General features: G+C 73.8%; 54 protein-coding genes (1 of these 54 only partly in view). 18 read left to right on the top strand and 36 right to left on the bottom strand.

Going from position 1 to position 57393, the window contains the following annotated elements; translation table 11 throughout:
* Nucleotides 1-18, top strand: partial view of a serine hydrolase domain-containing protein gene (locus ACI790_RS00270; RefSeq protein WP_456567769.1) — the 3' end only. 1413 nt of this gene lie to the left of the window's left edge; only the last 18 of its 1431 coding nucleotides appear in the window; its start codon lies beyond the left edge, outside the window; it ends in the stop codon at nt 16-18.
* 82 nt (nt 19-100) lie between these two features.
* On the opposite strand, the gene ACI790_RS00265 is transcribed toward ACI790_RS00270, so the two are convergent.
* The 6 genes from ACI790_RS00265 to ACI790_RS00240 form a co-directional block, all read right to left on the bottom strand.
* Nucleotides 101-964 carry a DUF817 domain-containing protein gene (locus ACI790_RS00265; RefSeq protein ID WP_456567768.1) on the bottom strand — a complete coding sequence of 288 codons (864 nt, stop codon included), beginning with the start codon at nt 962-964 and terminating at the stop codon, nt 101-103.
* 94 nt (nt 965-1058) lie between these two features.
* Nucleotides 1059-1637, bottom strand: coding sequence for an MBL fold metallo-hydrolase (locus ACI790_RS00260; protein WP_456567767.1), 579 nt, complete (start codon nt 1635-1637; stop codon nt 1059-1061).
* 217 nt (nt 1638-1854) lie between these two features.
* Nucleotides 1855-4734, bottom strand: a complete 2880-nt coding sequence (locus ACI790_RS00255; protein WP_456567766.1) for a vitamin B12-dependent ribonucleotide reductase — start codon at nt 4732-4734, stop codon at nt 1855-1857.
* Nucleotides 4735-4878: 144 nt separating this feature from the next.
* Complete coding sequence (gene nrdR, locus ACI790_RS00250) at nt 4879-5400, bottom strand: transcriptional regulator NrdR (protein ID WP_456567765.1); 522 nt, start codon at nt 5398-5400, stop codon at nt 4879-4881.
* 394 nt (nt 5401-5794) lie between these two features.
* Nucleotides 5795-6553 (bottom strand): hypothetical protein, encoded by a 759-nt coding sequence (locus ACI790_RS00245; protein ID WP_456567764.1) that lies wholly within the window; start codon nt 6551-6553, stop codon nt 5795-5797.
* Nucleotides 6554-6696: 143 nt separating this feature from the next.
* Nucleotides 6697-6936: a LysM peptidoglycan-binding domain-containing protein gene (locus ACI790_RS00240; protein ID WP_456567763.1), complete on the bottom strand. Its 240-nt coding sequence runs from the start codon at nt 6934-6936 to the stop codon at nt 6697-6699.
* A gap of 491 nt (nt 6937-7427) precedes the next feature.
* Between ACI790_RS00240 and lexA the strand changes: the two genes are divergently transcribed.
* Nucleotides 7428-8192, top strand: coding sequence for a transcriptional repressor LexA (gene lexA / locus ACI790_RS00235; protein WP_456567762.1), 765 nt, complete (start codon nt 7428-7430; stop codon nt 8190-8192).
* A gap of 68 nt (nt 8193-8260) precedes the next feature.
* Here lexA and ACI790_RS00230 read toward each other — a convergent pair whose 3' ends face one another.
* The 5 genes from ACI790_RS00230 to ACI790_RS00210 form a co-directional block, all read right to left on the bottom strand.
* The gene (locus tag ACI790_RS00230; RefSeq protein WP_456567761.1) at nt 8261-9049 is read right to left on the bottom strand and encodes an enoyl-CoA hydratase/isomerase family protein; all 789 of its coding nucleotides are present in this window, start codon (nt 9047-9049) and stop codon (nt 8261-8263) included.
* On the bottom strand, nt 9046-10842 hold the full coding sequence (locus ACI790_RS00225; protein WP_456567760.1) for an ABC transporter permease: 1797 nt from the start codon (nt 10840-10842) through the stop codon (nt 9046-9048). Before ACI790_RS00225 ends, ACI790_RS00230 begins: the two co-directional genes overlap by 4 nt.
* Nucleotides 10843-10918: 76 nt before the next feature.
* Nucleotides 10919-12010 carry an ABC transporter substrate-binding protein gene (locus ACI790_RS00220; protein ID WP_456567759.1) on the bottom strand — a complete coding sequence of 364 codons (1092 nt, stop codon included), beginning with the start codon at nt 12008-12010 and terminating at the stop codon, nt 10919-10921.
* A 68-nt stretch (nt 12011-12078) separates the two neighbouring features.
* A complete protein-coding gene (locus ACI790_RS00215) occupies nt 12079-13233 on the bottom strand; it encodes an ABC transporter ATP-binding protein (RefSeq protein WP_456567758.1) in 1155 nt (384 codons plus the stop codon).
* Nucleotides 13230-14504, bottom strand: coding sequence for a CaiB/BaiF CoA transferase family protein (locus tag ACI790_RS00210; protein ID WP_456567757.1), 1275 nt, complete (start codon nt 14502-14504; stop codon nt 13230-13232). Before ACI790_RS00210 ends, ACI790_RS00215 begins: the two co-directional genes overlap by 4 nt.
* Before the next feature lie 114 nt (nt 14505-14618).
* Here ACI790_RS00210 and ACI790_RS00205 point away from each other — a divergent pair, with 114 nt between their 5' ends.
* Nucleotides 14619-15374: an IclR family transcriptional regulator gene (locus ACI790_RS00205; protein WP_456567756.1), complete on the top strand. Its 756-nt coding sequence runs from the start codon at nt 14619-14621 to the stop codon at nt 15372-15374.
* 2 nt (nt 15375-15376) lie between these two features.
* On the opposite strand, the gene ACI790_RS00200 is transcribed toward ACI790_RS00205, so the two are convergent.
* Genes ACI790_RS00200 through hflX form a run of 3 tightly spaced genes read right to left on the bottom strand, consistent with a single transcriptional unit; the run spans nt 15377 to nt 18636 of the window.
* Nucleotides 15377-16423 (bottom strand): hypothetical protein, encoded by a 1047-nt coding sequence (locus ACI790_RS00200; RefSeq protein ID WP_456567755.1) that lies wholly within the window; start codon nt 16421-16423, stop codon nt 15377-15379.
* Nucleotides 16416-17117, bottom strand: a complete 702-nt coding sequence (locus ACI790_RS00195) for a phosphatase PAP2 family protein (protein WP_456567754.1) — start codon at nt 17115-17117, stop codon at nt 16416-16418. Before ACI790_RS00195 ends, ACI790_RS00200 begins: the two co-directional genes overlap by 8 nt.
* Before the next feature lie 58 nt (nt 17118-17175).
* The gene (gene hflX, locus ACI790_RS00190; protein WP_456567753.1) at nt 17176-18636 is read right to left on the bottom strand and encodes a GTPase HflX; all 1461 of its coding nucleotides are present in this window, start codon (nt 18634-18636) and stop codon (nt 17176-17178) included.
* 143 nt (nt 18637-18779) lie between these two features.
* Here hflX and ACI790_RS00185 point away from each other — a divergent pair, with 143 nt between their 5' ends.
* Entirely contained in the window at nt 18780-19001 is a 222-nt protein-coding gene (locus ACI790_RS00185) for a hypothetical protein (protein ID WP_456567752.1), read from the top strand.
* Nucleotides 19002-19007: 6 nt separating this feature from the next.
* On the opposite strand, the gene dapF is transcribed toward ACI790_RS00185, so the two are convergent.
* Genes dapF through ACI790_RS00170 form a run of 3 tightly spaced genes read right to left on the bottom strand, consistent with a single transcriptional unit; the run spans nt 19008 to nt 21519 of the window.
* Nucleotides 19008-19880, bottom strand: coding sequence for a diaminopimelate epimerase (gene dapF / locus ACI790_RS00180; RefSeq protein WP_456567751.1), 873 nt, complete (start codon nt 19878-19880; stop codon nt 19008-19010).
* Nucleotides 19877-20797 (bottom strand): tRNA (adenosine(37)-N6)-dimethylallyltransferase MiaA, encoded by a 921-nt coding sequence (miaA, locus tag ACI790_RS00175; protein ID WP_456567750.1) that lies wholly within the window; start codon nt 20795-20797, stop codon nt 19877-19879. Before miaA ends, dapF begins: the two co-directional genes overlap by 4 nt.
* Nucleotides 20794-21519: a hypothetical protein gene (locus ACI790_RS00170; RefSeq protein ID WP_456567749.1), complete on the bottom strand. Its 726-nt coding sequence runs from the start codon at nt 21517-21519 to the stop codon at nt 20794-20796. Before ACI790_RS00170 ends, miaA begins: the two co-directional genes overlap by 4 nt.
* A gap of 40 nt (nt 21520-21559) precedes the next feature.
* Between ACI790_RS00170 and ACI790_RS00165 the strand changes: the two genes are divergently transcribed.
* Nucleotides 21560-23053, top strand: coding sequence for a DUF349 domain-containing protein (locus tag ACI790_RS00165; RefSeq protein ID WP_456567748.1), 1494 nt, complete (start codon nt 21560-21562; stop codon nt 23051-23053).
* Nucleotides 23054-23114: 61 nt separating this feature from the next.
* Here ACI790_RS00165 and miaB read toward each other — a convergent pair whose 3' ends face one another.
* A complete protein-coding gene (miaB, locus tag ACI790_RS00160) occupies nt 23115-24602 on the bottom strand; it encodes a tRNA (N6-isopentenyl adenosine(37)-C2)-methylthiotransferase MiaB (RefSeq protein ID WP_456567747.1) in 1488 nt (495 codons plus the stop codon).
* 149 nt (nt 24603-24751) lie between these two features.
* Between miaB and ACI790_RS00155 the strand changes: the two genes are divergently transcribed.
* The 5 genes from ACI790_RS00155 to ACI790_RS00135 all read left to right on the top strand — a co-directional run bounded on the left by ACI790_RS00155 (nt 24752) and on the right by ACI790_RS00135 (nt 28705).
* Nucleotides 24752-25507 (top strand): amino acid ABC transporter ATP-binding protein, encoded by a 756-nt coding sequence (locus tag ACI790_RS00155; protein ID WP_456567746.1) that lies wholly within the window; start codon nt 24752-24754, stop codon nt 25505-25507.
* A 34-nt stretch (nt 25508-25541) separates the two neighbouring features.
* Nucleotides 25542-26432 (top strand): glutamate ABC transporter substrate-binding protein, encoded by an 891-nt coding sequence (locus ACI790_RS00150; protein WP_456567745.1) that lies wholly within the window; start codon nt 25542-25544, stop codon nt 26430-26432.
* Nucleotides 26433-26527: 95 nt separating this feature from the next.
* Nucleotides 26528-27178 carry an amino acid ABC transporter permease gene (locus ACI790_RS00145; RefSeq protein ID WP_456567744.1) on the top strand — a complete coding sequence of 217 codons (651 nt, stop codon included), beginning with the start codon at nt 26528-26530 and terminating at the stop codon, nt 27176-27178.
* Nucleotides 27175-28071, top strand: coding sequence for an amino acid ABC transporter permease (locus ACI790_RS00140; protein ID WP_456567743.1), 897 nt, complete (start codon nt 27175-27177; stop codon nt 28069-28071). The genes ACI790_RS00145 and ACI790_RS00140 overlap by 4 nt, the downstream gene beginning before the upstream one ends.
* 148 nt (nt 28072-28219) lie before the next feature.
* Complete coding sequence (locus ACI790_RS00135) at nt 28220-28705, top strand: hypothetical protein (protein ID WP_456567742.1); 486 nt, start codon at nt 28220-28222, stop codon at nt 28703-28705.
* A gap of 86 nt (nt 28706-28791) precedes the next feature.
* Here the strand turns inward: ACI790_RS00135 and ACI790_RS00130 are convergent, their stop codons facing one another.
* The 4 genes from ACI790_RS00130 to ACI790_RS00115 form a co-directional block, all read right to left on the bottom strand.
* Nucleotides 28792-29460 (bottom strand): regulatory protein RecX, encoded by a 669-nt coding sequence (locus tag ACI790_RS00130; protein ID WP_456567741.1) that lies wholly within the window; start codon nt 29458-29460, stop codon nt 28792-28794.
* A 7-nt stretch (nt 29461-29467) separates the two neighbouring features.
* Nucleotides 29468-30505: a recombinase RecA gene (gene recA / locus ACI790_RS00125; protein ID WP_456567740.1), complete on the bottom strand. Its 1038-nt coding sequence runs from the start codon at nt 30503-30505 to the stop codon at nt 29468-29470.
* Nucleotides 30506-30679: 174 nt separating this feature from the next.
* The gene (locus ACI790_RS00120) at nt 30680-30874 is read right to left on the bottom strand and encodes a DUF3046 domain-containing protein (RefSeq protein WP_456567739.1); all 195 of its coding nucleotides are present in this window, start codon (nt 30872-30874) and stop codon (nt 30680-30682) included.
* A 145-nt stretch (nt 30875-31019) separates the two neighbouring features.
* On the bottom strand, nt 31020-32363 hold the full coding sequence (locus ACI790_RS00115) for an MFS transporter (RefSeq protein ID WP_456567738.1): 1344 nt from the start codon (nt 32361-32363) through the stop codon (nt 31020-31022).
* An 18-nt stretch (nt 32364-32381) separates the two neighbouring features.
* Between ACI790_RS00115 and ACI790_RS00110 the strand changes: the two genes are divergently transcribed.
* Nucleotides 32382-36998, top strand: coding sequence for an ATP-dependent helicase (locus ACI790_RS00110; RefSeq protein ID WP_456567737.1), 4617 nt, complete (start codon nt 32382-32384; stop codon nt 36996-36998).
* Between the two features lie 16 nt (nt 36999-37014).
* On the opposite strand, the gene ACI790_RS00105 is transcribed toward ACI790_RS00110, so the two are convergent.
* Entirely contained in the window at nt 37015-37590 is a 576-nt protein-coding gene (locus tag ACI790_RS00105; RefSeq protein ID WP_456567736.1) for an antibiotic biosynthesis monooxygenase, read from the bottom strand.
* A 100-nt stretch (nt 37591-37690) separates the two neighbouring features.
* On the opposite strand from ACI790_RS00105, the gene ACI790_RS00100 reads away from it, so the two are divergent.
* Nucleotides 37691-38548 (top strand): DNA-formamidopyrimidine glycosylase family protein, encoded by an 858-nt coding sequence (locus ACI790_RS00100; protein WP_456567735.1) that lies wholly within the window; start codon nt 37691-37693, stop codon nt 38546-38548.
* 48 nt (nt 38549-38596) lie between these two features.
* Here the strand turns inward: ACI790_RS00100 and ACI790_RS00095 are convergent, their stop codons facing one another.
* The gene (locus ACI790_RS00095; protein ID WP_456567734.1) at nt 38597-39433 is read right to left on the bottom strand and encodes a PspA/IM30 family protein; all 837 of its coding nucleotides are present in this window, start codon (nt 39431-39433) and stop codon (nt 38597-38599) included.
* 124 nt (nt 39434-39557) lie between these two features.
* On the opposite strand from ACI790_RS00095, the gene ACI790_RS00090 reads away from it, so the two are divergent.
* A complete protein-coding gene (locus ACI790_RS00090; RefSeq protein ID WP_456567733.1) occupies nt 39558-40571 on the top strand; it encodes a PfkB family carbohydrate kinase in 1014 nt (337 codons plus the stop codon).
* Nucleotides 40568-41056, top strand: coding sequence for a GNAT family N-acetyltransferase (locus ACI790_RS00085; RefSeq protein ID WP_456567732.1), 489 nt, complete (start codon nt 40568-40570; stop codon nt 41054-41056). The genes ACI790_RS00090 and ACI790_RS00085 overlap by 4 nt, the downstream gene beginning before the upstream one ends.
* A 5-nt stretch (nt 41057-41061) precedes the next feature.
* Here ACI790_RS00085 and ACI790_RS00080 read toward each other — a convergent pair whose 3' ends face one another.
* From ACI790_RS00080 to ACI790_RS00055, 6 genes are all read right to left on the bottom strand, one after another.
* On the bottom strand, nt 41062-41553 hold the full coding sequence (locus tag ACI790_RS00080; protein WP_456567731.1) for a TetR/AcrR family transcriptional regulator: 492 nt from the start codon (nt 41551-41553) through the stop codon (nt 41062-41064).
* Nucleotides 41554-41579: 26 nt separating this feature from the next.
* Nucleotides 41580-41984, bottom strand: coding sequence for a helix-turn-helix domain-containing protein (locus tag ACI790_RS00075; RefSeq protein WP_456567730.1), 405 nt, complete (start codon nt 41982-41984; stop codon nt 41580-41582).
* 106 nt (nt 41985-42090) lie between these two features.
* The gene (locus tag ACI790_RS00070) at nt 42091-42630 is read right to left on the bottom strand and encodes a CinA family protein (protein ID WP_456567729.1); all 540 of its coding nucleotides are present in this window, start codon (nt 42628-42630) and stop codon (nt 42091-42093) included.
* 5 nt (nt 42631-42635) lie between these two features.
* The gene (gene pgsA, locus ACI790_RS00065; protein ID WP_456567728.1) at nt 42636-43313 is read right to left on the bottom strand and encodes a CDP-diacylglycerol--glycerol-3-phosphate 3-phosphatidyltransferase; all 678 of its coding nucleotides are present in this window, start codon (nt 43311-43313) and stop codon (nt 42636-42638) included.
* Between the two features lie 5 nt (nt 43314-43318).
* Nucleotides 43319-44773, bottom strand: a complete 1455-nt coding sequence (gene rimO / locus ACI790_RS00060) for a 30S ribosomal protein S12 methylthiotransferase RimO (protein ID WP_456567727.1) — start codon at nt 44771-44773, stop codon at nt 43319-43321.
* 65 nt (nt 44774-44838) lie between these two features.
* Nucleotides 44839-47358 (bottom strand): DNA translocase FtsK 4TM domain-containing protein, encoded by a 2520-nt coding sequence (locus ACI790_RS00055; protein WP_456567726.1) that lies wholly within the window; start codon nt 47356-47358, stop codon nt 44839-44841.
* 91 nt (nt 47359-47449) lie between these two features.
* On the opposite strand from ACI790_RS00055, the gene ACI790_RS00050 reads away from it, so the two are divergent.
* The gene (locus tag ACI790_RS00050; protein ID WP_456567725.1) at nt 47450-49390 is read left to right on the top strand and encodes a dipeptidyl-peptidase 5; all 1941 of its coding nucleotides are present in this window, start codon (nt 47450-47452) and stop codon (nt 49388-49390) included.
* A gap of 113 nt (nt 49391-49503) precedes the next feature.
* Here ACI790_RS00050 and ACI790_RS00045 read toward each other — a convergent pair whose 3' ends face one another.
* The 5 genes from ACI790_RS00045 to thyX form a co-directional block, all read right to left on the bottom strand.
* A complete protein-coding gene (locus ACI790_RS00045) occupies nt 49504-51204 on the bottom strand; it encodes a ribonuclease J (protein WP_456567724.1) in 1701 nt (566 codons plus the stop codon).
* Nucleotides 51201-52097 (bottom strand): 4-hydroxy-tetrahydrodipicolinate synthase, encoded by an 897-nt coding sequence (gene dapA, locus ACI790_RS00040; RefSeq protein WP_456567723.1) that lies wholly within the window; start codon nt 52095-52097, stop codon nt 51201-51203. The genes ACI790_RS00045 and dapA overlap by 4 nt, the downstream gene beginning before the upstream one ends.
* Nucleotides 52098-52106: 9 nt before the next feature.
* Nucleotides 52107-52643 (bottom strand): dihydrofolate reductase, encoded by a 537-nt coding sequence (locus ACI790_RS00035; protein WP_456567722.1) that lies wholly within the window; start codon nt 52641-52643, stop codon nt 52107-52109.
* Nucleotides 52640-53446, bottom strand: a complete 807-nt coding sequence (locus ACI790_RS00030) for a thymidylate synthase (protein ID WP_456567721.1) — start codon at nt 53444-53446, stop codon at nt 52640-52642. The genes ACI790_RS00035 and ACI790_RS00030 overlap by 4 nt, the downstream gene beginning before the upstream one ends.
* A gap of 76 nt (nt 53447-53522) precedes the next feature.
* A complete protein-coding gene (gene thyX / locus ACI790_RS00025) occupies nt 53523-54275 on the bottom strand; it encodes an FAD-dependent thymidylate synthase (protein WP_456567720.1) in 753 nt (250 codons plus the stop codon).
* Between the two features lie 78 nt (nt 54276-54353).
* Between thyX and ACI790_RS00020 the strand changes: the two genes are divergently transcribed.
* A complete protein-coding gene (locus ACI790_RS00020; RefSeq protein WP_456567719.1) occupies nt 54354-54776 on the top strand; it encodes a DUF1232 domain-containing protein in 423 nt (140 codons plus the stop codon).
* On the opposite strand, the gene ACI790_RS00015 is transcribed toward ACI790_RS00020, so the two are convergent.
* Complete coding sequence (locus tag ACI790_RS00015; RefSeq protein WP_456567718.1) at nt 54748-55962, bottom strand: winged helix-turn-helix domain-containing protein; 1215 nt, start codon at nt 55960-55962, stop codon at nt 54748-54750. The genes ACI790_RS00020 and ACI790_RS00015 overlap by 29 nt on opposite strands.
* Before the next feature lie 65 nt (nt 55963-56027).
* Here ACI790_RS00015 and ACI790_RS00010 point away from each other — a divergent pair, with 65 nt between their 5' ends.
* On the top strand, nt 56028-56591 hold the full coding sequence (locus tag ACI790_RS00010; protein WP_456567717.1) for an N-acetyltransferase family protein: 564 nt from the start codon (nt 56028-56030) through the stop codon (nt 56589-56591).
* Nucleotides 56588-57295: a DUF2461 domain-containing protein gene (locus ACI790_RS00005; RefSeq protein ID WP_456567716.1), complete on the top strand. Its 708-nt coding sequence runs from the start codon at nt 56588-56590 to the stop codon at nt 57293-57295. Before ACI790_RS00010 ends, ACI790_RS00005 begins: the two co-directional genes overlap by 4 nt.
* Nucleotides 57296-57393: the final 98 nt, after the last annotated feature.

Below are 57393 nucleotides of genomic sequence, written 5' to 3'. Positions count from 1 at the left end.
CGCCCGGAGACCCGCTGACGTCCCGGCGTCCGCAGCCCGTGCGGAACCGGCGTCCTCGGCCCGTGCGGAACCGGCGTCCTCGGCCCGTGCGGAACCGGCGTCAGCGCGGCGTGGCCCCGGGACCCGGGGACAGGCCGACCGCCGCCTCGCGCGGCGGCGTGGGCGGCTCGGCCGGCGCCTCGTAGGCGCGGAGGACCGTGCGGTCGCCGGGCCGGCCGTACAGCTGCCCCTCCCGCGCCTTGACCGCCGCCACCAGCACGATGCTGACCACGACGAGCAACGACCACGACCCGAGCTTGGCGGCGTGGACGAGCGTCCAGACCGACTCCTGCGACGGGTACTGCCAGGCGCGCAGCAGCGTGGCGACGTTCTCGGCGACCCAGAGGAAGAAGCCGATGAGGACGAAGGAGAGGGCGAGCGGCATCGCGTAGCGGCGCCGGCCGACCGTGAAGTGCACTCCCGTCCGCCAGGTGACGACCAGGAGCAGCAGGGCCAGCGGGAGCCGCACGTCCCGGGTGACGTGCGAGGTGAAGAAGTTCAGGTAGATCAGCGCGGCCACCCCGGCGGTCGACCAGGCCCGGTAGTTGGTGATGCGCAGGTCGAACCGGCGCCAGGCCTGGCAGACGTAGCTGCCGACCGCGGCGTACATGAACCCGCTGTAGAGCGGGACGCCGCCGATCGTGGTGAGACCGGTGTCGGGGTAGGACCACGACCCGTGGGCGACCTTGAACAGCTCCAGCGCCAGGCCCACGAGGTGGAAGCCGAAGATGACCGCGACCTCGCGGCCGGTCTCCCAGCCGACGAGCCACAGCACGAGCGTGACGCCGAGGGACCACAGCAGCAGTGCATCGGCGGGGTTGATCGGGACGGGGACGATCCGGACGAGGCCGAGTCCGAGGAAGAACAGGACGGCGAACAGGCAGCACTGCGCCTCGGTCCAGGCGAACCGCAGCAGCTGCCTCACCCGGCGAAGGCTAGGTCGTGCCGGCCGGTCCCGGGCCTCCCCCTCGCGCGCGTCGGCCGCGCCGGTCCGGTCGCCGTGTCGTCGGTGCCGTCGTTCAGCGCACCGTGGCGGGGCCCGGCCGGAACGGCGCGCCGTGGGCGCAGACCACGAGGGTGGCCAGGTCCAGCACCCGCTCGCGCTGCTGGCGCAACTCGTCCCGGTCCTCGCTGTAGGGGTCGTCGGCCGGGCCGTCCTCGGTCCACCACAGGTGGGTGAGCGCGACGACGTCGTCCGGCGTGCCGACGAGCGTGGTGATGTCCTGCGGGGTGTGCCCGGGCGTGGCCAGCAGCCGGATGCTGGGGGTGAGCTGCGTGCCCTCCGCAGCCCGGCGGGTGAACGTGTCCCCCTCGATGACCGACTGGAAGTCGTGCACCGGCACCACCGGGAAGAGGGCGACGTTGAGCGTGTGGTCCAGGTGGTGGTGGCTGACCACGACGTCGGTGACGTCCTCGGGACGGACGCCGAGTTCCCGGAGCGGGGCGAGGATGAGATCCCGGTCGGCCACCATGCCCGGATCGACGATGACCACCCGGTCCGCGTCGCGGACGAGGCTGACCGTGCCGGCCACGTGCGGCATCCGCACGTACCCCTCGACGAGGACGTCCAGACGGGCGGTGCGCGACAGCTCGGGCATGCGGCGGACGGTAACAACCGGCGCGGGGGAAAGGCGCGCCGCTGGTGGTCCGTCCGTGCGCATCGATCAGAAGGATCCGGCGGTCGACCGCCGGCTCCTGCGCCGGTACGGATCTTGCGCACGTCGGCCCGGTGTGACGACGACAGGGGTGCGAGGACCAGCACGTGGTCCTCGCACCCCTGTCCGTCCGTCCCCCGTGCCTACCGGGGACGCACGGTCAGCTGCAGCCGCTGGTGGAGCCGCAGCCCTCGCAGACGTAGCAGCTGCCGGCCGGGCGCATCTTCGTGCCGCAGGTCATGCACAGCGGCGCGTCGGTGGCGGTCCCGGTGACCAGCTCGAGCAGCTCGGCCGAGGAGTGGGCCTCCTTGACCGACTTCGGGCCCTCGGGGGTGACCTTCTCCTCCACCTTCGCGGTCTCGATCGGCGCGGAGCCGCGCAGCTGCTCCAGGTCGACCTCCTCCTCCTGGACGGTGGACGTCGACGCGGAGGTCCCGTAGCCGGAGACCTGCGCGGCGCGCTCCTCGGCGGTGAAGATGCCCAGGCCGGCGCGCTTCTCCACCGGCAGGTGGTCCAGCGCCAGGCGACGGAAGATGTAGTCCATCACCGACTGGGCGATCCGGATGTCCGGGTCGTCGGTCATGCCGGCCGGCTCGAAGCGCATGTTGGTGAACTTGGAGATGTAGGTCTCCAGCGGGACACCGTGCTGCAGGGCCAGCGAGATGCCGATCGAGAAGGCGTCCATCACACCGGCCAGGGTCGAGCCCTGCTTGCCGAGCTTGAGGAAGACCTCACCGAGGCTGCCGTCCTCGTACATGCCCGCGGTCATGTAGCCCTCGGCGCCGGCGACGCTGAACGAGGTGGTGACGCTCGTCCGCTTCTTCGGCAGGCGCTTGCGCACCGGGTGCGAGAGCGCGGTCGAGGCGGTGGCCTCCACCTTCACCTCGTCCTTGGTGCCGTCGTTCTTGCCCTTGCCACCGGACAGCGGCTGGCCGACCTTGCAGTTGTCGCGGTAGATGGCCAGCGCCTTGAGACCCATCTTCCAGCCCTGGAAGTAGATCGTCTCGACGTCCTCGACGGTCGCCGTCTCGGGCATGTTGACCGTCTTGCTGATCGCGCCGGAGATGAACGGCTGGACGGCGGCCATCATGCGGACGTGGCCCATCGGGGAGATGGCCCGCTCGCCCATGGCGCAGTCGAACACCTCGTAGTGCTCGGGGCGCAGGGTCGGCGCGTCCACGACGTGGCCGTGCTCGGCGATGTACTCGACGATCGCCTCGATCTGCTCCTCCTGGTAGCCCAGGCTGCGCAGCGCCCGCGGCACCGTCTGGTTGACGATCTGCATGGAGCCGCCGCCGACCAGCTTCTTGAACTTGACCAGCGAGAAGTCCGGCTCGATGCCGGTTGTGTCGCAGTCCATCATGAAGCCGATGGTGCCGGTGGGGGCCAGCACCGAGGCCTGGGCGTTGCGCCAGCCGTTGTCGGCGCCGATCTCCAGGCACTCCTGCCACTGCTGGGTGGCGACCTTCAGCACGTCGGCGTCGTCGGCGCCGACCGGGCGGATGGCGTCGTTCGCCGCGGCGTGCTTGCGCATGACCCGGGCGTGCGCGTCGGCGTTGCGGGCGAAGCCGTCGTAGGGCCCCACGATGCCGGCGAGCTCCGCCGAGCGCCGGTAGGCGGTACCGGTCATCAGCGAGGTGATCGCCGCGGCCAGCGTCTGGCCACCGCGCGAGTCGTAGGCGTGGCCGGTCGCCATGAGCAGGGCGCCCAGGTTGGCGTAGCCGATGCCCAGCTGGCGGTAGGCGCGGGTGGTCTCGCCGATCGGCGCGGTCGGGAAGTCGGCGAAGCAGATCGAGATGTCCATCGCGGTGATGACCAGCTCGACGGCCTTCACGAAGTTCTTGGCGTCGAACGTGCCGTCGGCCTTGAGGAACTTCATGAGGTTCAGCGACGCCAGGTTGCACGAGCTGTTGTCCAGGCTCATGTACTCCGAGCACGGGTTGGACGCGTTGATCCGGCCGGTCTCGGGGTTGGTGTGCCAGTCGTTGATCGTGTCGTCGTACTGGATGCCCGGGTCGGCGCACTCCCACGCGGCCTTGGTGACCTTGCGGAACAGCGCCTTGGCGTCGACGGTCTCGATCACCGACCCGTCCATGCGGGCGCGCAGGCCGAACTCGTCGCCCTCCTCGACCGCGCGCATGAACTCGTCGGAGACGCGGACGGAGTTGTTGGCGTTCTGGTACTGGACGCTGGTGATGTCCTTGCCGCCGAGGTCCATGTCGTACCCGGCGTCGCGCAGCGCGCGGATCTTGTCCTCCTCGCGCGCCTTGGTCTCGATGAACTCCTCGATGTCGGGGTGGTCGATGTCGAGGACGACCATCTTGGCCGCGCGGCGGGTGGCGCCACCGGACTTGATGGTCCCGGCCGAGGCGTCGGCCCCGCGCATGAAGCTGACCGGACCGGAAGCAGTGCCGCCGGAGGAGAGCAGCTCCTTGGAGGAGCGGATGCGGGAGAGGTTCAGGCCGGCACCGGAGCCGCCCTTGAAGATCAGGCCCTCCTCGCGGTACCAGTTGAGGATCGAGTCCATCTCGTCGTCGACGGCCAGGATGAAGCAGGCGCTGACCTGCTGCGGGGCGCTCGTGCCGACGTTGAACCACACGGGGCTGTTGAAGCTGAAGTACTGGTGCAGCAGCATCCAGGTGAGCTCGTGCTCGAAGATCTCCGCGTCGCCCTCGCTGGCGAAGTAGCCGTGCTCGCGGCCGGCCTCGGTGTAGGTGAGCACCACGCGGTCGATGAGCTGGCGCAGGCTGCTCTCCCGCTGCGAGCTGCCCACCGCGCCACGGAAGTACTTCGTGGTGACGATGTTCGTGGCGTTGATGCTCCACTCGGCCGGGAACTCGACACCGCGCTGCTCGAAGTTGATCGAGCCGTCCCGCCAGTTGGTCATCACGACGTCGCGGCGCTCCCAGGTCACCTCGTCGTACGGGTGCACACCGGCGGTGGTGAAGACGCGCTTGATCTTGAGGCCCTTGCCCCGGCTGGGCGCCTTCGCGCTGCGGCGGGTGCGGGGACCGGCCACGCGGTCGTCGGTATCGGTCATGGTGTGGAGCTCTCCCTGGTCGTGTGTCGCCTGGTGCTTCGCGGGGCTGCGCGGTGGTGCTGCGCGGTGGTGGATCGGGGGCTGGGGAAGAGCCGCGATCGGTAGCTGCTCGAACTGCTGTCTATCGGATGGCACTGACAGTTCTCAGGTGCCGGCGACGGTGCCGGACGGGACGGATGCGCGGGGCGTGGGTGGGGCGGGCTCGTCGGTCGGCGAGGCGGATTGGCGGGCCCTGAGCTCGGCGATCTCGCGCTCGAAGTCGGCCACCGAGGTGAATGAGCGGTAGACGCTGGCGAACCGGAGGTAGGCGACCTCGTCGAGCTCGCGCAGCGGACCGAGGATGGCCAGGCCGACCTCGTTGCTCGGCACCTCTGCCGCGCCGCTGGCGCGGATGGCGTCCTCCACCTGCTGCGCGAGGAGCTTGAGCTGGTCCTCGTCGACCGGGCGGCCTTGGCAGGCCCGCCGGACGCCGGCGACCACCTTGGTGCGGTTGAAGGGCTCGCTGACGCCGTTGCGCTTGACGACGGCGAGCACCGCCTCCTCGACGGTGGTGAACCGCCGCCCGCACGCGGGGCAGGACCGGCGACGCCGGGTGGTGGCGCCCTCGTCGGCCTCGCGCGAGTCGATCACCCGGCTGTCGGCGTTGTGGCAGAACGGGCAGCGCACGGTGGTTCACCCCCTTCCCTCTGCGACCCGCCACCGGCCGGCTGTGGACCCTCCTGGGGACATCCGGTGGATGCGCCGGGGAGAACCTAGGGACCAGCCTGTGGACGGGCTTACAGCTCTGTAACTACTAGATGTAGGGGAACCCTAGGACGGCCCACCCAAGATGTGCAAGTGATCGTTCCCTCGGCGTGTTCCGCCCCGACACTGCCGTGCGCACGCGGAACACCGGACCCCACCAGTCACACGACACGCCGGGCCGACGCGCGGACGGCACCCCGGGCCGCGGCCCGCCGGCCCGGCCGGCAGGCCGCGGACGGGGCTCCCGACGCACCACGACGCCGGACTCCTCCGGACGTCCGATGCCGACGAGGGGCGTGCCACGGTCAGGCGCCGCTCAGCGCGCGTCGACCCGCGGGCGGCGGGAGTGCGGGATCTGGTCGCTCAGCCGCATCGGCCGGGTGAGCAGATCGGCCTCGATGTCGGCGGGCGGGGTCCAGCCGCGCCCCCCGGGCGCCGCCACGACCGGGTGCACACTGCGGGCCGGCGGCACCGACCACGCCACGGTCCGGGGGTGGTCGTCCCGCGCGGCGGCCGGCACGTCGGCACCGCTCTCCGCGGGAACGACCGGGATCAGGCCGGTGTCGGCTGCCCGGTGGCGACCGGCCAGGCCCTCGGGAGCGGGCGCACGGTGCCGCCCGGGCGGCGGCGCCGGGACCGACGCCGCCGGGTCCGCCTGCACGTCGCTGTCCTCGGGCGCACGACGACGCCCACCGCCGCGGGCCGGGTTCGACCGCTCGCGGTGGTCCCGGACCAGCGGGAGGCTGGCGGTCGTGCCGGCGCCGGCGGGCCGACCGCCGTGCAGCGCGGACACCGCCTGAGCGACAGCCGGGTCCTGCGTCACGCGGGGCGCCGCCACGACGGCGACCTCCGGTGTGGCGGTGTGCGGCTCGGGCAGCCGCAGGGTGGAGAGCTCGGTCCACGCCGTCTCCTCGACCCCACCGACGACGACGCGCACCCACACCTGGCACGCCCCCGCGTCGTCATGCCGCCAGCCCAGCAGCTCACCCGCCCACCAGGCGCCCGCCTGGTAGACCTCGACGGCCTGGGACTGACCGGCGAACACCGCGGCGCGGTTCTCCATGACACTCGACACAGGCAGACCGTAAGCGGGTGATCAGCACGCAACGTGAACGTGCCAGCACAGAGGGTTGACGAAGTCGTCGGGGCGGGTTATGAAACTCTCGCCGTGGCGGACGCCACGTCGGGGGCGCCGCGATGGAGGCGCCGGCGAGCGGATCAGGGCAGGTGGAGCAGCTGCCCCGGCACGATGGCCGAATCGCGCACGTCGTTCAGCTCCTGGATGCCGTCGACGACCTCCCGCACGTCCCGCCCCTCGGCCGCCGCGCTCGCGATGGACCACAGCGTGTCACCCGGCTCGACGACGACGCTCGTGGTGCCCATCAGCTCCAGCCCGTCCCCGCCGCCCCCCAGCACCGCACCCGCCAGCGAGACCACGCCCAGGGCGAGCAGCAGCACGAGGACCACCACGAGCCGCCGGCCGCGCGCGGTGAGCCGCAGCGGAGGCAGCCCAGGCTCGGCCGGCCACTCCCCGGCACCCCGACGGGCTCCTGCACCCCGCCGGTCCACGGCCGACCGGGCCGCCGGTTCCGCCGATCCACCGCGGGGCGGGGCGACGACCGCGTAGGCGCGCGGGGCAGGCGGGAGGACGCGGAGGTGCCGCACCGGCCGCTCCCGAACCCGCTCCTCCGCCGCGCCCGACATCCCCCCGCGCACCGACACCGCCGCATTGCTGCCCATCGTCTCCCGCCCCTCACCTGGCCGGACCCACCCCGGCCCGAACGTGTGTTCGATTCGAACGCTTGTCCGATGTCTACCCCATGGGTCCGACACGAGCGGCGCGACACGGCAACTTTCGAACGCCTGTTTGAACTGGCCGGCGATCGGCGCTACGGTCGCTGCGACGACCAGGGCTGACCAGCTGCGCGGGCAGCCGGCGAGGAGGAGACGTGACGGAGTCGAGCGGGACGTCCGGCGGCCGACGCGGGACCCGGGGCGCCGCCCCGGACACGGCCGACGCCTCGGCGTCGGTCCGCACCTTCCCGGACCGGACGGCCGACGGTGACGGCCTGACCCAGCGGCAGCGCCGGGTGCTGGAGGTCATCCGCGACTCGATCGACCGGCGCGGTTACCCGCCGTCGGTCCGCGAGATCGGCGAGGCGGTCGGCCTGTCGTCGGCGTCCTCGGTCGCCCACCAGCTGTCGGTCCTGCAGAAGAAGGGCTGGCTCCGCCGCGACCCCAACCGGCCGCGCGCGCTCGACGTCCGGCTGCCCGGCGACGCCGGCCGCGGCGCCGCAGCCGTCGAGCCCCCGGTGGTCCGCGAGGGCGAGCAGGCCTCCGCGCCCACCTACGTCCCCCTCGTCGGCCGGATCGCCGCCGGTGGTCCCGTGCTCGCCGAGCAGGCGGTGGAGGACGTCTTCCCGCTCCCCCGCGAACTCGTCGGCGAGGGCACCGTGTTCATGCTCAAGGTCGCCGGTGACTCGATGGTCGAGGCGGCCATCTGCGACGGCGACTGGGTCGTCGTCCGGCAGCAGCCGACCGCCGAGAACGGCGAGATCGTGGCCGCGATGATCGACGGCGAGGCGACCGTGAAGACCTACAAGCGCCGCGACGGGCACGTGTGGCTGCTGCCGCACAACCCCGCGTACGAGCCCATCCCCGGCGACGAGGCCACGATCCTCGGCCGGGTCGTCTCGGTGCTGCGCCGGGTCTGACAACGCGATGATCACGGCGGGCCGGTCCTCCGAAGAGGACGGGCCCGCCGTGGTCGTCCGGGCCTCGGTCAGCGGCGCCGGTAGTCGCCGTCGCGCTTCTCGAAGAACGCCCGCAGCGCTTCCTGGTGGTCCTCGGTCCGGAACATCTCCAGGAACCGCTTGGTCTGCAGCGCCTGCCCCTCGCGGAAGTCCATCTCGAAGGCCCCGTTCACAGCCTCCTTCGTGACCTCGACCGACAGCGGTGCACGGGTCGCGATCCGCTGCGCCTTCGCCAGGGCCGCGGGCATCAGGTCCGCCGGCTCGTGGACCTCGGTGACCAGACCCCAGTTGAGGGCCTGCTCGGCGGTGTACCGGGCACCGGTGAGCAGGATCTCCTTGGCCGGGCCCAGGCCGATGACCCGGGGCAACCGCCAGAAGCTGACGATGAGGCCGACATTTACACCCGCCGCGACGAAGAAGGCATCGGTAGAGGCAATCCGGATGTCGCAGCACAGGGCGAACTCCAGGCCACCGCCGATGGTTGCTCCGTTGATCGCGGCGACGACGGGTGCGCGGAAGTTCTGCACGCCGTTGAGCACCCGGCTGAACTCGGCGAGGTAGTCCTTGAGCCGCTCGTCGCTGATGGACTGCTCCTCGCCCAGGTGCGCTCCCGCGGTGAAAGCCCGGCCCTCACCGGTGATCACCAGGCACCGGACGTTCTCGTCGGCGTCCAGGATGTCGAGCGCCCTCATGAACGAACGCCGGCTCTCCCAGCCGAAGGTGTTCGACGGGGGGCTGTCCAGGGTGAGGACGGCGATGTGCGGGGTCTCGTAGCGCAGGTGGACGCCGCTGCCGACGTCTGTCTTCATCTCGGTCATGCTGCTTCCTCCGGTGGTGTGTTGAGTGCGACGGACGGGGACCGGCGGGACCGCCGGGTGGACTGGCCGGGTCGACGGTCGAGCAGCCGCATGGCGAACACGGTCACCACGATGTTGATGAGCAGGACCACCACGGAGAGCGCCCCCACCCGCTGGTAGAGCGACTCACTGGCCAGGCTGTACAGCACCGTTGACACGGTGGGATTCGCGCCGGTGTAGAGGAACACCGACATCTCCAGCTCCCGGAAGAGCAGGACGAAATTGAGCATGCCCGCGGCGAGCAGCGAGGGGCGGAGCAGCGGCACCGTGATCCGCCGCCACGTACGCGCCCAGGACGCACCGAGGCTCCGGGATGCCTCCTCCACCTCCGCACCGATCTGTCCCATCCCGGCGTGGACGTAGGCGAAGGTCAGCGGCAGCGCGCTCCCCGCGTAGGCGATCAGCAGGATGGTCAGCGTCCCGCCCAGCCCGAAGGGCTGCCCGGCGTAGGCGATGATCAGGCCGATGCCGAGCACCGCGCCGGGGAAGGCCAGCGGCGCCGCCATGGCTCCCACGATCACGGCGTTGCTCCGCGCCTTGGTGCGGTGCACCAGCCACGAGGCGAGGAGCGCGACGGCGAGGGCCAGCACCGTCCCCCCGAGGGCCAGGATGAAGCTGTTGCCCATCGCGGCCGCGATCAGCGGCCGGCCGAAGACCTCCTCGTAGTTTCCCGTGAGGGTGAAGTTGTCCCACCCCAGAGGCCGGCCGAGCGCCTTGCGGAATGAGGTGACCAGCAGGACACCGAAGGGCAGCACGAGGCTCAGGACCACGACCAGCGAGCAGAATCCCAAGGCGAGGAAGCTGGCACCGCCCAGGTGCGTCACGTCCTGCCGCCCCGGCTTGCCACCGATGACGGTGAACTTCTTCCCGCCGACCAGCTTGCGCTGCAGGACCAGCAGCACGGCGATGATCACCAGGATCGGGACGGAGATGACCGCGGCGGCCTCGATCCGCGGCGGGAACTGCATGAGGCTGAGCAGAACCGTCGGGATGGTCTGGAAGCCGGTCGGAGCGCCGAGGATGGCGACCGGCCCGAAGATCACGGCGGCGCTGACGAACACCAGGATCGATCCGGCGATCAGCGACGGCAGGATCACTGGGAAGGTGACGGTCCGCAGCACGCGGGCACGGGACGCGCCCAGGCTGGCTGCGGCCTGCTCCAGGGCCGGGTCGATGCCCTCCAGTGCCGCCGACACCGGCAGGAACACCAAGGGATAGAGGAACAGCGAGAGGACGAAGATGATCCCCCACGGCGTGAAGATGTCGAACGGTGCTTCCTCGAGCCCGAAGACCGACATCAACGCGGTGTTGAGCATTCCGTTGCGCGGCCCCAGCAGCAGGATCCATCCCAGTGCCGCGATGAAGCTCGGGGCGGCGAAGGTGAGGACCGCGCTGCCACGGAAGAACCGGCGGAACGGCATGTCGGTGCGCACGGCCAGCCAGGCCACCGGCAGGCCCAGCAGCAAGCTACCGATCACCGTGCCGACCGCGATCCACAGCGAGTTGAGGACGCCTTCCATCAGCCGTGGCTCGCTGGCCAGAAGACCGTAGTTGTCCAGGGTCAGGCCACCGTCGTCGGCGACGAAGCTCTGCCCGAACACCTGCGCCACCGGGTAGCCGACCAGCGCGAGGATGGCCGCGACCCAGACCAGCCGCATCGCCCGCTCGAAACCGGTGCCCTTCCGGCGGCTCGGGCCGCGATCGGCCGGCGGGCCGGTGGTCGCCCCCTCCCCCGCCGTGTCGGTCGTCGACACGGCGGGAGAGGCTGAACTGGTCAGCGCCACAGGTGGTTCTCCTCGGTGGGGTCGCGGGCGATCAGGGTGCCGGCCCTCATCGGCCGAACAGCGAGGCGAAGCGGGCCACCACCTCGTCCCCGCGGGAGGCGATCTCCTCGAGGTCGGCCGGCAGGAGAGTGACGTCGGACAGGTCGGCCCCCTCGGCGGGCTGAGGACCGTCCTGCAGGACGCTGCGGCCGCCGAGCTCGGTCAGCGCGGTCTGGAAGTCCTCACTGAGGTGGTACTGCACCAGGAGCTTGGCCGCGTTCGGGTGGGGTGCCTCGGCCAGCATCGCCAGCTCGCTCGTGAACGTGGGCACGCCGTCCTCCATGAAAGCGATCGCCAGCGGCTCGCCCTCGGCCGCGGTGCTGATGACCGCTGATTCGATCGCCGGGATGCCCAGGTCGGCCTCTCCGGTCAGCACCAGCTGCGCCAGCGCCAGGCTGCTGTCGGTCACGATGACGTCACGCTGCGCGAGCTGCTCCATCCAGCCCTCACCGAGCTCCCCGGAGAGGGTGGTGTAGTACGACAGTGCGGTACCGGACGCGCCCGGATCGGCGCTGACGATGGTCCCGTAGTCGCCGTTCGCCAGCTCCTCCCACGTCGTGGGCAGGTCGGCGGGGTCGGTGTTGGCGGAGTTGTACATCAACCCGAGGGGCACCAGGCTGTACGGCACCTGCGGGTTCTCCGGATTGTCCAGCCCGTCGATGATCTCGTCCGCGTTGGGCACCTCCGCGTCGGCGATGACGCCGTCCTCGGCCCACTGCATCATCGTCTCGGGATCGGTCAGGCTCACCACGTCGGCGTTCAGCGAACCGCTGGCCAGTTCGGCCTCGACCGAGTTGGCGACCGCGCCGGAGTCCTCGCGCGTGAAGGTCAGCTGGATGCCGAACAGCTCCTGCATCTTCTCCTGGAGGAGTTCGACGCCCGGCCGGGTGTGGCCGCCGCCGTAGAGAACCACACCACCCTCTTCCTGCGCCGCGGTGATCAGCTCCTGGCTGATGCCCTCGATCTCCGCAGCCCCGGAGTTGCCACCCGAAGCGGCCGTGCCCTCCGATCCGTTGCCGCAGGCCGCGACGAGGACAGCGGCCGCCGGAACTGCGAGACAGGTGGTCAGACGACGGCGGGGAGAGCGGGATGCGAACACGGTGCCTTCTTCCGGGATGAGGGGGAACGGGTGATCGGTGGGATCGGGAGATGTGTGGACTGATGCGGTCATGCCGCGGACCGGCCGGCCGGGACCGCGCCGGCAGGCGACGCCGCCGCGGCATGGTGGGACCCGCCGTCCGGGGCGTCGTCGAGCAGTGCCACCGCCGCGCCGTCGATCTCGACGGCGACGTCCTGGCCCACCTCGAACCGCCCGGCACCGGGTCCGGTCGCCTTCACCGGGGCGGCCTGGCCGGGCACCTGCAGCGTGTAGGCCACGTGGTCACCGAAGAAGAGAGCCTCGACGACGCGGGCCGTCCCGGAGCGCCCCTCCCCCACCCGGAGACGGATGTCCACCGGGCGCACCGAGACGGCGACCTCCGCGCCCGCCTGCAGCGCCAGGTGGGACGGGCGATGGGCACTCACCGTCCCGCCGGTGGGTAGCTGCAGCGACACCGTGTCCGCCTCGAGGGCCGCACGCACGACGGCGGTCAGCACGTTCGTGGCGCCCAGGGCGCGGGCGACGAAGCTATTCCGTGGACGGCTGTACACCTCTTCGGGCGGCCCGCTCTGGACGATGCGACCCGAGTGCATGACGACCAGCCGATCGGCGAGGGACAACGCTTCAGCCTGGTCGTGGGTGACGTAGACCATCGTCACGCCGAGGGAGCGCTGGATGCGCTTGATCTCCGATCGCATCTCCTCGCGCAGCCGGGTGTCCAGGTTCGAGAGCGGCTCGTCCAGCAGGAGGAGCGCGGGCTCGTTGACGAGGGCCCGAGCGAGAGCCACCCGCTGCTGCTGGCCACCGGACAACTGATGGGCGTAGCGGTCGCCCATCCCGTCCAGGTGCACCATGGCCAGGGCCTCGTCGACCCGGCGACGGATGTCCTCGCGCTTCGCCTTCGCCGTCGTGGGGCCGTACGCGACGTTCTCCTGCACGCTCAGGTGCGGCCACAGGGCATAGCTCTGGAAGACGACCGACATCTTCCGGCGCTCCGGTGGGACGAAGACCTTGGGGCCGACCAGCGTGCGGTCGCGCAAGCGGATCTCGCCGGAGTCCGGCCGCTCGAAACCTGCGATCATGCGCAGACAGGTCGTCTTGCCGCAGCCGCTCGGCCCCAGGAGGACGACCGACTCCCCTTCCTCGATGGACAGGTCGACCCTGTCGACGACGGGGGCCGCGCCGAAGCTCTTGGTGAGTCGGGACAGCACGAGGTGGGTCACGCCGGGACCTCCGTGGGGTCGATGGGGGTGCGGTGGCTGTCGGACGCCCGCTCATCGGCGGGTGTGGTCAGGAGCACGCCAGCCGTGAACAGCTCGTCGATCTGCGCCGGCGACATCCCGGCCTCGGCGAGGACCTCGCGGCTGTGCTGACCGAGCAGCGGTGCCGGGCGGCGCACGGCGGCCGGCGTGGCCGAGAGCTTCACCGGGGCGCCGATGTGGCGCACCCTCCCCATCCGCGGGTGCTCCGTCTCGACCACCATGTCCCGGGCCTGCACGTGCGGGTCGGCGTAGACCTGCTCGATGTCGTAGAGCGGACCGCTCGGGACACCTGCCCGGTGGAGGTCCTCCAGCCACTCGGCGGTGGTGCGCCGGCGGAGCACGGTCGCGAGCTCGCCGGCCAGTTCGATCCGGTGCTTCATCCGGCCGGGGTTGTCGGCGAACCGGGGGTCGGTGGTCAGCTCGTCGACACCGAGCGCAGCACACAGGCGTGTCCAGTTCCGCTGATTGGCCGCGCCGATGGCGATCCACCCGTCAGCGGTGGGCAACGCCTCGTACGGCGCGGACAGCCGGTGCGCAGACCCCATCGGCCGGGCCACGTCACCCAGGCTGAAGAACATCGCCGTCTCCCAGACGGTGTACGCGATCCCCGCCTCGAGCAGCGACGTGTCGACGAACTGGCCCTCGCCGGTCTTCAGGCGGTGGATGTAGGCGGAGAGCACGCCGTACGCGGCGAAGACACCGGCGTTCAGGTCGCAGATCGGGACGCCCACCTTCGCCGGCGCGCGACCGGGTTCGCCGGTCATGCTCATCAGGCCGCTCATCGCCTGGGCGACGAGGTCGTAGCCGCCCCGGCCGGCGTAGGGGCCGGTGGCCCCGAACCCGGAGATGGAGCAGTAGATCAGCGCTGGGTTCTCGGCGCGCAGGGCCTCCTGACCGAGTCCGAAGCGGTCCAGCAGACCCGGCCGGAAGTTCTCGACGAGGACGTCGGCATCCCTGGCCAGGCGGCGCACCACCTCGGCGCCCCGAGGGTCCTTCAGGTCGACGGCGATGCCGCGCTTGTTGCGGTTCATGGCGTTGAAAGCCGGCGAGTGCTCCACGTCCGAGCCGCGGGACATCCGGCGGGTGTCGTCCCCGCCCTCCGGGCGCTCGATCTTGATGACGTCGGCACCCATGTCGGCCAGCAGCATGGAGCAGTACGCCCCCGCCATGACCTGGGTGAGGTCGAGGACCCGCACGCCCGAGAGGGCGCCCTGGGGGACCTGGTCTGACACGTCGTCTCTCCCGACTGCCTTGCTCGCCTGTGCCGCTGTGTGGCACGCTTTGCCGAGCGGTGGCACGCTGTGGTGCGGGCCACAGTAGGACCGGCAGAGGGTGGCGTCAATCACATGAGGTCGGTTTCCGTCGCACTGGCAGTGCTGGAAGCGGTTTCGGAGCGGCAACCGGTGGGGGTCAGCGAGCTGTCCCGGGAGATGCGGCTACCGAAGTCCACGGTCCAGCGGATGCTCCTGACGCTGAGAGACCTCGGGTGGATCCGCGCCGGTGCCGAGGAGCCCACGCGGTGGTCGCTCACCGCGAAGGCGCAGGCCATCGGCTCGCGGCACCGAGGGGACGAGGAGATCCGGCGGATCGCGCTGCCGGCCATGCACCGGCTCTCCGCGGCGACCGGCGAGACGGTGCACCTCTCCGTCCCGGAGGAGCGACGGATCGTCCTGCTGGACAAGATCGACGGCGCCCACCCGGTCCGGACCCATGCCTCCGTCGGGAACGGCGCACCGCTGCACACGACGGCGTCGGGGAAGGCGGTGCTCGCCGCGATGCCCGAGCCCAGCGCCGCCGCCCTGCTGCGCGCCGCCCCGCTGGAGGCACTCACCCCCCATACCGACACGGACCCCGAGGGCCTGCTGCGCGAGCTGCGGAGAGTGCGCCGCCAGGGCTACGCGGTCTCCGTGGGCACCCGGCACCCGGACATCGCCGCGGTCGGGGCCGCGATCCTCGACCGCTCCGGCATGCCGGTGGCGACCCTGAGCATCTCGCTACCGGCTCACCGGTTCCCGCGGCGCCTGTGGCCGGTGCACGGCGAGCAGGTCACCCGGGCCGCGGAGGAGTGCAGCCGGCAGCTCGGCTGGCAGCCTGACGCCTGACCTCAGGAACGGCGTCGCAGCAGCCGGCTGCCCACCCAGACGACGACGGTCGCGACGGCGGCGGCGACCAACGCGGCCGCGACGGGCGGGCGGTCCGAGCGCACCAGGTCGTCGAAGCCGGGCAGCTGGTCCGCGACCGGTGCCGCCGTGGGCGCGGCCGTACCGGCCTGCAGCGGCACGACGGTCACCGCGCTGGGCAGCCCCTCGCTCGCGACCACCAGGGCACGGGAGTCGGCGGTGAAGCTGATCGCCTCGCCCTGGGGGGACTCCGGCAGGGCCACCCGGACCGGCTCGCCGGCCAGCGCCCCGGGGACGTCCGAACCGGTCAGCGGCCACACGTAGGCATCGGTGTAGGTGCGCAGCGCGACGGCGCTGCCGTCCGCCGCGACCGCCCCGCCGGTGATCATCAGCTGGCCCGCCCGGCCCACCGGTCCCCCCGGGGTGCCGGTCAGGGTCACGTTCACGGTGGCGACCCGCTCCATGGGGACCGTCGCACCATCGGTCAGCGAGCCGCCGGGCCGGTACACACCACTGGACCCGAGCACCTCCTTGGTCACCACGTACGGCGTGCCGTCGGGGGCGACCAGCAGCGCCTCGGCGTCGTGCGCGCCGTCGGGATAGGTCAGCCGGTGCAGCGCGGGGGCGCCGCCGGGGCGCAGGACGTGAAGCGCGACCGTGTCCCGGTCGGAGTTGTTGTCACCGGTGTCGGCGATCCAGACCCCGCCCTCCGGCCCGACCGCGAGGTCCTCGGGGTCGTACGGGTCCACCGGGGCGGTCTGCACGTCGACCACCGCGCACGCGCCGTCGAGCCCGTGGACGGCGACCTGCTCGCCGCCGTCGTTGAGCGCCAGCATCTGCTCGCCCACGACGACGAGCCCGGACAGCTCCGCGAGCCGCGGGTCGGTGATCGAGCAGCGCACCGTCGGCGCCGCGTCCTCGGCCAGGGCGGCGCCCGGGCCGACGGCGACCAGCCCACCGGTCAGTGCGGTGGCCAGGACGAGCCGACGCATCGCGGTGCGGCTGTCCGATCGGTCGGCCTGCTCACGCACGTACCCAGCGTGACAGGACCGCCGCATCCAGTGCATGAACCACGCCCAACAGGACGATCCCCACGGCCGCTCCGACGACGGCGTCGGTGACCCAGTGGAAGTCCAGCGACACCATCGCCACCCCGGTCGCGACCGGCCCGGCCACGCTCAGCCACCAGAACGTGCGCTGCACGCCCGCCGGCAGGCCGTACTCGACCGCCTGCCACCGGGCGACGCCCCACATCAGCACCGCGTTGGCCACGTGGCCGGAGGGGAACGACGCGCCGTCGGCGTGGAAGTAGTACGACCCGGGGAACGCCGGCGCGGTGCGGCCGATGCCGTACTTGAGCGCGTAGACGCCGGCGGTCAGCACGGCGACGGCGAGCACGACCCGGGCGGCCGGCAGCCAGGCGCCCCGCCGCCAGAGCAGGTAGCCGATCAGACCGGCCAGCACCACCAGGATCGTGACCCGCCCGCCGAGCTGGGTGATCAGCCAGACCACCGGATAGGCGGGAGACTCCTTCAGCCCCCAGTCGCTGACGATCTCGGAGACCCGCAGGTCCATCCGCTCCAGCGAGCCGTGCGCGAGCAGGTCGGCGGTCACCAGACCGCCGACCACCACCGACACGAGGACCAGCCACCACGGCGGCCGGCCGGCCGAGACGACGGGCGCGGTGCCGGGCAGACCGGCGTCCCGCACCGCACCCCTCGTCACGCCGCCACCGTACCGGGCCGTGACCGGATCGTGATCCGAGCGACCGGGGCGGACCCAGTCAGGCGACCGGGTTCGTGAACTCCTCGAGCACGGCCGCGAGCGCCCCGTCCACGCGGGCGGTCAGCCGCGTGCCGCCGCCCTCGTGCTGCTCGTCGAGGACCTCGCCGTCCCGGTGCACGCGAGCCACCAGGTCACCCCGGTCGTAGGGCACCAGCACGTCGACGTCGACGTCCGGGTGGGGCAGCCGCTCGGCGACGAGCCGGCGCAGCTCCTCCATGCCGGCACCGGTCCGGGCCGAGACCCAGACGGCGCCCGGAAGCGCCTGGCGGAGCGTGAGGATGTCCTCCTCGCTCATCGCGTCGACCTTGTTGACGACGATGACCTCGGGGACCGCCGACGCGTCGATCTCGTTCAGCACGACGTGGACGGCGTCGATCTGGCCGAGCGGGTCGGGGTCGGAGCCGTCGACCACGTGCAGCAGCAGATCGGCCGCGGCGACCTCCTCCAGGGTGGAGCGGAAGGCGTCCACGAGCTGGTGCGGCAGGTGGCGCACGAAGCCGACGGTGTCGGTCAGCGTGTACTCCCGGCCGTCCGGCGACTGCGCCCGGCGGACCGTCGGGTCCAGGGTGGCGAACAGCGCGTTCTCGACCAGCACGCCGGCCCCGGTGAGCTGGTTGAGCAGGCTTGACTTGCCGGCGTTGGTGTACCCGGCGATGGCCACGCTCGGCACCGCGTTGCGGTCGCGGCTGGACCGCTGGGTGGCTCGCGCGGTGGCCATGCCGGCGATCTCGCGGCGCAGCTTGCTCACCCGGGCGCGGATCCGCCGCCGGTCGGTCTCGATCTTCGTCTCACCGGGACCACGGGTACCGATGCCGCCACCACCGGCGACCCGGCCACCGGCCTGGCGGGAGAGCGACTCACCCCAGCCGCGCAGGCGCGGCAGCATGTACTGCATCTGCGCCAGCTCGACCTGGGCCTTGCCCTCCCGGCTGGTGGCGTGCTGGGCGAAGATGTCCAGGATCAGCGCGGTCCGGTCGACGACCTTGACCTTGAGCACCTTCTCCAGCTGGTTGAGCTGGCCGGGGGTGAGCTCACCGTCGCAGATGACGGTGTCGGCGCCGGTCGCGACGACGATGTCCCGGATCTCGTTGGCCTTGCCCGAGCCCACGTAGGTGGCCGCGTCGGGCTTGTCGCGCCGCTGGCTGACCGCCTCGAGCACCTCGGAGCCCGCCGTCTCGGCCAGGGCGGCCAGCTCGGCCAGCGAGCGGTCGGCGTCGGCCTGGGTGCCCTCGGTCCAGACGCCGACGAGCACGACCCGCTCGAGCCGCAGCTGCCGGTACTCGACCTCGGTGACGTCGGCGAGCTCGGTGGAGAGCCCCGCGACGCGCCGCAGGGCGCCGCGCGCCTCCAGCGCGTAGGAGCCGGCGGTGTCGTCGGGCTCGTCCCGCTGCGCGGCAGGGCGGGCGGGTGTCGGCTCGGTCTGCTCGTCGGACGGCAGGGCGTCGGGGGCGGTCGTCATCGGGTTCAGCGTGGCACGGTCCTTCGGTGATAGCACCTGAGTTGTCATCGCCGGGTACAACGCATCGACCGCCCGGGTGCATCCCGTTCACCGGCACGGGTAGGGGTGTCCGCGACGGAAGCCACGAGCAGGAGGAGGAGCGCATGAGCGAGAGCGGCGCCAGCACCCCGGGGACCGACAGCGGGCTCGACGATCCGGGCCGAGACCCGAAGGGCATCTCCCAGCCCCGCAACATCTTCGGCGGGGCGGATCAGGACACCGGCCGCGGCGAGCCGCGCGGCACGGGCAACGTGGGGCCGGCCGACAAGCCCGAGGCCCCCACCGACGAGCCGGAGACGCGGGCGGACACGCCCGACTCCCCCTGACCGGGATCAGCCGGCGAGCCACTCCGGGCACAGCGTGCCGGCCGACACCAGGACCGCCGGCCCGCTAAGCACCGTCGTCCCGGGGGTCACCTGCACCGACAGGCGACCCCCGGGCACGTCGACGACGACGGTGCCCTCGGTCGCCCCTCCGGCGCGCAGCACTGCGTACGCCGCCGCGCAGGCACCGGTGCCGCAGGACCGGGTCTCCCCCACCCCGCGCTCGGAGACGCGCAGCCGGACGTGCGCGCCGGGCTCGACGACGTTGACCAGCTCGACGTTGACGCCCTCGGGGAACAGCGCCGCGTCGACGACCGGCGGGCTGGTGAGGTCGAGGGTGTCCACGGGGACGTCGGTGAGGCAGGCCAGGTGCGGGTTCCCCATGGAGACCGCCGCACCCGGGAAGACGTGGCCGTCCAGCCGGGCCTCGCCCTCGCCGAACGGGCGCGCGGGGCCCATGTCCACCCAGTAGCCGCCGTCTGCAGCGGCCCCGACCCGCCGGGGGCCGCCGCGGGTTCCCACCAGCAGCCCGTCGGCGCAGGCCATGCGGCCGACGAGGCCTTCGCTGATCAGGGCGTGCAGGAACAGCCGGATGCCGTTGCCGCACATCTCCGCGTAGGAGCCGTCGGCGTTGCGGTGGTCCATGAACCACTCGCAGCGCCCGAGGTCGTCGCCCAGCACGGCCGCCGCGTCGGGGACGTGCACGCTGCGCACCAGCCGCAGGACGCCGTCGCCCCCTAGGCCGGCCCGGCGCTCGCAGAGCCGCCGCACCATCGCGGCGTCCAGCCGGTCCTCCGGCCACACCGCGCCGTCGGGGTCGGGCAGCAGCACGAAGTCGTTCTCGGTGCCGTGCCCGATCAGCACGCGGGGCGAGGAGGTCACCGGTCGATCGTAGGCGCGGTGATCACCGCGGTGGCGGCGTCGGCCAGGTCCGGGCGCGCGGCGTCGAGCCACGTGGTCGTGGCGTCCCGGCGGAACCAGGAGCGCTGCCGGCGGACGAACCGGCGGGTGGCGGTGACGGTGCGCTCTCGCGCCTCGTCGGCGGAGAGCACGCCGTCGAACTGCGCCAGCACCTGGGCGTACCCGAGGGCGCGGGAGGCCGTCGGCCCCTCACGGAGCCCGTCGGCGGCCAGCGCCGCCACCTCGTCGACGAAGCCCGCCGCCCACATCCGGTCCACGCGGACGGCGACCCGCTCGTCCAGCTCGGCCGGAGCGCGGTCCAGGCCGAGGACGACGGCCGGATAGTGCGGCCGCGGCTCGGGCAGCTCCGCCCGGAAGGGACCGCCGGTCAGCTCGATCACCTCCAGCGCGCGCACGATGCGGCGTCCGTTGCTGGGCAGCACCGCCGCCGCGGCCGCCGGGTCGAGCCCGGCCAGCCGCGCGTGCAGCGCCGCCGGGCCGACGGCGGCGAGCTCTGCCTCCAGCCGCGACCGGATCACCGGGTCGGTGCCGGGGAAGTCCAGCTCGTCGAGGACGGCGCGCACGTACAGGCCGGAGCCGCCGACGAGGAACGGCACGGTGCCCGCGGCGCGCAGCCGGTCGATCTCGGCCCGGGCGCGCTGCCGGTACTCGGCCACCGACGCCGGCTCGCGCACGTGCCACAGGTCCAGCAGGTGGTGCGGCACTCCCCCGCGCTCGGCGAGGTCGGGCTTGGCGGTGCCGATGTCCATGCCGCGGTACAGCTGCATGGAGTCCGCGTTGACCACCTCGCCGCCCAGCCGCCGGGCCAGCGCCACGGCGAGCGCGGTCTTCCCGGTGGCGGTCGGCCCGACGACGGCGACGACCGGCGGCGCGGTCACGCCACGATCCAGTCGGCCACCGGGTAGGCCACCCCGAACGGGGCGGCGTCGTGCCGGAGCCGCGCGGTGACGTCCCGGCCCGCGAACGCGGCACCGACCGCCCGCCAGGTCGGCACCCCCGCGGCGAGCAGCCGCTCGCCCTCCGCCGGGTCCAGGGCCGCCAGCGCCGCGGCGTCCCCGGCGGCCAGGGCCGCGGTGACGGCGGCGTCGAACGGTCCGGCCGCGGCGTCCAGGTAGCCCGGGGCCTTGACGGAGCGCCGGGCGGAGCCGTCGCCCATCGCGAGCACGCCCACCGGGGCCGGCAGGTCGCGCAGCAGCTGATCCAGATCGGCCGGCCCCACGCCCAGCCGCGTGCCGCCGAAGGCCACCTCGTCGAGCAACCAGGCGCCCACGGTGTGTGCCAGCGGCAGCCGGCGCCCACCGGGCCCGAGCCGGCCGTCGAACGGCAGCCGGACGTCGACGCCGTACCCGCGCAGATCGCCGCCGTCCCCCGGGCCGAACCGCTCCCCCGGCGCCGGCCCGGCGCCCACGACGACCACCACCTCCGGGGTGGCCGCGAGGAGCGCCGTCACCGCATCGACGCAGGCCGACCGCAGGGCGCGGGTCTCCGCCGCCGGGGACCCCTCCACCGCCGGGAGCAGCAACGGCGGGCACGGGCAGAACGCGACGGTGGCCGACGCGTGGGAGGTCCGGGCGGGGCGGTCGCCGGAAGGGGAGGTCACGGCAGCAGTGTCGCCGATGGGACGTGGAACACTGCGGGACGTGTCGAGCACGGACGACCCCGGCAACGGGGTGCAGCAGGCCGCTCCGCCGATTGCGGAGAACCCAGAGACCACCGCCCCCGAGGCGGCGCAGGAGACCGGCAGCCCCGACGCGGTGACCCCCGCGGCCGGCACGCCGGCGGCGCCCACCCCGGCGGACGCGGCGCTCCCCGACCCCGCCGGCGAGCCGGAACCGGCGCCCGCAGCGGCACCGGTCCCCGCGCCCGCACCACCGCCGGCCCCCGCGCCGGCACCGGCGGCACCACCGGTGGAGACGGTGGTGAGCGACCCCGCGCAGTGGGGCCGGGTGGACGAGCAGGGCACCGTCTACGTGCGCACGACCGAGGGCGAGCGCGAGGTCGGGTCCTGGCAGGCCGGCGAGGCCGAGGCCGGCCTGGCCCACTACGGCCGCCGGTACGACGACCTCGCCACCGAGGTGGCGCTGCTCGAGGCGCGGCTCAAGGCGCACACCGGCAACCCGGCCGAGATCAAGGCCAAGGCGGAGGCGCTCGCCGAGTCCCTCCCCACCGCGGCCGCCGTCGGCGACCTCGAGGGGCTGGCCGCCCGCGCCCGCGCCATGGTGGCGACGGCGGAGGCCGCCGCCGCCGAGTACCGCGCCGAGAAGGCCGCCGCCCGCGCCGCCCAGGTCGCCCGCAAGGAGGCGCTGGCCGCCGAGGCGGAGCAGCTCGCCGCGGAGTCGACGTCCTGGAAGGCCACCGGCGACCGCCTCAAGGCGATCGTCGAGGAGTGGAAGACCATCCGCGGCATCGACCGGAAGACCGACGAGGCGCTGTGGACCCGGTTCGCGGCCGCCCGGGATGCGTTCGGCCGCCGGCGCGGTGCCCACTTCGCCGGGCTGGACGCCCAGCGCGGCGAGGCCCGCGCCGCCAAGCAGGAGCTCATCGCCGAGGCGCAGCGGCTGTCGACGTCGACCGAGTGGGGGCCCACCAGCGCGGCCATGCGCGCGCTGATGGACCGCTGGAAGGCGGTGCCCCGGACCGGCCGCGACGGCGACGACGACCTGTGGAAGCAGTTCCGGGCCGCGCAGGACGTCTTCTTCAACGCGCGCGCCGAGCAGGACAAGGCGCGCGACGCCGAGCAGGTCGCGAACCAGCAGGCCAAGGAGGAGCTGCTCGCCGAGGCGGAGAAGCTCGACCCGTCCACCGACCTGCGCGGCGCCCAGAACGCGCTGCGCAAGCTCCAGGAGCGCTACGACGCCATCGGGCACGTGCCGCGCGCCGTCATGCGGCAGCTCGAGGACCGCATGCAGGCGGTCGAGCAGAAGATCCGGGGCGCCGCCGACGCCGGCCGCGTCCGCACCGCTCCGGAGAACCCGATGGTCACCTCGATGCGCGCCGCGGTCACCAAGGCCGAGGAGCAGCTGGCCAAGGCCGAGGCCGCGGGTGACCAGCGCCGGATCGACGAGGCGCAGGCCAACCTCGTCACGCGGCAGGAGTGGCTGGCCGAGGCGGAGAAGTCCGCCGGCCGCCGCTAGCAGCTCCCCGACGACCGACGCCCCCGCCCGGGACCTCCCCGGCGGGGGCGTCGTCGTCAGGTCACGAGGTCGCGCAGCCGGCGGCGAGGACCGGCAGCGGCGCCGGGACACCGATCGACGGCATCCCCAGGGAGACCCCCGGCGTCGTCGGCCGGGTGCCGGCCTCGCTCGCGTCGCCGGCCCGGGTGCGCCGGTGCGACAGCAGCGCGCCCTCGGCGACCAGGTGGTGCGGCGCGGCCTCGGTGATCACGGTCTCGACGACGTCGCCGGGGCGCACGCCGTCGGCCGCCGTGAAGTGCACGAGCCGGCCGTCGCGGCCGCGGCCGGAGAGGCGGCCGCGTGCGGCGTCCTTGCTGCCCTCGCCCGAGGCGACGAGCAGCTCGATCTTCCGCCCGATGAGCCTGCGGTTCTCGTCCCAGCTGATCTGGTCCTGCAGGGCGGTCAGCCGCAGGTACCGCTCCTGGACGACGTCCTTGGGCAGCTGCCCGTCCATCTCGGCCGCGGGCGTCCCGGGGCGCTTGGAGTACTGGAAGGTGAAGGCGCTGGCGAAGCGGGCCCGCCGGACGACCTCGAGCGTCTGCTGGAAGTCCTCCTCGGTCTCGCCAGGGAAGCCGACGATGATGTCGGTGGTGATCGCCGCGTCGGGCATGGCGGCGCGGACCCGGTCGATGATGCCCAGGTAGCGGTCCTGCCGGTAGCCGCGGCGCATCCGGCGCAGCACGTCGTCCGAGCCGCTCTGCAGCGGCATGTGCAGCTGGTGGCAGACCGCCGGCGTCTCGGCCATCGCCTCGATGACGTCGTCGGTGAACTCGCGCGGGTGCGGGCTGGTGAACCGGATCCGCTCCAGCCCGTCGATCCGCCCGGCCGCGCGCAGCAGGTCGGCGAAGGCGCCGCGGTCGCGGAACTCCACGCCGTAGGCGTTCACGTTCTGCCCGAGCAGGGTCACCTCGAGCACGCCCTGGTCGACCAGCGCCTGCACCTCGGCGAGGATCTCGCCGGGACGGCGGTCCTTCTCCTTGCCGCGCAGGGCCGGGACGATGCAGAACGTGCAGGTATTGTTGCAACCGACGCTGATCGAGACCCAGCCGGAGTAGGCGGAGTCGCGCTTCGCCGGCAGCGTCGACGGGAATACCTCGAGCGACTCGACGATCTCGACCTGGGCCTCGGCGTTGTGCCGCGCCCGGTCCAGCAGCGCCGGGAGGGACCCGACGTTGTGCGTGCCGAAGACGACGTCGACCCACGGGGCCCGCCGGACGATCTCGCCGCGGTCCTTCTGCGCCAGGCAGCCGCCGACGGCGATCTGCATGCCGGGGTGGGCGTCCTTCACCGGCCGCAGGTGACCGAGGTTGCCGTACAGCCGGTTGTCGGCGTTCTCGCGCACCGCGCAGGTGTTGAGGACGACGACGTCGGCGTCCTCCTCCTCGCCCGCGGCGGTGTAGCCGGCCTCCTCGAGCAGGCCGGACAGGCGCTCGGAGTCGTGCACGTTCATCTGGCACCCGTACGTGCGCACGCGGTAGGTGCGCGCGGGTGCCTCCAGCTCGGTTCCCATGACGACAGCGAGGGTACGGCGCGCTCGCGGCAGGCCCGCCGGGTCGGGCGAGCCGGGCCGGTGCCGGCGCGCGAGCGGCAGCGCTTCGTTACCTCTTCGTGATCGTCGCGATCACTCCGCGTGCACCCAGCGCCCTTAGGGTCCCCAAGATGACCAGCCGTTCGAACGGAGAGCCGCTCGTTCGCCTGTCCGGCGTCAACAAGTGGTTCGGTGAGCTGCACGTTCTGCAGGACATCGACCTGGACATCGCCCGCGGCGAGGTCGTCGTCGTCATCGGCCCGTCGGGCTCCGGCAAGTCGACGCTGTGCCGCGCGATCAACCGGCTCGAGCCGATCGAGAAGGGCGAGATCACCATCGACGGCGAGCGCCTCCCCGAGGAGGGCAAGGAGCTCGCCCGGCTGCGCGCCGACGTCGGCATGGTGTTCCAGAGCTTCAACCTCTTCGCGCACAAGACGATCCTGGAGAACGTCACCCTCGGGCCGATCAAGGTGCGCAAGCAGTCGAAGGCCGACGCGGACAAGCGTGCGCGCGAGCTGCTCGACCGGGTGGGCGTCAGCGCCCAGGCGGACAAGTACCCCGCACAGCTGTCCGGAGGCCAGCAGCAGCGCGTCGCGATCGCGCGGGCGCTGGCCATGGAGCCCAAGGTGATGCTCTTCGACGAGCCGACCTCGGCGCTCGACCCGGAGATGATCAACGAGGTCCTCGAGGTCATGGTCGGCCTGGCGAAGGACGGCATGACGATGGTCGTCGTCACCCACGAGATGGGGTTCGCCCGCCGGGCGGCCAACCGCGTCGTGTTCATGGACGGCGGCCGGATCGTCGAGACCGCCGAGCCCGAGACCTTCTTCACCAACCCGCAGTCGGAGCGGGCCCAGGACTTCCTGTCCAAGATCCTCACCCACTGATCGCACGAGACCGTCAAAGCGAGAGGAACGAACCATGAGTTTCCGCCGCAGCGCCCTGGTGGCCACCCTGTCCGTCGTCGCCCTCACCGCCGCCGCGTGCGGCGGCGGTGAGGACGAAGCGGCCGCCCCCGAGCCGGACGTCGCCGAGGCCCCCGAGTTCGAGGCGGGGACGACGATGGCCGAGATCGCCGAGGCGGGCACGATCACCGTCGGCACCAAGTTCGACCAGCCCGGCTTCGGCCTGGAGACCCTCGACGGCGAGCTCGAGGGCTTCGACGTCGAGATCGCCAAGATCATCGCCGCCGAGCTCGGCATCGCCCCCGAGGACATCCAGTGGGAGCAGACCCCCTCCGCCGTGCGCGAGGAGGTCATCGAGGGCGGCGAGGTGGACATGGTCGTCGCCACCTACACGATCAACGCCGAGCGCGCCGAGCGGATCACCTTCGCCGGGCCGTACTACGAGGCCGGCCAGCAGATCATGGTCGCGGCCGACAACGACACGATCACCGGGCCGGAGTCGTTCACCGAGAACCCGGACGCGACCGTCTGCTCGGTGACCGGCTCGACCCCGTCGGAGCAGATCCGCGAGTACCTGGCGAGCGACTCGCAGCTGGTGCTGTTCGATGAGTACTCGCAGTGCGCCGACGCCCTGGGCAACGGCCAGGTGGACGCCGTCACGACCGACAACGTGATCCTGCTGGGCTTCGTCTCCGAGTCCGACGGCGAGTTCAAGCTCGTCGGCGAGCAGTTCACCGAGGAGCCGTACGGCATCGGCATCCAGAAGGGCGACGTCGCCTTCTGCGAGTTCATCAACGAGACCCTCGCCGCGAACGAGGAGGCCTACGTGGCCGCCTGGGAGGCCACCGCGGGTCAGATCGAGGGCACCCAGACGCCGGAGCTCCCCGAGCCCGCCGAGTGCGTCTGACCGTCCTACCGGGCAGCGACCGGCCAGCCATGGCGGCCGGCCGGTCGCTGCCGGCCGCAGCGCGGCACCGTCACCGCCGGCACTGAGGGGGGTACGTGGACCCGGTCTTCCAGAACATCGACCTGTACGTCGACGGCTTCGTGACGTCGCTGAGCATCATCCTGGTCGCCATGGTCGGCTCGCTGCTGCTCGGCACGGTGATCGCGGCCTTCCGGGTCTCCCCCGTGCCGCCGCTGCGCGCCTTCGGCACCTTCTGGGTGTCGACCTTCCGCAACACCCCGCTGTCGGTGGTGCTGTTCTTCTGCGCCTTCGGGCTCCCCGAGCTGGGCCTCAACCGCACGTTCTACTTCTTCGGTGTCCTGGGCCTGATCCTCTACACCTCCGCGTTCGTCTGCGAGGCCATCCGGTCCGGCATCAACTCCGTGCCCGCCGGGCAGGCGGAGGCGGCCCGCTCGATCGGCCTGAACTTCGCGCAGAGCCTGCGCTTCGTCGTCCTGCCGCAAGCCCTGCGCACGGTCGTGCCGCCGCTGGGCAGCGTCATCATCGCGATGTTCAAGAACTCCGCCGTGGTCGGCGCCTTCGGCGTCGGCGGCGACCTGTGGAGCACCGGCCAGACCCTGACCAGCGCCCGGGGCTACGAGACGCTGCCGATCTTCCTCGGCGTGGCCATCGGGTTCCTGCTCATCACCCTCCCGGCCGGCGCGATCCTGCAGGTCATCGAGCGGAAGGTGGCGATCGCGCGATGACCCAGCAGGAGACCGTGCTCTTCGACGCGCAGGGCCCGAGGGCCCGTCGCCGGACGGCGATCGGCACCGCCGTCGGCGCCCTCGTCCTGATCGCCCTCGCCGTCCTGGTGGTGCTGCGCCTGGCCGGGCAGGACCAGTTCTCCATGGACCTCTGGGGTCCGCTGATCAATCCCGGCAACGAGAACTTCGAGCTGGTCTGGGGGGTCATCGGCGAGGGCATCGTCAACACCATCAAGGCGGCGGTCGTCGCGATGACGCTGTCGGTGGTGATCGGCACGCTCATCGCCGTCGCGCGGCTGTCCCTGGGCCGGTTCGCCCGGATCCCGCTCATCGGGCTCGTCGAGGTATTCCGCGGCCTGCCCGTCGTGGTGCTCGTCTACCTGAGCGTGCGGGCGCTCCCCGACATCGGCGTGGACCTGCGGGGCTGGCCGGGCGGCCAGGTGTTCTGGGGTCTGATCATCGGCCTGACGGCCTACAACATGGTCATCTTCGCGGAGGTCGTCCGCGCGGGGATCGCCTCCCTGCCGCGCGGGCAGCGGGAGGCCGCGCTCGCCACCGGCCTCACCAACGGGCAGACCATGCGGATCGTGCTGCTGCCGCAGGCGTTCCGCGTCATGCTGCCGGCGATCATCAGCCAGCTGGTCGTCGTGCTCAAGGACACCTCGCTGGTGACCTTCGTGGCCAACTACGACGAACTGCTCAGCCAGGGCGAGAGCATCGTGCGGAACCTGGACAACCCGATCCAGACCTTCACCGTCGTCGCGCTGCTCTACATCGTGATCAACTACGCGCTCGGTCGCCTGGCGCAGTGGGTGCAGGCCCGCCAGGCGCGCGGCTCGACGGCCAAGGCGACCGGCGCCGACGACCTGGTCCCCGTGCGGGACGGCGCCTGAGCACCTCGCCCGCCGACACGGACGAGCCCTCCCCCGAGGGTGCTCGTGCACCGGCCAGGATCGCGGCCGGCCGGATGGTGCACGCACCCCCATCCCGTTCGACCCACTCGTCCCATCCGGGCGCGCCGAGGCCGCATGCAGCGCATCCGTGGCGAGACTGCTCGTCACGATGGAGACCATGCACGCGGTGGGGCGCCGCAACCTGCCCCCGGTTCCCCGGGTCGCCGTCGAGGCGCTGATCACGACCGGCCCGGTGGCTCCCGTCCTCGAGGCCCAGCCCGTTCCCCCGGTGGACGGCGGACAGCGGTTCGTCCAGCGCCTGCGCTCCGCCGCTCCCGCGTTCGCCGCATCCGCCGGCGCCCAGAGCGCCGTCGTCCGCGAAGTCGTGCCGCCGGCCCGGCACCGCCGGTCGCGGTGCCGGGTGGTCTTCCGCTACGCCGACGGGACCGAGACCGACCTGACCTTCGTCGGTGAGCGCCGGCGTCCGGGCGCGTCGTCCCACGAGCCCTTCGACGTCGAGATCACCGGCTGGCTCGCCGCCGGTCAGGTGCGCAACGACGCCTGGTTCGTCCCCGACCCGGAGGCTCCCGACGGCGTCGCCGTGGACGTCACCGCCTGGCTCGCCAAGGGCTGAGCGGAGGGAACGGCAGGAGGCGGTCCGGACTCCGGACCGCCTCCTGCCGTTCGGTGCCCTGCCCGCGGCCGGTCGCCGCCAGGCGGTCAGGGCAGCGCGCTCTCCTCGTCGAACTCGGGGACGTCGTCGACGTCGCCGGCGAGGTCCGCCTCGTCCAGCGCCTCCCGCACGACCGCCGCGGCGAGACCGCCGTTGTAGCCCTTGCGCGCGAGCATGCCGATCAGCCGACGGGTGACCGTCGCGCGGTCCAGCCGGCGCATGCTCGGAACCCGCCGGGCCACCAGCCGCCGGGCCGCCTCGCGCTCGTCGTCGTCGTCCACCGCGTCGACGGCCTCGGCGGCCGTCTCCGGGTCCACGCCCTTCGCCCGCAGCTCGGCGGAGAGCGCCCGGCGGGCCAGCCCGCGGCCGGCCTGCCGGCTGCTCACCCAGGCCCGGGCGAAGGCCGCGTCGTCGATCAGCCCCACCTCGGTGAACCGGTCGAGCACGGCCTCGGCCGCGTCGCCCGGCACCTCCCGCTGGGCCAGGAGATCGGCCAGCTGCTGCCGGGTCTTGGGTGCGCCGGTCAGCGCACGGAGGCAGAGCGCACGGGCGACCTGCTCGGGATCGCCCGCGCCGTCCTCCGGAGAGCCGGGGGCGACGTCCGGGGTCAGGGGATCGTCGCCGCCCGGCGTCCGTGACCGGCGGCCGGCCCGGGAGGTCCCGAAGCCGGAGCCGGAGTTCGAGCCGCGCCGGCGGTTCGGCGGCCGGTCGTCCACCGGCGGATCAGAAGTCGGGGGCGTCGACCGGCGCCGGGGCGTCCAGCGTCGGGCCGATGCCCAGCTTCTCCTTGACCCTCTTCTCGATCTCGTCGGCCAGGTCGGGGTTGTCCTTCAGGAAGTTGCGGACGTTCTCCTTGCCCTGGCCGAGCTGGTCGCCCTCGTAGGTGTACCAAGCGCCGGACTTCTTCACGATGCCCTGCTCGACACCGGCGTCGACGATGCCGCCCTCCCGGCTGAAGCCCTGGCCCCAGAGGATGTCGAGCTCGGCCTGCTTGAACGGCGCGGCGACCTTGTTCTTGACCACCTTGATGCGGGTACGGCTGCCGATCGCGTCGGTGCCCTGCTTGAGGGTCTCGATGCGGCGGACGTCGAGCCGGACCGACGAGTAGAACTTCAGCGCGCGGCCACCGGTGGTGACCTCGGGCGAGCCGTAGACGACGCCGACCTTCTCGCGCAGCTGGTTGATGAAGATCGCCGTCGTGCCCGAGTTGCTCAGCGCACCGGTGATCTTCCGCAGCGCCTGGCTCATCAGCCGGGCCTGCAGACCCACGTGGCTGTCACCCATCTCGCCCTCGATCTCGGCGCGGGGCACCAGCGCCGCCACCGAGTCGATGACGATGATGTCGAGCGCGCCGGAGCGGATCAGCATGTCGGCGATCTCGAGCGCCTGCTCACCGGTGTCGGGCTGGCTGACCAGGAGCGCGTCGGTGTCCACGCCGATGGCGCGGGCGTACTCCGGGTCGAGCGCGTGCTCGGCGTCGATGAACGCGGCGATCCCGCCGGCGGCCTGGGCGTTGGCCACCGCGTGCAGGGCGACCGTGGTCTTGCCGGAGGACTCCGGCCCGTAGACCTCCACCACCCGGCCGCGGGGCAGGCCGCCGATGCCCAGGGCGATGTCGAGGGCGATCGAGCCCGTCGGGATGACCTTGATCGCCACCTCGGGGCTGTCGCCCAGACGCATGACCGAGCCCTTGCCGAACTGCTTGTCGATCTGGGCGAGGGCCATGTCGAGGGCCTTGTCGCGGTCGAGCGTTGCTGCCATGGTGCGTCACCTTCGGTTCGCGAGAAGCGGGTCGGGACCGACGCTAGGGCGAGCCACCGACAGTTTTCGGGTTCCGGGGCGGACTGTGGAGGACCGGCCGCCCTGTGGACGACACAGTAGGCCGAACAGGTGTTCGATCGCCAGGCCGACACGCCGGGCCCGGAGCGGTCCGGGTCAGCGCTCCCTGGGCGGCACGTCGAACGCCTCGCAGATCGCGAGCCACACCTTCCGCACCGGCAGGCCGGCCTCGATGGCGTCGACCGCCGTGCGGCCGCCGAGGTCGGCGAAGACGTGGTCGCGCGCGACGCTCTGCGCGCGCATGGTCCCGAACTGACCGTCGAGGCGGGACCAGAACTCCTGCAGGCGCACGTCCCGACGCTAACCCGCCGGCTCCCGGCGCCGCCGCACCCGCCCTAGGCTCACGGCATGATTCCGGGCACGGGCTCGCAGACCCTCGACATCGTCCTCGAGATCGGCATCGTGCTGGCGCTGATCGTCACGATCGTGCTGCTGATCAGGAACTACCGGGGGCGCTGACCCGCGAGGTCAGCCACACCCAGGCCAGCGGGAGCACCAGCGCCGCCGAGACCGCGGACACCAGGCCGAACCCGCCCCAGGCCAGCAGCGGACCGCCCACCACCCCGGCCAGCGCGGCGCCCAGCCCCATCAGCAGATCGGTGCCGCCCTGCGCCGTCGGCCGCAGCTCCGGGCCCACCGACGCCGTCACCAGCGCCGAACCCGCGATCAGCCCGCACGACCAGCCCAGGCCCAGCAGGAGCAGCCCCGCACCCAGCTGCACCGAGTCGGCGGGGGCCGCCGTCCCGGCCACGGCGGCGGCGGCCAGGAGCAGGACGCCGCCGAGGGCCACGACGGCCGGGGCGCCGGCCTTGTCGGCCAGCACGCCGACCAGCGGGGAGAACAGGTACATGCCGGCCACGTGCACGCTGATGACCAGACCCACGAGCCGGAGCACGGCGTCCTCGGCGCCGCCGGCGTGGCCCATGTGCACCGGCGTCATCACCATCACGCCGACCATGACCGCGTGCGCCACCACGACCGAGGTGAGCCCCAGGCGGCCCGCCGGGGTGGCCCACACCGCGCGGAGGGCGGCACCGGTGGCCCGCCGCGGCGGCGCACCCGCACCGCCCCCGCCGAGCCGCCGGGCGAGCAGCAGGGGGTCGGGGCGCAGCAGCAGGAGGAACCCCGCGGCGACGACGGCGAAGACCACGGCCGAGAGGGCGAACACCCCACCGAGCGGGGGCAGGCCGAGGGCCTCTCCCAGGCGCGCCCCCGGACGGGCCAGGTTGGGCCCGATCACCGAGCCGATCGTGGTGGCCCACACGACGAGGGACAGCGCCCGCCCCCGGCGCTCCGGCGTCGCCAGGTCGGCGGCGGCGTAGCGGGACTGCAGCCCGCAGGCGGTGGCCGCCCCGAAGAGGAACAGCCCGCCGATCAGCAGCGGCAGCGAGGATGCCGCCGCGGCGAGGACGGTGACCACCGCGCCGACGACGCTGATGGCGTACCCGACCGCCAGCCCGGCACGCCGGCCGACGGTGTCGCTGATCCGGGCCAGCGGCACCGCGAGGGCGGCCGCCCCGAGGACGCCGGCGGTCTGGCCGAGGCCCGAGGCGCTGTCGGTGCCGGCGACGTCCCGGGCGAGCAGCCCGCCGGCGGTGATGCCGACGGTGACGCCGAGGCCGGCCAGGGCCACGCCGCCGCTCAGTACGCCCACGGTGCGACGCTGCACGCGGGCGACGTCGACCCCGGTGCCGGACTGCTGCAGCGGTGCCACGTGCGCTCCTGTCTCCGGGCGGGTTCCCGCGGCCGGCTCCACGCCGGCCAGCGAAGTGTCGTACATGCCGGGGACACTGAGCGCGTGCCCGACCGCCCGTCCGCCGACCGTTCCGAGGCGCAGGGCGCCCTGGCCCGGTTCTCCGAGCCGACCAGGGCCTGGTTCACCGGCGCGTTCGAGCGGCCCACCGCCGCCCAGGACGGCGCCTGGCAGGCGATCAGCAGCGGCGAGCACGCACTCGTCGTCGCGCCCACCGGCTCGGGCAAGACCCTCGCCGCGTTCCTCTGGTCGCTCGACCGGCTGGCCGCCGCTCCCCCGGCCGACGAGCGGACGCGCTGCCGGGTCCTCTACGTGTCGCCGCTCAAGGCGCTGGCCGTCGACGTCGAGCGCAACCTGCGCGCCCCGCTGGCCGGCATCGGGCAGGCCGCCGCCCGGCTGGGGCTGCCGCGGCCGGAGATCAAGGTCGGCATCCGTTCGGGCGACACCCCGGCCGACGAGCGGCGTGCCTTCGCCCGCCGACCGCCCGACATCCTGATCACCACTCCCGAGTCGCTGTTCCTGCTGCTCACCAGCGCCGCCCGCGAGGCGCTGCGCGGGGTCGAGACGGTGATCGTCGACGAGGTGCACGCGGTCACCGACTCCAAGCGCGGCGCCCACCTCGCCGTCTCGCTCGACCGGCTGGACGAGCTGCTCGAGCGGCCCGCGCAGCGGATCGGCCTGTCGGCCACCGTGCGCCCGATCGAGGAGGTCGCCACCTACCTGGCGGGCGGCCGCCCGGTGCAGGTGGTGTCGCCCGGCTCGACGAAGCAGTGGGACCTCTCGGTCGTCGTCCCGATCGAGGACATGAGCGAGCTCGGGCAGCCCACCGGGGAGCTGGCGGGCTCGGCGGCGGGCCACCAGCCGCGCAACTCCATCTGGCCGGCGGTCGAGGAGCGGGTGCTCGACCTGGTCCAGGCCCACCGCAGCACCATCGTCTTCGCCAACTCCCGGCGGCTGGCCGAGCGGCTGACCAGCCGGCTCAACGAGCTGGCCTACGAGCGGGCCACCGGTGAGACCGTGCCGCCCGGCACCAACGCGGCGGCGCTCATGGCGCAGGCCGGCTCCGGCGGCGGCGTGCCCGAGGGCGTGCAGCCGGTCGCCGCCGCCCACCACGGCTCGGTGTCCCGCGAGCAGCGGGCGATCGTCGAGGAAGCGCTGAAGTCCGGCCGGCTGCCCGCGGTCGTCGCCACCTCGAGCCTGGAGCTGGGCATCGACATGGGCGCGGTCGACCTCGTCGTCCAGGTGGAGGCGCCGCCCACCGTCGCCAGCGGCCTCCAGCGCGTCGGCCGGGCCGGGCACCAGGTGGGCGCGGTCAGCCGCGGCGTGCTCTTCCCCAAGTACCGCGGCGACCTCGTGCAGTGCGCGCTGGTGGCCGAGCGGATGCAGGCCGGCGCCATCGAGTCGATCCGCTACCTCCGCAACCCGCTCGACGTGCTCGCCCAGCAGATCGTCGCGGTCGTCTCCGAGCGGCCGCGCACCGTCGACGAGGTGGGGGCGCTGGTCCGCCGGTCGGCGGCGTTCTCCTCGCTCCCCGACTCCGCGCTGCACGCCGTCCTCGACATGCTGGCCGGCCGCTATCCCTCCGACGCGTTCGCCGAGCTGCGCCCGCGGCTCATCTGGGACCGCGTCACCGACACCCTCACCGCCCGCGCCGGTGCCCAGCGGCTGGCGGTCACCAGCGGCGGCACGATCCCCGACCGCGGGCTCTTCGGCGTCTTCCTCGTCGGCGGCGAGGGCACCGGCGGGCGGCGGGTCGGCGAGCTGGACGAGGAGATGGTCTACGAGTCGCGGGTGGGCGACGTCTTCCTGCTCGGGTCGTCGTCCTGGCGGATCGAGGACATCACCCACGACCGGGTGCTGGTCACCCCGGCGCCCGGCCAGGCCGGGAAGATGCCGTTCTGGCACGGCGACGCACCCGGCCGCCCGCTGGAACTCGGCCGGGCGCTGGGCGCGTTCCTCCGCGAGGTCGGCTCCGCGACGCCGGAGGCCGGCCTGGAGCGGGCCCGTGCGGCGGGCCTCGACGAGTGGGGCGCGGCCAACCTCGCCGCGTACCTGACCGAGCAGAAGGCGGTGACGGGGCACCTCCCCGACGACCGCACGCTGCTGGTCGAGCGGTTCCGCGACGAGCTGGGCGACTGGCGGCTGGTCGTGCACTCGCCGTTCGGCGCGCAGGTGAACGCCCCGTGGGCGCTCGTCCTCGCCGCCCGGCTGCGCGAGCGGTACGGCGTCGACGTCTCCGCCATGCACTCCGACGACGGCATCGTGCTGCGGATGCCCGAGACCACCGGCGAGCCCCCCGAGGCCGACCTCGCCGTCCTCGACCCGGACGACGTGGAGCGTGAGGTCACCGCCGAGGTGGGCAGCTCCGCGCTCTTCGCCAGCCGGTTCCGCGAGTGCGCCGCCCGCGCGCTGCTGCTCCCCCGGCGCGACCCCCGCCGCCGCACCCCGCTGTGGCAGCAGCGGCAGCGGGCGGCCCAGCTGCTCTCGGTCGCCAGTGAGTTCTCGTCGTTCCCGATCACCCTGGAGGCCGCCCGCGAGGTGCTCCAGGACGTCTACGACGTCCCGGGGCTGGTCGAGCTGATGAGGGACGTCCGGGCCCGCCGGGTGCGGGTCGTCGACGTGCAGACCGAGACGGCGTCGCCGTTCGCCCAGTCGCTGCTGTTCGGCTACGTGGGCCAGTTCCTCTACGAGGGCGACGCGCCGCTGGCCGAGCGCCGGGCACAGGCGCTCGCGCTCGACACCGGCCTGCTCGCCGAGCTGCTCGGCCGGTCGGAGCTGCGCGAGCTGCTCGACGCCGAGGCGCTGGCGGAGATCGAGGAGGAGCTGCAGCGGCTCCCCCGGCAACGGCACCCCCGGGATGTCGACGGCGGGGGCGACCTGCTGCGCGTCGTCGGCGACCTCACCGCCGCCGAGGCCGCCCGGCGCGGCGTGCCGCAGGAGTGGCTGGACGAGCTCGTCGCCGCCCGGCGCGCGCTGCTGGTGCGGATCGCCGGCGAGGAGCGGTACGTCGCCATCGAGGACGCCGGCCGGTTGCGCGACGCCCTGGGCACCGCGCTGCCGGTCGGCGTCCCGGAGGTCTTCACCGAGCCCGTCGCCGACCCGCTGGGCGACCTGATCGGCCGCTACGCCCGGACCCACGGCCCCTTCCAGCCCGCCGAGGTGGCCACCCGGCTGGGGCTCGGCATCGCCGTGGTGACGGCGACCGTCCAGCGGCTCACCGGCACCGGCCGGCTGGTCTCCGGGGAGTTCCGCCCGGGCGGCTCCGGCCAGGAGTGGTGCGACGCCGACGTCCTCCGCTCGATCCGGCGGCGGAGCCTGGCCCGGCTGCGCCAGGAGGTCGAGCCGGTGCCCATCGGCACGCTCGCCCGGTTCACCCCGTCCTGGCAGTCGGTGGGCAGCCGACTGCGCGGCGCCGACGGCGTCCTCGCCGTCGTGGAGCAGCTGGCCGGCACCCTGGTGCCGGCCAGCGCGCTGGAGTCCCTGGTGCTGCCGGCGCGGGTGCGCGACTACTCCCCCGCCATGCTCGACGAGCTGACCAGCGCCGGTGAGGTCCTGTGGGCCGGCGCCGGCGGGCTGCCCGGCAGCGACGGGTGGATCAGCTTGGTCCCCACCGATCTGGCACCGCTGCTGCTGCCCGAGCAGCTGGCAGCCCCGGAGAAGGGGCAGCCACTGCTCGATCTCCTCGCCGGCGGTCAGGCGATGTTCTTCCGCGGGCTCTCCGACGCCGTCGGCGCCACCGACGACGTCGCGCTGGCCGACCTGGTGTGGGACCTCGTCTGGGCCGGCGCCCTCACCAACGACACGCTCGCGCCGCTGCGCACCCGGTTGGCCGGCGGCGGCACGCACCGCAAGCCCGCGGCGCCGCCGCGGGTGCGCCTCGACCGCGCCCGCGCCGGCCGCACCCGGCTGGGCCGCCCGGCCATGCCCAGCCGCACCGGGCCGCCCACGGTCGCCGGCCGGTGGTCGCGGCTGCCCGTGCGGGAGCCCAACCCCACCCGGCGGGGAACCGCGCGGGCGGAGGCGCTCCTGGAGAGGCACGGGGTGCTCACCCGCGGGGCGGTCATGGCCGAGCAGGTGCCCGGCGGCTTCTCCGCGGTCTACCCGGTGCTGCGGGCGTTCGAGGACAACGGCCGGGCCCGCCGCGGGTACTTCGTGGAGACGCTGGGCGCGGCGCAGTTCGGCACCCCCGGCTCGGTCGACCGGCTGCGCAGCTTCGCCTCCCCGGACCGCGTGCCGGCGGGCGCCGTCGTCCTCGCGGCCACCGATCCGGCCAACGTCTACGGCGCCGCCCTGCCGTGGCCCGAGCGCACGGTCGCCGCCGACGGCAGCGCCGTCGACCTCGGCGAGGGCACCGGCAGCACGAAGAAGGCCGCCGGGCACCGCGCGGGCCGCAAGGCCGGTGCGCTGGTCGTCCTGGTCGACGGCGAGCTGGTGCTCTACGTCGAGCGCGGCGGGAAGACGCTGCTGTCCTGGACCGAGGACGAGCAGGTGCTCAAGGAGGCGGCGACCGCGCTCTCGGGTGCGGTCTCCGCCGGAGCGCTGGGCCGGATGGTGGTGCAGAAGGCCGACGGCGCCTCGGTGCACGAGTCGACGCCGCTGTCCCAGGCACTCCAGGCCGCCGGCTTCGCCGCCACTCCCCGCGGCCTGCGGCTGCGCGGCTGAGGCGAGGCCGCCGAGGTCAGCGGCGGGAGCCCTGCAGCCAGCGCCCGAGCCACCGGCTCAGCCGCGGCATGAGCAGGCGCAGCGCCGTCACCACGTAGGCGGCCGACAACAGCAGCCGCAGCGGCCAGGGCCAGCTGCCCACCAGGGGCAGGGCGAGCACCTGGAAGCTCGAGGTGAACAGCAGGACGACGGCGACGGTGAGCAGCCAGCTCCGCCACGCAGGCCCCGGCTTCGCGGGCACCGCGAAGAAGTTCTCCAGACCGACCGCCCGCGCGACGCGCTCGTCCTCGACCATCTCCGGCATCCGCGCGAGGAAGGCCCGGCGTTCCGGCGAGCGCTCCCAGCCGGCCAGCGCATCGGCGTCGGCGAACCGGTAGACCAGGTGGTACTCGGAGCTGTCCGCCCCCGGGTGCAGCAGCGTCGCGCCCAGGTTGCCGGGGTAGTTGGCCGCCTCGGCCAGCACGGCTGCGGCCGCCCGCTCGAACGCGATCCGGCGGTCGGGGCGGACCACGCGGGCGACGGTGACGGTGACCGGCTCGTGCTCGGCGACGGTCGGGATGCCACCCAACCGGGTGCGCAGTCGCAGGGGCACGCTCACGGTGGAGCACAGCGCCCCCGGCGGTCGCCGTCATCCCGGATGTCGGCGCTCTCACAGCGGGCGCGCCCCTCCGGGGCCGGGGATCATGGCAGGCGTGCCCGAGGGAGACACCGTCTGGCTGGCGGCCGAACGCATGCGCACGGCGCTGGCCGGCGCGACGCTGCGTCGGGGGGAGTTCCGCCTCCCGCAGCTGGCCACCGTCGACCTGACCGGGGCGGCGGTCACCGAGGTCGTCCCCCGCGGCAAGCACCTGCTGGTCCGCCTCGCCGACGGCCGCACGCTGCGCACCCACTTCCGGATGGACGGCAGCTGGCACATCTACCGGCCCGGCAGCCGATGGCAGGGCGGGCCCGCCCACGACGTGCGCATGGTGCTGGCCACCGACGAGTGGGAGTGCGTCGGCTACCGGCTGCACGACGTCGAGCTGGTGCCCACGGCCGAGGAGGACCGGCTCGTCGGGCACCTCGGCCCGGACGTCCTCGGCCCGGACTGGAACCTCGAGAGGGCGCTGCGCCGGCTGCGGTCCCACCCCGACGAGCAGGTGGGGGTGGCGATCCTGGACCAGCGGAACCTGGCCGGGATCGGGAACCTCTACAAGGTCGAGTCGCTGTTCCTGGTCGGCGTGCACCCGTGGGCGCGGGTGGCCGACGTCGACGACCGGCTGCAGCCCCTCGTCGAGCGGGCACGCACTCTCATGCTGGCCAACCGGCACCATCCGGAGCAGAGCACCACCGGTGACCTGCGCCGCGGCCAGGACCACTGGGTGTACGGACGGAAGGGCAAGCCCTGCCGGCGGTGCCGGACCCCGATCCTCATGGGCGAGCAGGGGCCGCACCTCCAGGAGCGGGTGACCTACTGGTGCCCGCGCTGCCAGGCGGCGCGCTCCCCCATCGCCGTCACGGCGCGGACCGGCGAACCGGGCCGGCCGTCCCCCGTGGCGACACCTGGCTGAGGGACCCCTCCGCTCGCACACCGGCTAGCAGAGGGGGCAGCGGATCCGCTACTGGGCGTCCGGGCGGTCGGCCGGCTGCGCCTCCCGCTGCTCGGCGGTCGGCACCGAGGCCGCGCCCTGCTCGATGGCGCCGGCGGCAGCGGTCCCCTCCACGGCCGGCGTCCCCCCGCCCATGGAGGCGCGGATCTGGTCCAGGCGCGAGGCGCCGGCGACGTCGAGGGTCGCCTTCTGCACCTCGAGCATCCGGCCCTCCACCGAGGTCTGCGCCAGCTCCGCCTGGCCGAGCGCGTTGGCGTAGCGGGCCTCGATCTTGTCGCGGACCTCCGTCAGCGACGGCGTGTTGCCCGGCGCGGAGAGCTCGTTGACCTGGCGCAGCGAGTCGGCGACGTGCTCCTGCATCTTCGCCTGCTCGAGCTGGCTCATGAGCTTGGTGCGCTCGGCCAGCGTCGTCTGCAGCCGCATCCGGGACTGCTCGACGGCGCCGCGCGCCTGCTGGGCGGCCTGCAGGGCCTCGTCGTGGCTGCGCTTGAGGTCCTCCATCGACTGCTCGGCGGCCACCAGCTGGGTGGCGAACGCCTGCGCGGCCTGCTCGTACTCGGCGGCCTTGGCGGCGTCGCCCTTGGCGCGCGTCTGGTCGGCGAGGGTCAGCGCCTGCCGGGCGGAGGCCTGCAGCTTCTCCACTTCGCCGAGCTGCCGGTTCAGCCGCATCTCGAGCTGGCGCTGGTTGCCCAGCACGGCGGCGGCCTGGTTGGCCAGCGACTGGTGCCGCTGCTGCTCGGCCTCGATCGCCTGCGCGATCTGGATCTTCGGATCCGCCCGCTGGTCGATCTGGGCGTTGGCCGACGCGGTGAGGTACTTCCACAGCTTCACGAACGGATTGGGCATGGGGTCCTCCTGCTCCGGCGCGGATGCCGGCCCGGCGATGCTCGTCACCCAGCATCGTCCCAGGTGATCTCGCTCCACAGCCAACGCGGGCGCCGCGGCCGGCAGCACGACTAGGGTTTCCGGCGTGCAGCCCGGCGGTCCGACCCTCTGCGTCCTCGGTGAACTGGTCGTCGACCTGCTGCCCGTCCCCGGGGCCGACGCCGGCCCCGAGGGCACGGCGCCGCAGTACGTCGCGCGGCCGGGGGGCAACGCCCTCAACGTCGCCGTCGCCGCCGGGCGGCTCGGCGCCCCCGTGCGGTTGCTGGCCCGGCTCGGCACCGGGCCGCTGGCCGGGCACCTGCGGCGGCACGCCGAGCTCGCCGGCGTGGACACCGCGGGCTTCGTCGACGCCGGGGAGCCGGTCAGCCTGGCCGTGGTCGGGCTCGGCGCCGACGGCTCGCCCGACTACGGCTTCCACGTGCTGGGCGCCGCGGACTGGCAGTGGACCGACGACGAGCTGACCCGGGTGCTCCCCGGTGACGTGGGCGCCCTGCACGTCGGCTCCATCTCCAGCTGGACCGAGCCCGGCAGCGCGGCCATCGCCCGGCTGGTCGAGCGGCTGTCGGGGCACGCGCTGATCAGCGTCGACCCGAACATCCGGCCGATGCTGGCCGAGGGGCCGGTCGGCGGCAGCCTCGGCAACGACCGGACGTCGGTGACCCGGCGGCTGGACGAGCTGGTGCGCCGCGCCGACCTGGTGAAGGTCAGCGCGGAGGACCTCGCCTGGCTGGAGCCGGGCACGACCGACCTCGACGACGCGGCACGCCGCTGGGCGGAGCGCGGCCCGGCGCTGGTGGTGCTGACCGACGGCGGTGCGCCGCTGCGGATCGCCCGGCCCGGCCGCCCGCTGCTGCACCGGGCGAGCCCGCGGATCGACGTCGTCGACACCGTCGGAGCCGGCGACTCGCTGGCCGCCGGGCTGCTCACCGGCCTGCTGGCCACCGGCACCACCACCCGGGACGCGCTGGCGGGCCTGCCCGACGACGAGCTGCTGGCCCTGGTCGACGACGCCGCCCTCGTCGCGGCGCTCAACTGCACCCGGGTGGGCGCCGATCCCCCGACCCGCGACGAGCTCGCCGCCGCGCGGGAGCACCGGTGACCGGCGACGTCCTCCGCCTGGTCGGCTTCGAGCAACTCTCCGCCGGCGCGCTGCGCGGCCGGCTGCTGGCCCGCCGCGCCGAGTTCTGGGCCGGGTCCCCGCTGACCGACGACGCCGTGCTCGCGCTGCACGACCCGGTGTTCTTCCACCAGCTCGGCGGCTTCGGCGCCGTCGCCCTCACCGCCGACGACGACGACGCCGGCTACCTGCTGGGCGTGGTCAGCGCCGACCGGCTCGCCGTCGTCCAGGCCGTCGCCGTGCACCCCGACCGGCGGGGCAGCGGCGTCGCCACCCTGCTACTGCAGCGCTTCGCGGACCTCGCCGCCGGCGTCGGGGCGCGCGCCGTGCAGGCCGTGGCCGTGCCCGGTGACGCCGGCGCCGCCGCGCTGGCGGCTCACGTCGGAGCGGCCGCGGCCCCCTCCCCCGGGCACGGCGGCCCCGGCGACGACCGGGTGGTGTTCACCCGCGGCCTGCCCCTGCGCTGAGCGGCTCAGCCCGCGGGCTGCAGGAGCTGCGCCACGAGCGCGGCCTGCCGGCGCCGCTGCGTGGTGAGCCCGGGCTGGAGCACCACGCCGAGGAGCCACCGGGCCGCCAGCTCCGCGCTGTCCGCGGAGACCTGCAGGGCATCAGCCAGCTGACCGGTGAGCTCCGCCCAGCCGGATCCGTCGGGGGTCAGCAGCGCGGCCAGCTGGTCCGGCTCGGACTCCGCCATCCGGCGCAGCACCGGATGCGTGCCCAGCTCGTCGGCGAGCGCGGCCAGGCCCTCGGCGACGGGGAGGCTCCCGGCCAGGTCGGCGAGGCGCTGCAGCTCGGCGGCCAGCAGGGCGCGCACGACGTCGTCCTTGGTCCGGAAGTGGTTGTAGAGCGTGGCCTTGGCGACGCCCGCGGCGGTTGCCACCGCCTGCATCGTGCTGCGCCGGGGGCCGTGCGCGGCGAAGGCGCGGGCGGCCCCATCGAGCAGCTCCGCCCGGGTGCGGTTCATGACGCCCCGGGGGCGTCCGTCGGGGATCAGGCGGCCAGCGAGACGGCGTCGCGCCGCCGGGCGGTGCGACCCTGCTGCCCGGCGCCGACGAGCGCCAGCGCGGGCTCGGCGGCGGCGTCGGACTGCGCGGGGACGGCCGCGGCCTCGGTCGCGGCGGCCTCGGCGGCGGCCCCGAGCGGGCGGACCTCGCCGCCGGCGGCCACGCCGCGCAGCTCGAGGCTCACCTCGGCGAGCAGGTCGGCCAGCTCCACCTCGAGGGCGTCGCAGATGGAGGCGAGCAACTCGGAGGAGGCCTCCTTCTGCCCCCGCTCGACCTCGGAGAGGTAGCCCAGGCTGACCCGGGCGGCACCGGAGACGTCGCGCAACGTGCGGTGCTGACGCAGCCGGTGGCCGCGCAGGGTGTTCCCGAGCTGGGTGCGCAGCAGCGTCATGGCCGTCTCCTGTCCTGCGAGCGGGGAAGCGGCGGTGCCGTCGAGCACCGTGCGCTCACGGTACGCGGCGGGTGCGCCGTCAGCCCGCCGACGGGGCCGAGTCCGCTCATGGCGTAACACCCGCGGCCGGGGTGTCGTTCCCGCCGACCGCTGCCCCCAGCCGGTCCAGCAGCGCAGCGAAGGCGCCGGCGACCGCGGCGCCGCGCACGGCGGCGCGGTTCCCGGGGAGGTCGAGCTCGGTCACCTCGGTGCGCTCACCATCGCTGATCCCCAGGTAGACCCGGCCGGGGCCGTGCCCGTCGACCGGGTCGGGGCCGGCGACGCCGGTGAGGCCGACGCCCCAGGTCGCGCCGCAGCGCGCACGGATGCCCGCGGCCAGCGCGGCGGCCGTCTGCGGGCTGACCGGCCCGTGCGCGGCCAACAGGTCGGCCGGCACCCCGGCGAGCGCGGTCTTCAGGTCGGTGGCGTAGACGACGGCACCCCCGCGCAGCGTGGCGCTCGCGCCCGGGACCGAGGCGAGGGTGGCGCAGAACAGTCCGGCGGTGAGCGACTCGGCCGCGGCGACTGTCGCGCCCCGGGCCAGCAGGGCCAGGTGCAGCTCGGCGGCGAGCGCCTCCGGGGTGGGCTGGTCGACCGGGGTGCCCATCGTCGTCAGGCGGCGGTGTCGGTGCGGGTGCCGGTACCCGTGCCGGTGCTCGGCCCGGCCGCCCGCCGGGCGGCGGCGGCGCGCATGGCCCGGGCGCTCGTCCGGCGCAGCGTGACCGCCCGGTAGACGTAGTCCAGCCCGGAGACCACCGTCAGCACCACGGCGGCGGCCATGACCCACCAGCGCATGGTGGCCAGGGCGCCGGTCAGCGGCAGGATGTACAGGGCGATCGCCACCGCCTGCACCACGGTCTTCGCCTTGCCGCCGCGGCTGGCCGCGATGACCCCGTGCCGGATCACCCAGAAGCGCAGCAGCGTGACGCCGACCTCGCGGACGAGGATCACGGCGGTCACCCACCACGGCAGGAACGCGAGCACGGAGAGGCCGATCAGCGCCGTTCCGGTGAGGGCCTTGTCGGCGATCGGGTCGGCGAGCTTGCCGAACTCGGTCACCTGCCCGGTCCGGCGGGCGATCAGCCCGTCGTAGCGGTCGGTGATGATCGCCAGGACGAAGACCAGCGTCGCCCAGTAGCGGCCGGTGTCGTCGAGGCCGTCGTCCTGGAGCAGGAGGACGGCGAACACCGGGACGACGGCCAGCCGCAGCACCGTGAGGGCGTTCGGCAGGTTGACCAGCCGCACCGACTGCGGAGGCGTGGCTGCCGGGTCGGGCGCGACGTCGGTCACCTGGGTCACCGCCCGGCCGAGGGGACGACGGCGAGGGCGGCGGCGACCAGGTCGATGCCCTCGGTGCCGATCACCTCCGCGGACACCAGCTGCCCGGCGACCGCGCCGTCGGGCACCCCGGTCACCGTGGTGGTGCCGTCGGCGTCCGGGTCCTGGTGGGCGGCGTGCCCGAGCCAGGTGCCGGCGCCGTCCTCGGCGGAGAGGTCCTCGGCGAGCAGCACCTCGACCCGCTCGCCGATCCGGTCCTCCGCACGCTGGGCGGTCAGCTCCTCGACCAGGTCGGTAACCCGGCGGACGCGTGCGTCGATCTCCGCCTGGTCCAGCTTGCCGTCCAGCCGCATCGCCTCGGTGCCCTCCTCGTCGGAGTAGCCGAACACACCGACCGCGTCCAGGCGGCCCTCGGTGAGGAAGCGCTCCAGCTCCGCGACGTCCTCCTCGGTCTCCCCCGGGAAGCCGAGGATGACGTTGGTGCGGAACCCGGCGCTGGGCGCCAGGCTACGGGCTCGCTCGATGGTGCGCAGGAAGTCCTCGGTGCCGCCGAACCGGCGCATGCGGCGCAGCAGCGTCGGCGACGAGTGCTGGAACGACAGGTCGAAGTACGGCGCGACGCCGTCCGTGCCGGCGATGACCTCCAGCAGGCCCGGCCGCAGCTCGGCCGGCTGCAGGTAGGCCACCCGCACCCGGACGATGCCCTCGACCGCCGCCAGCGCGGGCAGCAGCTTCTCCAGCGACCGCAGGTCGCCGAGGTCCTTGCCGTAGGAGGTGGAGTTCTCGCTGACCAGCACCAGCTCGGTGACGCCCTGGGCGGCCAGCCACTGCGCCTCCGACAGCACCTCGGCCGGCGGGCGGGAGACGAACGCGCCGCGGAAGGTGGGGATCGCGCAGAACGCGCAGCGCCGGTCGCAACCCGAGGCGAGCTTCAGCGCCGCGGACGGCCCCGAGGCCAGCCGGCGGCGGCGCAGCCAGTCGTGCCCGGGGATCGCCGGGGCCGCGGTGTCCTCGACCCGCCCCCCGGCGCCGGCGAGCACCGCCGAGCGCTCGACCGGGCTGATCGGCAGCAGGGTGCGCCGGTCCCGCGGGGTGTGCGGCACGAGCGGGCGGCCGGCGAGGACGTCGTCGAGCCGGTCCCCGATCGCCGCGTAGTCGTCGAAGCCCAGGACGGTGGCCTCCGGGAGCGCACCGGCGAGCTCGGAGCCGTACCGCTCGGCCATGCAGCCGACGGCGACGACGGAGGCACCGGAGTCGGTCGCGGCCAGGATCGCGTCGACGGAGTCCTTCTTGGCGGTCTCGATGAACCCGCAGGTGTTGACCAGGACCGCGTCGGCGTCGTCGGCGTCCTCGACGAGCTCGTAGCCCTCCGCGGCCAGCCGGCCGGCCAGCTCCTCGGAGTCGACCTCGTTGCGCGCGCAGCCGAGCGTCACCACGGCCACGGTCCGGGCAGGGGTGGGCGCAGCTGTCACTCGGCCATCGTAGTCGCTCTCCAGGGGGGCTCCGCTCGGGCGACCCCGACCCGGCGCAGCGGACGTCAGGCCTCCCCGCCGCGCAGGGTGAACAGCGTGGCCTCGAGCTCGTCGGGCTTGACCAGCACGTCGCGCGCCTTGGAGCCCTCGGAGGGCCCGACGATGCCGCGGCTCTCCATGAGGTCCATGAGCCGGCCGGCCTTGGCGAAACCGACGCGCAGCTTGCGCTGCAGCATCGACGTCGACCCGAACTGGCTGGTGACGATCAGCTCAACCGCCTGGAGCAGCAGGTCCAGGTCGCTGCCGATGTCCTCGTCGATCTCTTTCTTCTCCCCGGCGCTGCCCGCGGAGAAGACCTCCTCGCGGTACTCCGGCTCGGCCTGCCGCTTGGTGAACTCGACGACCGCCTCGATCTCGGCGTCGGTGACGAACGCGCCCTGGACGCGGATCGGCTTGCCGGCCCCGATCGGCATGAAGAGGGCGTCACCCATGCCGATGAGCTTCTCCGCACCCGGCTGGTCGAGGATGACCCGGCTGTCGGTGAGGCTGGACGTCGAGAACGCCAGCCGCGAGGGCACGTTGGCCTTGATCAGGCCGGTGACGACGTCGACCGAGGGGCGCTGCGTGGCCAGGATCAGGTGGATGCCGGCGGCGCGCGCCTTCTGGGTGATCCGGACGATGTGCTCCTCGACGTCCCGCGGCGCGACCATCATCAGGTCGGCGAGCTCGTCGACGATCGCCAGGATGTACGGGTAGGGCCGGTAGACCCGCTCGCTGCCGGGCGGCGCGGTGATCTCGCCCTTCTCGACCTTGCGGTTGAAGTCGTCGATGTGCCGCACGCCGGTGGACTTCATGTCCTGGTAGCGCTGCTCCATCTCCTCGACCAGCCAGGCCAGCGCGGTGGCCGCCTTCTTGGGGTCGGTGATGATCGGCGTGATCAGGTGCGGGATGCCGTCGTAGGGCGTCAGCTCGACCATCTTCGGGTCGACCAGGATCATCCGCAGCTGGTCCGGGGTCGCGCGCAGCAGCAGCGAGGTCAGGATCGAGTTGACGCAGCTGGACTTACCGGCACCGGTGGCGCCGGCGACGAGCAGGTGCGGCATCTTCGCCAGATTGGCGCAGACGAAGCCGCCCTCGATGTCCTTGCCGAGGCCGACCAGCATCGGGTGCGGGTCCTGCTTGGCCGCCTGCGAGCGCAGCACGTCGCCGAGGCTGACCTTCTCGCGGTCGGTGTTGGGCACCTCGATGCCGACGGCGGACTTGCCCGGGATCGGCGCGAGGATGCGGATGTTGTCGTTGGCCACCGCGTAGGCCATGTTGCGGGTCAGCGCGGTGATCTTCTCGACCTTCACGCCCTGGCCGAGCTCGACCTCGTAGCGGGTGACCGTCGGGCCGCGGGTGAAGCCGGTGACGGCGGCGTCGATGCTGAACTGGTCCAGGACACCGCTGATCGCGGCGATCGCGACGTCGTTGGCCTTGGACCGCGCCCGCGGCGGGTCGCCGGGGCGCAGCGTGGACAGCGAGGGCAGCACGTAGTCGCCCTCGACCGGCTGGATGGACAGCTGCTCCGGCTCGGTGATGGGCGGGAGGTCCTCCGGCGGGGAGGTGCGGTCCTCGACCGGCCGGCGCACCGACGGCACCGCCGGCACCGGCGGCGGCGCCGCGAGCACGGTGTGCTCCGGCTCGGTGGTGCGGGTGGCGTCGGCCGCCTCGGCGTAGGCGGCGTGGTCGATCGGGCCGGTGGTGAGCAGGTCCTCGGACAGGGACTTGCGACGCGACCGGCGGCTGACCGGCACCTCCTCGGGCTCCTCGTCGTCGTCCTCGTCGTACTCGTCCCCGTCGTAGTCGTCGCGACCGAGCAGTCGGTCGGTGAACTCGCGCAGCCGCTCGGGGATCTGGTGCACCGGCGTCGCGGTGATGACCAGCAGCCCGAAGAACGCCAGCAGGGCCAGCAGGACGACGGTGACGACCGCCCCCAGCCCGGCGGCCAGCGGGGTGCCCACGGCCCACCCGACGAGCCCGCCCGACCCGGGCCGGCCGGCCTGCGGATCGGCCGGCGTGCCGACGACGTGCGCGATCCCCAGCACGGAGGCGACCGTGCACAGCCAGCCGATGACCAGCCGGCCGCGCGCCTCCGGGCGGGGTCCGCGTCGCAGCAGCCGCAGCGCCGCGAAGAACAGGACGACGGGCAGCACCATGACCAGGGAGCCGACGATCCAGCGCACCCCGTCGGTCATCGCCGCGCCGACCGGGCCGATGCCGTTGCTCCAGGCCGCGGCCCCGAGCACGATCGCCAGCCCCAGCACGGCCAGCCCGACCCCGTCGCGCCGGTGCTCGGGGGCGAGCGGCTCGGCCTCCTCCGGCCGGGCCACCGAGCGGGCGAGCCCGCCGGCGCCACGCGCCAGCAGGTTCCAGCCGCCGCTGGCGATGCGCCAGAGCGAGGGACCCGACGCCGCCTTCTTCTTGGCGGGCGGACGCCGGTTGGGGGCCCGCTTGGTGGCGGGCCGCTTCTTGCTCGCCGCCGTCGAACCCGATCGGCTGCGGGTCGCGGCCGGCCGGCTGTTCGACGTGGTGCGGGCAGGCATGCGTCAGACGGTAAGCCCGAGGAGGGTCGCGGACGGGCAGGCCAGGCGTCGTGTCCCCCCGCAGGCGGCCCCGTCTCATAACGTCACAGGCATGAGCACCGCGCTTCCCTCCGGCAGCTGGCCCACCCCGATCACCTCCGAGCTGGTGGTCCGCACGGCGGCGGCCCTGGGCGAGGTGCTGGTCGATCCCGGCTCACCCGACGTCTGGTGGTCCGAGGCGCGGCCCGACGAGGGCGGCCGGTCGGTGCTCGTGCGCCGCTCCGGCGACGGCACCGTGGCCGACGTGCTGCCCGCGCCCTGGAACGCGCGCACCCGGGTGCACGAGTACGGCGGGGGTGCCTGGACCGTCTCCGGCGGCACGCTGTGGTTCACCGACTACTCGGACCAGCGGCTGTACCGAGTGGACGCGGGAGCGGACTCGCCCGTCGCGGTCACCCCGGAGCCCGCGCTGCCCGCGGGGGTCCGGTACGCCGACCTGGAGGCCGGTCCCGAGGCGCTGCTCGCGGTCCGGGAGACGCATGCCGCATCGGGTGCCGCCGCCGACGTCGTCAACGAGATCGTGCGGATCGCCGCGGACGGCGGCAGCGAGGTGCTGGTGTCGGGGCCGGACTTCGTCTCCGATCCGCGCCGCTCGCCCGACGGCTCCGCGCTGGCCTGGCTGCAGTGGGACCACCCCCGGATGCCGTGGGACGCCGCGCAGCTGGTGGTCCGCGGCGCGGACGGGACCGAGACGGTCGTCGCCGGCGGGCCGGGCGAGTCCGTGGTGCAGCCGGCGTGGGGGCCCGACGGCACGCTGTGGTTCCTCTGCGACCGCACCGACGTCTGGTCGCTGTACCGATGGCATCGCGGCGGCGACGCCGAGCTGGTGCTCGACGTGGGCACCGACATCGCCGGCCCGCAGTGGCGGTTCGGCGCCAGCCGGTACGCCCTGCTGGACGACGGCCGGATCGCGCTGGCCTACGGCCGGGACGGCACCGACCGGCTGGCCGTCCTCTCCCCCGACGGCGGGCTCCGCGAGCTCGAGCTCCCCTACGCCTCGTTCGGGTACCTGCGCGCGCAGGGCGACGCGGTCGTCTGCGCGGCCGGCGGCCCGGCGGCCGAGCCGGTGGTGTTGCGGGTCCCGGTCGACGGCGACGGCGCCGAGGTGCTGCGGCCGGCGCGCGACCTCGGGCTGGACCCGGCGTGGTTCTCCCGCCCCGAGTTCCACACCTTCCCCACGCCCGACCACGGCACCGGCATCGCGGTGGCGCACGCGGTCGTCTACCCGCCGACGAACCCGGAGGTGACCGCCCCCGACGGCGAGCTGCCGCCGCTCGTCGTGATGGTCCACGGCGGCCCCACGTCCAGCCACGCCCGCGTGCTCAGCCTGGAGATCCAGTACTTCACCTCGCGCGGCTTCTGCGTGGCGCACGTGGACTACCGCGGCTCCACCGGCTACGGCCGCCGCTACCGCGACGCGCTGCAAGGGCGGTGGGGCGTGGTCGACCTCGACGACGTCGTCGCCTGCGCCCGCTCCCTCGCCGACGCCGGCCGGGTGGACCCCGCGCGAATGGCGATCCGGGGCGGGTCGGCCGGTGGCTACACGACCCTCGCCGCGCTGACCATGCGCCCCGGCGTCTTCACCGCCGGCGCCAGCCACTTCGGCGTCGCCGACCTCGCCGCGCTCGCGGCCGAGACGCACAAGTTCGAGTCCCGGTACCTCGACGGGCTGGTCGCCCCGTGGCCGGGGGGCGCCGACGTCTACGCCGAGCGCTCCCCGATCACGCACGTCGGCACCCTCGACACCCCGCTGGCGGTGTTCCAGGGCGAGGAGGACGCGGTCGTGCCGCCGTCGCAGGCCGAGGCGATCGTCGCCGCGCTGCGCGAGAACGGCGTCCCGCACGCCTACCTGCTCTTCCCGGGCGAGCAGCACGGGTTCCGCAAGGCGGCGAACATCCGCGCCGCGCTCGACGGCGAGCTGTCCTTCTACGCCCAGGTGTGGGGCTTCGACCTGCCGCCCGCCGAGGGCATCGAGCCGGTCACGATCAGGTGACCTGACCGTGCGGCGTCCTCCCTCGCCGCAGACGGTGAGGGAGGACGTTCGATGATCAGGTCACCTGATCCCGGCGCCACGACGCCGAGGGGTGGGGCTGCGGCGCCGGTTTCTCAGACCTCGAGGACCGTCGGGATGATCATCGGACGGCGGCGGTGCTTGTCCGACACCCACTTGCCCACGGTGCGCCGGATGATCTGGGACATCCGGTGCGCGTCGACGGCGTCGTCCTGGAGCGCCCGCTTCAGGTTGTCCTCGACCAGCGCCAGCACCTCGTCGAAGGCCGCCGGGTCGTCGGAGAAGCCCTTGGTGGACAGGTGCACCGGCCGCACGATGGTGCGGGTGGACGGCTCGACCACGACGGTCAGCGCCACGAAGCCCTCGTCGCCCAGGATCCGCCGGGCCTGCAGCGACTCCTCGCCCACGTCGCCGACGTTCAGCCCGTCGACGTAGACGTCGCCGATGGGCACGGTGCCCACGATCGAGGCCTTGCCGTCGACGAGGTCGACGACGACGCCGTCCTCGGCCAGCAGGATCCGGTCGGTGGCCATGCCCGTCTCCTCGGCGAGCTTGGCGTGCGCCCGCAGGTGCCGCCACTCCCCGTGCACGGGCATGAGGTACTTCGGCTTCGCCACGTTGAGCAGCGTGCGCAGCTCGCCGGCCGGGGCGTGCCCGGAGACGTGCACCCGGGCGGTCTCCTTGTGCACCACGGTGGCCCCGCGCCGGGCCAGGCCGTTGATGACCTTGTAGACGGCGGTCTCGTTGCCGGGCACCAGCGACGACGCCAGGACCACGGTGTCGCCGGCCTCGATGGTGACCTGGTGGTGGTCGCCGCGGGCCATGCGGCCCAGCGCCGACAGCGGCTCGCCCTGCGAGCCGGTGCTGACCAGCACCACCTGCTCGGGCGGCATCTTCGCGGCGTCGTCGAGGGAGACCATCAGGCCGGGCGCCATGTGCAGCAGGCCGAGGTCGCGGGCGACGCCCATGTTGCGGACCATCGAGCGGCCGACGAGGGCGACCTTGCGGCCGTGCTTGTCGGCGCAGTCGAGCACCTGCTGGATCCGGTGCACGTGGCTGGCGAAGCTCGAGACGATCAGCCGCTGCGAGGCGCGGGCGAAGACGTCGTCCAGCACCGGGCCGATGCTGCGCTCGGGGGTGACGAAGCCGGGCACCTCGGCGTTGGTCGAGTCCGACAGCAGCAGATCGATGCCCTCGACCCCCAGCCGGGCGAACGCCCCCAGGTCGGTCAGCACGCCGTCGAGGGGCAGCTGGTCCATCTTGAAGTCGCCGGTGTGCACCAGCACGCCCGCCGGGGTCTGCACCGCCACCGCGAGGGCGTCGGGGATCGAGTGGTTCACCGAGATGAACTCGCAGTGGAACGGCCCGGCCAGGTGGTCGTCGCCGGCGGCGACCTCGACCAGCGTGGGGTCGATGCGGTGCTCCCGCAGCTTGGCCTTGACCAGCGCCAGGGTGAACCGGGACCCGACCAGCGGGATGTCCTCGCGCAGCCGGAGCAGGTACGGGATCGCCCCGATGTGGTCCTCGTGCCCGTGGGTGAGGACGACGGCGGCGATGTCGTCGAGGCGGTGCTCGATGACGCCGAAGTCGGGCAGGATCAGGTCGATGCCGGGCTGGTCGACCTCGGGGAACAGCACGCCGCAGTCGATGACCAGCAGCGTGCCGTCGAACTCGAGGACGGCCATGTTGCGGCCGATCTCGCCGAGCCCGCCGAGCGCCATGACCCGCAGGCCGCCCTCGGGCAGCGGCGGCGGGGCCTTGAGATCGAGGTGCGGTTGGGTGACCTGACCACTCACAGGGGTACGCCTCCAGCGGCGAGGTCGTCGCGCAGCTGCGCGAGCTGTTCGGGGGTGGCGTCGACCAGCGGCGGCCGGACCGGTCCGGCCGGCAGGCCGAGCGCATTGAGCGCGGCCTTCACCGTGATGACGCCCTGGGTGCGGAACATGCCGGTGTAGACCGGCAGCAGGCTGTCGTTGAGCTCGCGGGCCTTGGCCAGGTCCCCGCCCTCCACGGCGGCGATCAGCTCGGCCAGCCGGGGGCCGACGACGTGGCTGACGACGCTGACCATGCCGACGCCGCCCATCGCGAGGATCGGCAGGTTCAGCATGTCCTCGCCGCTGTAGTAGGCGAGGTCGGTGCGCGCCATCGTCCAGGCCATGGCACCGAGGTCGGCCTTGGCGTCCTTCACCGCGACGATCCGCGGGTGCTCCGCGGCGCGCACGAGCGTCTCCACCTCGATCGGCGTCCCGGTGCGCACCGGGATGTCGTAGAGCATCACCGGCAGGTCGGTGCTGTCGGCGACCGCGGTGAAGTGGCGGAGCACGCCGGCCTGCGGGGGCCGGCTGTAGTACGGCGTCACGACGAGCAGGCCGTGGACGCCCAGCGCCGCCGCCGCGCGCGCCTTGTCGATCGAGTGGGCGGTGTCGTAGGTCCCGACGCCGGCGACGACGGTGGCCCGGTCGCCCACGGCGTCCAGCACCACCTCGAGGACGGCGCGCTGCTCGGCGTCGCTGATCGTCGGCGACTCACCCGTCGTCCCGAAGACGACCAGCCCGTCGTTCCCACCCCGGTCGACCAGGTGCGCGGCCAGCTCCTGGGCCCCGGCCAGGTCGATCGACCCGTCCTCGGCCAGCGGGGTGACCATCGCCGTGAGAAGGCGCCCGAACGGCCGGGCGGGGTCGGTGGTCATGAGGAGAATCTACCCAGCGGAGGGAACTGATTCCCTCACGTACTCCGAGACCGCGAACCGCAGCCCGGTCGACGACGCCGACCAGCCCTCCTCCGGCGTCCGCGACACCCGGTGCCACCCGGGTCCGCGGGCCGGTGCCCAGGTGTCGCCCGCGACGTGGACGTCGACGTCGGTGACCACCAGCCGGGCGGCGTGCGGCAGGAACGCGGCGTAGACCTCTCCCCCGCCGATCACCCAGAACGGGTCCTGCCCGGCGAGGACCTCCGCCACCGACGCGGCCCGCTGCGCGCCGTCGGCCGACCACGCCGGGTCGGAGGTGAGGACGACGTTGCGCCGGCCCGGCAGCGGGCGGAAGCGCTCGGGCAGCGACTCCCAGGTGCGCCGGCCCATCACCACGGTCGAGCCCGTGGTCAGCCGCCGGAACAGCGCCAGGTCCTCCGGCAGGTGCCACGGCAGGCCACCCTCGACGCCGATCACCCCGCCCCGGGCCTGGGCCCAGATCAGCGCGACGCCGCCCCGGCCGGGCGCGCTCCCGAGCCCGGTCACACCGCCACGGCTGCCCGGATCGCGGGGTGGTGCCGGTAGTCCTGCAGCGTCAGGTGCTCGTAGGTGTAGTCGAACAGCGACGGCGCCGGCGCCAGCTCCAGCGACGGGAAGGGCAGCACCTCGCGGGAGAGCTGCTCGGTCACCTGCGCGACGTGGTTGCGGTAGATGTGGCAGTCGCCGCCCACCCAGATGAAGTCGCCGGGCTCCAGCCCGACCTGGGCGGCGACCATGCGGGTCAGCAGCGCGTAGCTGGCGATGTTGAACGGCACGCCGAGGAACATGTCGGCGCTGCGCTGGTACAGCTGGCAGGAGAGCTTGCCGTCGGCCACGTAGAACTGGAACAGCGCGTGGCAAGGCGCCAGCGCCATGTCCGGCAGGGAGCTCACGTTCCAGGCCGAGACGATCATGCGGCGCGAGTCGGGCTCGGACCGCAGCGTGTCGAGCAGGCCGGTGATCTGGTCGATCTGCTGCCCGTCGGGCGCCGGCCACGACCGCCACTGCACGCCGTAGACCGGGCCGAGCTCGCCGTCGGGGGACGCCCACTCGTCCCAGATGGTGACGCCGTTGTCCCGCAGCCAGCCGACGTTGCTGTCCCCCCGCAGGAACCACAGCAGCTCGACCGCGATCGACTTGAAGTGCACCTTCTTCGTCGTCACCAGGGGGAACGTCTCGGAGAGGTCGTAGCGGAGCCGCTCACCGAAGAGGCTGACGGTGCCCGTGCCGGTGCGGTCCTCCTTGGGTGTCCCCTGCTCCAGGATCCGCCGGAGGAGGTCTTCGTACTGGGTGTCGATCGGTGCTCCCACGGCCCCGAGACTACGGCCGCCCACCGACGGGCGGCAGCCGCCCGGACCACCCGCCCCAGGCGCACCGCCGGCGCGCTCAGCCCTCGGTGACGAACGGGCTGGCGGCCACCTCGGTGCCGTCTGCCAGGGTGCTGATCCGGAAGTCGCCGAACACGTTCGGCGCCACCCGGTGCAGCTCGCGCAGGCAGGCGACCGCCAGCTCGCGGATCTCGACGTCGGCGTGCTCGCTGGCCCGCATGGCGACGAAGTGCCGCCACGCGCGGTAGTTGCCGGTGACGACGATCCGCGTCTCCGTGGCGTTGGGCAGCACCGAGCGCGCGGCCTGGCGGGCCTGCCGGCGTCGCAGGGTGGAGTTGGGGACGTCGGCGAAGCGCTCCTCCAGCCCCTGCAGCAGCTCGTCGTAGGCGGCGCGGGCGGCGTCGGTGGCCGCCACGAACCGCGCGTGCAGCTCCGGGTCCTCGGCGATGACGGCCGGCTCGACGACGGCGGCGTCGCGCTCGGGCACGTAGCGCTGTGACAGCTGGCTGTAGGAGAAGTGCCGGTGGCGGACCAGCTCGTGGGTGACCGACCGGGACAGGCCGGTCAGGTACATGCTCACCGTGCCGTGCTCGAGCACGGCGAGGTGCCCCACCTCGAGGATGTGCCGCAGGTAACCGGCGTTGGTGGCCGTCGCGGGGTTCGGCTTGTCCCACGTCTCGTAGCAGGCCCGGCCGGCGAACTCGGCGAGCGCCTGGCCGCCGTCGGCGTCGGTCTCCCACGGCACGCCCGCCGGTGGGGTGAACTGCGTCTGCGCGATGACCTGGACCTGGAGCGGCACGACCGGGGGCACGCCGGCGAGCCTACGGCGGCGGCCGGGGTGTCCCCCACCGCCGGATCGACCCGCGAGCCGCCCGGCAGACTGGTCGGCGTGGACTGGCTGCGCGTGCTGCTCGCCGTCGCCGGCGGGCTCCTGCTGCTCTGGCTGCTCGTGCTGGTCCTGCTGTGGCACACCCGCCCCGACGGGCTGACCGTCCGCGCCGCGCTGCGCCTGCTGCCCGACCTGGTGCGGCTGGTCCGCAGTCTCGCGGCCGACCGGTCGCTCCCCCGCGCCGTCCGGCTGCGCCTGTGGCTGCTGCTGGGCTACCTGCTGTCGCCGGTGGACCTCGTGCCGGACGTCGTCCCCGTCCTCGGCTACGCCGACGACGTGGTCGTGACGGCGTGGGCGCTGCGCTCGGTGGTGCGCCGGGCCGGCGACGACGCCCTGGTGCGGCACTGGCCCGGCGAGGCGGCCGGGCTCGCCGTCGTCCGCCGGCTGGCCGGCCTCACACCGCCGCCACGACCGCTCGCGTGAGCTGCGGCGCCAGATCCCCGCGGTCGGCGACGACGACGTCGCCGAGCCCCATCCACTCCGCCATGAGCCGCAGCTCGGCAGCCAGCTCCGCCGCGACGCCCACGGGGTCGGCGTGCGCCTCGGCGTGCGCGGCCTGGACGCGCAGCAGCCCGGCCTGCCGGTCGGCCTTGAGGTCGACCCGCGCCACCAGCCGGTCACCGAGCAGGAAGGGCAGCACGTAGTAGCCGTGCACCCGCTTGGCGGCCGGCGTGTAGATCTCGAGCCGGTAGCGGAAGCCGAAGATCCGCTCCACCCGCGGGCGCTCCCACACCAGCGAGTCGAAGGGGCTGAGCAACGCACGCGCCCGGATCCAGCGGGGACGCCGGGCCGCGGGGTCCAGCCAGCCGGGACGCCCCCAGCCCGGCACCTCGACCGGCAGCAGCTCACCGGCGTCGGCCAGCTCGGCGACGGCGGCCCGGGCGTCGGCGGGGGTCAGCCGGAAGTAGTCACGCAGGTCGGTCTCTGTCGCCACCCCCAGTGCCCGCGCGGCGGTGCGGACCAGCTCGCGGACGGCGTCCGCCCGCGCCGGCGTCGGGGCGTGCAGCACCGTCGCGGGCAGCACCCGTTCGGGCAGGTCGTAGACCCGCTCGAAGCCGGCGGTGCGCGCGGTCGCGGTGAGGGCGCCGGTGAAGAACAGGTACTCCAGCGCGGCCTTGCCGGCATGCCAGTTCCACATGCTCCCCGGGCGGTTCGGCCGCTCCTCCTGCAGCTGGCTCGCCTTGAGCGGACCGTCGGTGCGCACCCGCTCCAGCAGCGCCGCCACGTACTCCGGCCGCTCCCGCTGAACCCGGGTCATCGAGCCCCATGCCTCCTGGTCGGCCGCGGCCATCCGCCACCGGAGGCAGGGCTGCAGGCGGACCGGGAGGAACGACGCCTCGTGCGCCCAGTACTCGAACAGGTCGTGCCGCCGGTTGGACAACGCGTCCAGCGACTCGCGGGGATAGGGCCCCAGCCGGCTGAACGCGGGCAGGTAGTGCGACCGGGAGACCACGTTCACCGAGTCGATCTGGACGACGCCGAGCCGCTCGACGAGCCGGCGCAGCTGGCGGGTGCCGGCGGGGCCGGCCGGCCGCGGGTCGGCGAACCCCTGCGCCGCCAGGGCGATGCGCCGGGCCAGCGCGGCCGGCAGCCGCTCGACAGGGGTCACGTCCGCCGATCCTGCCTGCCCGGTACGACAGCCGCCGAGCCACCCGTGCCGCCTACGCTGCCCGGGTGACCTCGGATCTCCCCTTCCCCCGCCGCCCGGGATCGGCCGACGTCTCGGTGCGACCGGCCCGTCCCGACGACGCGGCTGCCATCGCCCGCGTCCAGGGGATCACCTGGCGGACCGCCTACCGCGCCGTGCTGCCCGCCGAGGTCCTCGACGCCTGGGACGAGGCCGCGGTCGCCGCCTCGTGGCGGGCCGCCGTCACCACGCCACCTTCCCCGTCGCACCGGGTGCTGGTCGCCGTCGAGAAGGACGCCGTCGTGGGCTTCGCCGCGGTGGCCCCCGGCGCCGACGCCGCCGAGGTGACCACCCTGCTGGTCGAGCCCCGCTGGGGCAGGCGCGGACACGGCAGCCGACTGCTCGCTGCCGTCACCGATCTGGCGGCCGCGGGCGGCATCGGACGCCTCGAGGTGTGGCTCGCGGAATCCGATCGCGCCTCCTCCGACTTCTACGAGTCGGCCGGCTGGGAGCCGGACGGGTGGGCGCGCACCCTGGACACCGGGGAGGCGCCCCTGCGCGAACTGCGCTGGCACACCGTGCTGGACGACGAGGAGGACGGCAGACCGTGAGCTTCGCTGGCTTCCCCGACGAGGGGCTCGTCTTCTACGAGGGCCTCGAGGCCGACAACTCGAAGGCCTACTGGACCGCGCACAAGACCGACTACGACGCCCACGTCCGCACGCCGATGCAGCAGCTCGTCGACGAACTGGCGCCGGAGTTCGGCACCGCGAAGATCTTCCGGCCGTACCGCGACGTCCGGTTCAGCCACGACAAGACCCCCTACAAGACGCACCAGGGCGCGGTCGTGAACCCGGAGGGCCGGGGGGCGGGCGCCTGGTACGTGCAGGTGGACGCCGACGGACTGATGGTCGCGGGCGGATGCTGGCGGCTGGAGTCCGATCAGGTCGCCCGCTACCGGCGCGGGGTGGCCGACGCGGTACAGGGCACCGCGCTGGCGGCCGAGGTGGACCGGCTCCGCGCGGCGGGCTGGGAGATCGCCGGCGACCGGCTCGTCCGCGTGCCCGCCGGCTACTCCGCCGACGACGACCGCATCGACCTGCTGAAGCACAAGGCCCTGCACGCGACCCGACGGTGGACGCCCGAGGACTGGCTGCACACCCGCGCGGCGCTCGACCGGGTGCGCGACTCCTGGCGCAACCTGGCGAAGCTCAACGCCTGGTTCGCCGACAACGTCGGCGCTACCACCAAGGAGCCCCGCCCCGCCGTTGACCCGCCTGGTCCGGGGCACCCGTCGGACGCTTTTCCGCGGTAAAGCACCCACTGCCGGCGGCGTTTTGGGTGCGGGTATGACGAAGGGGCCCCAGCACGGATGCTGGGGCCCCTTCGGGAATGGTTGTCCGGCGGCGTCCT

It is taken from the genome of Blastococcus sp. SYSU DS0539 (genome assembly GCF_054050855.1).
The sequence above is the reverse complement of the archived record's forward strand: the minus strand, read 5'-3'. Positions and strand labels throughout refer to the sequence as shown.

Excerpts from the sequence above, each read along its gene's own strand:
- ACI790_RS00185 (WP_456567752.1), top strand. The coding sequence starts at position 18,780 with ATGAGCGAGAGCGGCGCCAGCACCCCGGGGACCGACAGCGGGCTCGAC.
- ACI790_RS00230 (WP_456567761.1), bottom strand. The coding sequence starts at position 9,049 with ATGACCGAGATGAAGACAGACGTCGGCAGCGGCGTCCACCTGCGCTAC.
- ACI790_RS00255 (WP_456567766.1), bottom strand. The coding sequence starts at position 4,734 with ATGACCGATACCGACGACCGCGTGGCCGGTCCCCGCACCCGCCGCAGC.
- dapA (WP_456567723.1), bottom strand. The coding sequence starts at position 52,097 with ATGACCACCGACCCCGCCCGGCCGTTCGGGCGCCTTCTCACGGCGATG.
- hflX (WP_456567753.1), bottom strand. The coding sequence starts at position 18,636 with ATGACGACCGCCCCCGACGCCCTGCCGTCCGACGAGCAGACCGAGCCG.
- ACI790_RS00150 (WP_456567745.1), top strand. The coding sequence starts at position 25,542 with ATGAGTTTCCGCCGCAGCGCCCTGGTGGCCACCCTGTCCGTCGTCGCC.
- ACI790_RS00260 (WP_456567767.1), bottom strand. The coding sequence starts at position 1,637 with ATGCCCGAGCTGTCGCGCACCGCCCGTCTGGACGTCCTCGTCGAGGGG.
- ACI790_RS00055 (WP_456567726.1), bottom strand. The coding sequence starts at position 47,358 with ATGCCTGCCCGCACCACGTCGAACAGCCGGCCGGCCGCGACCCGCAGC.
- recA (WP_456567740.1), bottom strand. The coding sequence starts at position 30,505 with ATGGCAGCAACGCTCGACCGCGACAAGGCCCTCGACATGGCCCTCGCC.
- ACI790_RS00080 (WP_456567731.1), bottom strand. The coding sequence starts at position 41,553 with ATGAACCGCACCCGGGCGGAGCTGCTCGATGGGGCCGCCCGCGCCTTC.
- ACI790_RS00075 (WP_456567730.1), bottom strand. The coding sequence starts at position 41,984 with ATGACGCTGCTGCGCACCCAGCTCGGGAACACCCTGCGCGGCCACCGG.
- ACI790_RS00140 (WP_456567743.1), top strand. The coding sequence starts at position 27,175 with ATGACCCAGCAGGAGACCGTGCTCTTCGACGCGCAGGGCCCGAGGGCC.
- ACI790_RS00205 (WP_456567756.1), top strand. The coding sequence starts at position 14,619 with ATGAGGTCGGTTTCCGTCGCACTGGCAGTGCTGGAAGCGGTTTCGGAG.
- ACI790_RS00115 (WP_456567738.1), bottom strand. The coding sequence starts at position 32,363 with ATGTACGACACTTCGCTGGCCGGCGTGGAGCCGGCCGCGGGAACCCGC.
- miaB (WP_456567747.1), bottom strand. The coding sequence starts at position 24,602 with ATGGGAACCGAGCTGGAGGCACCCGCGCGCACCTACCGCGTGCGCACG.
- ACI790_RS00155 (WP_456567746.1), top strand. The coding sequence starts at position 24,752 with ATGACCAGCCGTTCGAACGGAGAGCCGCTCGTTCGCCTGTCCGGCGTC.
- ACI790_RS00050 (WP_456567725.1), top strand. The coding sequence starts at position 47,450 with ATGAGCACCGCGCTTCCCTCCGGCAGCTGGCCCACCCCGATCACCTCC.
- ACI790_RS00095 (WP_456567734.1), bottom strand. The coding sequence starts at position 39,433 with ATGCCCAATCCGTTCGTGAAGCTGTGGAAGTACCTCACCGCGTCGGCC.
- ACI790_RS00070 (WP_456567729.1), bottom strand. The coding sequence starts at position 42,630 with ATGGGCACCCCGGTCGACCAGCCCACCCCGGAGGCGCTCGCCGCCGAG.